The sequence below is a fragment of the Aliidongia sp. genome, assembly GCF_035943795.1.
Lineage (GTDB): Bacteria > Pseudomonadota > Alphaproteobacteria > ATCC43930 > CGMCC-115725 > Aliidongia.
Genome location: NZ_DASZBY010000020.1, coordinates 1 through 41,468, shown reverse-complemented (window position 1 = coordinate 41,468; position 41,468 = coordinate 1). Strand labels below are relative to the sequence as shown.

General features: G+C 66.9%; 44 protein-coding genes. 27 read left to right on the top strand and 17 right to left on the bottom strand.

The window, feature by feature from the left end; translation table 11 throughout:
* From VGV37_RS03415 to VGV37_RS03400, 4 genes are all read left to right on the top strand, one after another.
* A partial coding sequence (locus VGV37_RS03415) for a hypothetical protein (protein WP_326878210.1) occupies window positions 1–261 on the top strand: 261 nt, incomplete at its 5' end.
* Window positions 262–344: 83 nt separating this feature from the next.
* Window positions 345–662, top strand: a complete 318-nt coding sequence (locus VGV37_RS03410) for a hypothetical protein (protein ID WP_326878209.1) — start codon at window positions 345–347, stop codon at window positions 660–662.
* Between the two features lie 131 nt (window positions 663–793).
* A complete protein-coding gene (locus VGV37_RS03405; RefSeq protein WP_326878208.1) occupies window positions 794–1,672 on the top strand; it encodes an AraC family transcriptional regulator in 879 nt (292 codons plus the stop codon).
* Window positions 1,669–2,568 (top strand): AraC family transcriptional regulator, encoded by a 900-nt coding sequence (locus tag VGV37_RS03400; RefSeq protein ID WP_326878207.1) that lies wholly within the window; start codon window positions 1,669–1,671, stop codon window positions 2,566–2,568. The genes VGV37_RS03405 and VGV37_RS03400 overlap by 4 nt, the downstream gene beginning before the upstream one ends.
* A 6-nt stretch (window positions 2,569–2,574) precedes the next feature.
* On the opposite strand, the gene VGV37_RS03395 is transcribed toward VGV37_RS03400, so the two are convergent.
* The 5 genes from VGV37_RS03395 to VGV37_RS03375 form a co-directional block, all read right to left on the bottom strand.
* Complete coding sequence (locus VGV37_RS03395) at window positions 2,575–4,062, bottom strand: FAD-linked oxidase C-terminal domain-containing protein (protein WP_326878206.1); 1,488 nt, start codon at window positions 4,060–4,062, stop codon at window positions 2,575–2,577.
* 205 nt (window positions 4,063–4,267) lie between these two features.
* On the bottom strand, window positions 4,268–4,393 hold the full coding sequence (gene ykgO, locus VGV37_RS03390; protein ID WP_326878205.1) for a type B 50S ribosomal protein L36: 126 nt from the start codon (window positions 4,391–4,393) through the stop codon (window positions 4,268–4,270).
* A gap of 120 nt (window positions 4,394–4,513) precedes the next feature.
* Entirely contained in the window at window positions 4,514–5,494 is a 981-nt protein-coding gene (locus VGV37_RS03385) for a methyltransferase domain-containing protein (RefSeq protein WP_326878204.1), read from the bottom strand.
* A 50-nt stretch (window positions 5,495–5,544) separates the two neighbouring features.
* Window positions 5,545–7,797 carry an ATP-binding protein gene (locus VGV37_RS03380; protein ID WP_326878203.1) on the bottom strand — a complete coding sequence of 751 codons (2,253 nt, stop codon included), beginning with the start codon at window positions 7,795–7,797 and terminating at the stop codon, window positions 5,545–5,547.
* Window positions 7,794–8,822: a TRAP transporter substrate-binding protein gene (locus VGV37_RS03375; protein ID WP_326878202.1), complete on the bottom strand. Its 1,029-nt coding sequence runs from the start codon at window positions 8,820–8,822 to the stop codon at window positions 7,794–7,796. Before VGV37_RS03375 ends, VGV37_RS03380 begins: the two co-directional genes overlap by 4 nt.
* 243 nt (window positions 8,823–9,065) lie before the next feature.
* On the opposite strand from VGV37_RS03375, the gene VGV37_RS03370 reads away from it, so the two are divergent.
* From VGV37_RS03370 to VGV37_RS03360, 3 genes are all read left to right on the top strand, one after another.
* Window positions 9,066–10,277, top strand: a complete 1,212-nt coding sequence (locus tag VGV37_RS03370; RefSeq protein WP_326878201.1) for an ABC transporter substrate-binding protein — start codon at window positions 9,066–9,068, stop codon at window positions 10,275–10,277.
* Window positions 10,278–10,380: 103 nt separating this feature from the next.
* Window positions 10,381–11,841, top strand: a complete 1,461-nt coding sequence (locus VGV37_RS03365; RefSeq protein WP_326878200.1) for an amino acid permease — start codon at window positions 10,381–10,383, stop codon at window positions 11,839–11,841.
* Between the two features lie 115 nt (window positions 11,842–11,956).
* Window positions 11,957–12,910, top strand: coding sequence for a DMT family transporter (locus tag VGV37_RS03360; RefSeq protein ID WP_326878199.1), 954 nt, complete (start codon window positions 11,957–11,959; stop codon window positions 12,908–12,910).
* Window positions 12,911–12,944: 34 nt separating this feature from the next.
* Here VGV37_RS03360 and VGV37_RS03355 read toward each other — a convergent pair whose 3' ends face one another.
* From VGV37_RS03355 to VGV37_RS03345, 3 genes are read right to left on the bottom strand one after another with little or no spacing between them, the layout of a single operon-like run.
* Window positions 12,945–13,190, bottom strand: a complete 246-nt coding sequence (locus tag VGV37_RS03355) for a hypothetical protein (protein WP_326878198.1) — start codon at window positions 13,188–13,190, stop codon at window positions 12,945–12,947.
* Window positions 13,191–13,250: 60 nt separating this feature from the next.
* The gene (locus VGV37_RS03350; protein WP_326878211.1) at window positions 13,251–13,808 is read right to left on the bottom strand and encodes a Spy/CpxP family protein refolding chaperone; all 558 of its coding nucleotides are present in this window, start codon (window positions 13,806–13,808) and stop codon (window positions 13,251–13,253) included.
* Window positions 13,809–13,846: 38 nt separating this feature from the next.
* A complete protein-coding gene (locus VGV37_RS03345; protein ID WP_326878197.1) occupies window positions 13,847–14,602 on the bottom strand; it encodes an A24 family peptidase in 756 nt (251 codons plus the stop codon).
* Window positions 14,603–14,708: 106 nt separating this feature from the next.
* Here VGV37_RS03345 and VGV37_RS03340 point away from each other — a divergent pair, with 106 nt between their 5' ends.
* The 10 genes from VGV37_RS03340 to VGV37_RS03295 all read left to right on the top strand — a co-directional run bounded on the left by VGV37_RS03340 (window position 14,709) and on the right by VGV37_RS03295 (window position 24,640).
* Window positions 14,709–16,451, top strand: coding sequence for a GspE/PulE family protein (locus VGV37_RS03340; RefSeq protein ID WP_326878196.1), 1,743 nt, complete (start codon window positions 14,709–14,711; stop codon window positions 16,449–16,451).
* Between the two features lie 6 nt (window positions 16,452–16,457).
* Complete coding sequence (locus VGV37_RS03335) at window positions 16,458–17,681, top strand: type II secretion system F family protein (RefSeq protein ID WP_326878195.1); 1,224 nt, start codon at window positions 16,458–16,460, stop codon at window positions 17,679–17,681.
* Window positions 17,665–18,135, top strand: coding sequence for a GspH/FimT family pseudopilin (locus VGV37_RS03330; RefSeq protein ID WP_326878194.1), 471 nt, complete (start codon window positions 17,665–17,667; stop codon window positions 18,133–18,135). The genes VGV37_RS03335 and VGV37_RS03330 overlap by 17 nt, the downstream gene beginning before the upstream one ends.
* Entirely contained in the window at window positions 18,125–18,544 is a 420-nt protein-coding gene (locus tag VGV37_RS03325; protein ID WP_326878193.1) for a type II secretion system protein, read from the top strand. Before VGV37_RS03330 ends, VGV37_RS03325 begins: the two co-directional genes overlap by 11 nt.
* Window positions 18,534–19,139, top strand: a complete 606-nt coding sequence (locus VGV37_RS03320) for a prepilin-type N-terminal cleavage/methylation domain-containing protein (RefSeq protein WP_326878192.1) — start codon at window positions 18,534–18,536, stop codon at window positions 19,137–19,139. Before VGV37_RS03325 ends, VGV37_RS03320 begins: the two co-directional genes overlap by 11 nt.
* A gap of 149 nt (window positions 19,140–19,288) precedes the next feature.
* Window positions 19,289–20,332, top strand: coding sequence for a PilN domain-containing protein (locus VGV37_RS03315; RefSeq protein ID WP_326878191.1), 1,044 nt, complete (start codon window positions 19,289–19,291; stop codon window positions 20,330–20,332).
* A complete protein-coding gene (gene gspM / locus VGV37_RS03310) occupies window positions 20,333–20,902 on the top strand; it encodes a type II secretion system protein GspM (RefSeq protein ID WP_326878190.1) in 570 nt (189 codons plus the stop codon).
* A complete protein-coding gene (locus tag VGV37_RS03305) occupies window positions 20,899–21,570 on the top strand; it encodes a hypothetical protein (RefSeq protein WP_326878189.1) in 672 nt (223 codons plus the stop codon). The genes gspM and VGV37_RS03305 overlap by 4 nt, the downstream gene beginning before the upstream one ends.
* Window positions 21,567–23,807, top strand: coding sequence for a type II secretion system secretin GspD (gspD, locus tag VGV37_RS03300; protein WP_326878188.1), 2,241 nt, complete (start codon window positions 21,567–21,569; stop codon window positions 23,805–23,807). The genes VGV37_RS03305 and gspD overlap by 4 nt, the downstream gene beginning before the upstream one ends.
* Window positions 23,804–24,640 carry a hypothetical protein gene (locus VGV37_RS03295; RefSeq protein WP_326878187.1) on the top strand — a complete coding sequence of 279 codons (837 nt, stop codon included), beginning with the start codon at window positions 23,804–23,806 and terminating at the stop codon, window positions 24,638–24,640. The genes gspD and VGV37_RS03295 overlap by 4 nt, the downstream gene beginning before the upstream one ends.
* 4 nt (window positions 24,641–24,644) lie before the next feature.
* On the opposite strand, the gene gspG is transcribed toward VGV37_RS03295, so the two are convergent.
* Window positions 24,645–25,112, bottom strand: a complete 468-nt coding sequence (gspG, locus tag VGV37_RS03290) for a type II secretion system major pseudopilin GspG (protein WP_326878186.1) — start codon at window positions 25,110–25,112, stop codon at window positions 24,645–24,647.
* Between the two features lie 156 nt (window positions 25,113–25,268).
* Here gspG and VGV37_RS03285 point away from each other — a divergent pair, with 156 nt between their 5' ends.
* From VGV37_RS03285 to VGV37_RS03275, 3 genes are all read left to right on the top strand, one after another.
* The gene (locus VGV37_RS03285) at window positions 25,269–25,964 is read left to right on the top strand and encodes a Rieske 2Fe-2S domain-containing protein (protein WP_326878185.1); all 696 of its coding nucleotides are present in this window, start codon (window positions 25,269–25,271) and stop codon (window positions 25,962–25,964) included.
* 119 nt (window positions 25,965–26,083) lie between these two features.
* A complete protein-coding gene (locus VGV37_RS03280; RefSeq protein ID WP_326878184.1) occupies window positions 26,084–27,850 on the top strand; it encodes a patatin-like phospholipase family protein in 1,767 nt (588 codons plus the stop codon).
* Window positions 27,851–28,004: 154 nt separating this feature from the next.
* Window positions 28,005–28,712 (top strand): TIM44-like domain-containing protein, encoded by a 708-nt coding sequence (locus VGV37_RS03275; protein WP_326878183.1) that lies wholly within the window; start codon window positions 28,005–28,007, stop codon window positions 28,710–28,712.
* 13 nt (window positions 28,713–28,725) lie between these two features.
* On the opposite strand, the gene VGV37_RS03270 is transcribed toward VGV37_RS03275, so the two are convergent.
* Window positions 28,726–29,418 (bottom strand): GntR family transcriptional regulator, encoded by a 693-nt coding sequence (locus tag VGV37_RS03270; RefSeq protein ID WP_326878182.1) that lies wholly within the window; start codon window positions 29,416–29,418, stop codon window positions 28,726–28,728.
* A 53-nt stretch (window positions 29,419–29,471) separates the two neighbouring features.
* Between VGV37_RS03270 and VGV37_RS03265 the strand changes: the two genes are divergently transcribed.
* From VGV37_RS03265 to VGV37_RS03255, 3 genes are all read left to right on the top strand, one after another.
* Window positions 29,472–29,948, top strand: a complete 477-nt coding sequence (locus VGV37_RS03265) for an OsmC family protein (protein ID WP_326878181.1) — start codon at window positions 29,472–29,474, stop codon at window positions 29,946–29,948.
* 206 nt (window positions 29,949–30,154) lie between these two features.
* On the top strand, window positions 30,155–30,601 hold the full coding sequence (locus VGV37_RS03260; protein ID WP_326878180.1) for a YybH family protein: 447 nt from the start codon (window positions 30,155–30,157) through the stop codon (window positions 30,599–30,601).
* Window positions 30,598–31,149 carry a PAS domain-containing protein gene (locus tag VGV37_RS03255; protein ID WP_326878179.1) on the top strand — a complete coding sequence of 184 codons (552 nt, stop codon included), beginning with the start codon at window positions 30,598–30,600 and terminating at the stop codon, window positions 31,147–31,149. Before VGV37_RS03260 ends, VGV37_RS03255 begins: the two co-directional genes overlap by 4 nt.
* Here the strand turns inward: VGV37_RS03255 and VGV37_RS03250 are convergent.
* Entirely contained in the window at window positions 31,146–31,583 is a 438-nt protein-coding gene (locus VGV37_RS03250; protein WP_326878178.1) for a hypothetical protein, read from the bottom strand. The two genes, VGV37_RS03255 and VGV37_RS03250, sit on opposite strands and share 4 nt — an antisense overlap.
* Window positions 31,584–31,805: 222 nt before the next feature.
* Here VGV37_RS03250 and VGV37_RS03245 point away from each other — a divergent pair, with 222 nt between their 5' ends.
* Window positions 31,806–31,964 carry a hypothetical protein gene (locus tag VGV37_RS03245; RefSeq protein WP_326878177.1) on the top strand — a complete coding sequence of 53 codons (159 nt, stop codon included), beginning with the start codon at window positions 31,806–31,808 and terminating at the stop codon, window positions 31,962–31,964.
* 74 nt (window positions 31,965–32,038) lie between these two features.
* Entirely contained in the window at window positions 32,039–32,563 is a 525-nt protein-coding gene (locus tag VGV37_RS03240; protein ID WP_326878176.1) for a hypothetical protein, read from the top strand.
* A 74-nt stretch (window positions 32,564–32,637) separates the two neighbouring features.
* Here VGV37_RS03240 and VGV37_RS03235 read toward each other — a convergent pair whose 3' ends face one another.
* The 5 genes from VGV37_RS03235 to ugpB all read right to left on the bottom strand — a co-directional run bounded on the left by VGV37_RS03235 (window position 32,638) and on the right by ugpB (window position 37,141).
* Window positions 32,638–32,823, bottom strand: coding sequence for a hypothetical protein (locus VGV37_RS03235; RefSeq protein WP_326878175.1), 186 nt, complete (start codon window positions 32,821–32,823; stop codon window positions 32,638–32,640).
* A 160-nt stretch (window positions 32,824–32,983) separates the two neighbouring features.
* Window positions 32,984–34,048: a sn-glycerol-3-phosphate import ATP-binding protein UgpC gene (locus VGV37_RS03230; RefSeq protein ID WP_326878174.1), complete on the bottom strand. Its 1,065-nt coding sequence runs from the start codon at window positions 34,046–34,048 to the stop codon at window positions 32,984–32,986.
* A gap of 16 nt (window positions 34,049–34,064) precedes the next feature.
* Window positions 34,065–34,910, bottom strand: coding sequence for a sn-glycerol-3-phosphate ABC transporter permease UgpE (ugpE, locus tag VGV37_RS03225; protein ID WP_326878173.1), 846 nt, complete (start codon window positions 34,908–34,910; stop codon window positions 34,065–34,067).
* A 1-nt stretch (window position 34,911) separates the two neighbouring features.
* Window positions 34,912–35,793: a sn-glycerol-3-phosphate ABC transporter permease UgpA gene (ugpA, locus tag VGV37_RS03220; RefSeq protein WP_326878172.1), complete on the bottom strand. Its 882-nt coding sequence runs from the start codon at window positions 35,791–35,793 to the stop codon at window positions 34,912–34,914.
* A gap of 25 nt (window positions 35,794–35,818) precedes the next feature.
* The gene (ugpB, locus tag VGV37_RS03215) at window positions 35,819–37,141 is read right to left on the bottom strand and encodes a sn-glycerol-3-phosphate ABC transporter substrate-binding protein UgpB (protein ID WP_326878171.1); all 1,323 of its coding nucleotides are present in this window, start codon (window positions 37,139–37,141) and stop codon (window positions 35,819–35,821) included.
* Between the two features lie 203 nt (window positions 37,142–37,344).
* Here ugpB and VGV37_RS03210 point away from each other — a divergent pair, with 203 nt between their 5' ends.
* Complete coding sequence (locus VGV37_RS03210) at window positions 37,345–38,013, top strand: SprT family zinc-dependent metalloprotease (RefSeq protein ID WP_326878170.1); 669 nt, start codon at window positions 37,345–37,347, stop codon at window positions 38,011–38,013.
* Window position 38,014: 1 nt separating this feature from the next.
* Here the strand turns inward: VGV37_RS03210 and VGV37_RS03205 are convergent, their stop codons facing one another.
* On the bottom strand, window positions 38,015–40,054 hold the full coding sequence (locus VGV37_RS03205; protein WP_326878169.1) for a PBP1A family penicillin-binding protein: 2,040 nt from the start codon (window positions 40,052–40,054) through the stop codon (window positions 38,015–38,017).
* Between the two features lie 191 nt (window positions 40,055–40,245).
* Between VGV37_RS03205 and VGV37_RS03200 the strand changes: the two genes are divergently transcribed.
* Window positions 40,246–41,397 carry a TonB C-terminal domain-containing protein gene (locus VGV37_RS03200; RefSeq protein WP_326878168.1) on the top strand — a complete coding sequence of 384 codons (1,152 nt, stop codon included), beginning with the start codon at window positions 40,246–40,248 and terminating at the stop codon, window positions 41,395–41,397.
* Window positions 41,398–41,468: the final 71 nt, after the last annotated feature.

Here is a 41,468-nt window from a genome sequence, read left to right as displayed (position 1 = left end):
GCAAACGGCAATCTGCTGACCTGCTCTCAGATCGGCAATCCGAAGGGCTGTGGCGACTGGGAGGGTAACGAGGCGCCGGGCGTGTTCTACACCGACGTCAGCTTCTCCTATAAATTCAAGAACGTCAGCTTGACGGTCGGTGTCGACAATCTGTTCGACAAGGATCCGCCGTTCGTCCAGACCAGCATCCCGACGCTTACCGATGCCGGTTACGACTTCACCGGCCGGTTCATCTACATGAAGACGTCGATCAAGTTCTAAGCCAAGCCGGGGGTGATGCCTGGCTTCGGCCCGGTATCACTCCCGCACGTCCTCGTCTCTTCTTCCTTTGAGGAGTGTGCGATATGGAAATCGACCAGTTGAACGGGATCCTGATCGCGCGCTCGTCCGCCTTCGGCGGCGAAGCGCACAAGATTCTGTGGTACCTGACCGCGCGGCTGGAATTCGATCGATACTCGATCGTCAACATCGGCGAGATATCCTGGGATCTTGGGCTGAAATCCCAAGCCGTGAGCCGGGCGCTGCGCACCTTGATCGATGGGGGGATCGTCGAGCGGGGACCGAGAGTCGGCAAGCGGAATTCCTTTCGCTTCGCCCGAATGGTGGCTGAACGCCGCGTCGCAAACCACAGCCAGCATCAGCCCCTATCCGCGGTCGCGTGAACGAGCACCAGGACCAGTTCGGCCACTCGGATCGGCCAGTTTCACCGCCCTCTTGAGTTCTCGCGCCGACCGCGGCACTCTCGAGGCATTCCAGCCGCGAATCTGGACGCCGAGCGATCGGCAGGAGCGTCATGTCTTTATGTTCGGACGTACCGGCGCGGCTCGTGGTCGCTCCAGGTACCGTGCATCGTATCGCGGCACCGGCCACAGCGCTCTGCCCCGGGCTGACCGTCGGGCTCTACCAGGCAGGTGGCGGTCTGTTCGACTCACCGCCGTCACCGGAACATCGCCTCGTCCTCCATCTCGGCGCGCCGGTCCGCGTGGACTGCCGCGTCGACGGGCTCCACCAGAACCGCATGCAGGTGCACGGCGATCTCGACCTCATTCCGGCCGGGGCGTCCGGTCGGTGGGAGGACGATCGGCCGGCGACCCTTCTGCATTTCCGCGTCACGCAGACCCTGCTGCGGGCTACGGCCGAAGACATGGAGATGAACTCTTCCAACCTCGGTCTCATGCCTCAGCTACAAGCCCGCGACCCCCAGATCGAGCACATCGCCTCGGCGTTGCATTCCACGCTCGCGATCAACATCCCGATGGAGCGCCTGTTCGCGGAAAGCCTTGGAACCGCGCTCATCGCGCGTGTGCTGCGTCGCTTCGCCACGAATGTTCCGGCCGTCGCCAAGGGCGGACTTTCCAAGCGCCAGCTCCAACGCGTCGTGGATTATGTCGAGGGCAATATCGACGAAAGCCTGTCCCTGATCGACCTTGCCGAAGTCGCGGGGGTCAGCGTCTCCCATTTCAAAACCCAGTTCCGCCTGTCGATCGGAATGCCGGTCCACCAATATGTCATCCAGCGCCGGGTGGAGCGCGCCAAGACCCTGATCATGAGGGGTGCTGCCATCAGCCAGGTCGCCCTGGATGCCGGTTTTGCCCATCAAAGCCACCTGGCACGCTGCATGCGCCGCGTGCTCGGCGTTACGCCGATGGAGCTGGCACGGCAAAGCCGATGAGCGGCGTCGCGGTCGGGCCCATGGGGTCGAGCCAGCCCAAACCGACAACGATGTTCGCCCCAGACGGCAGCATGCGGGTCATCACCGCACCAAGCACGCCACTATGCGCCGGTCTCGAGACGAAGCTCTATCACGTCGCCGGCTCTTATTACGATGCGCCGCCTTCGCCCATCAATCGCATGATCCTCCATATCAGCGCTCCGATCCGGGCCACCTGCCGCGTCGCCGGTCGATCTCAGAGCCGCGTGCAGGTTCCGGGCGATATCGACTTGGTTCCGTCCGGAGAATCCGGTGTCTGGGAAGACGACAGACCGGCGACCATGCTGACTTTCTACGTCGCGCCCGCGTTGTTGCGTGCGACGGCCGAAGACATGGGCATGAACACCACCGACATCGCCCTGGCGCCGCAGCTGCAGGCGCGCGACCCGCAGATCGAATATGTCGCGTCCGCCTTCTATGCGGCACTTTCGACGGAAACGCCCATGGAACGACTGTTCGCCGAAAGTCTGGGAACGGCGCTCGTTGCACGGATGCTGCACCGCTTCGCGACGGATGTGCCGCCCCTCAAGGGCGGCCTGTCGAAGCGACAGTTGCAGCGCGTGATCGATCATATCGAAGCCAATATCGATGAGAGCCTGTCGCTCAAAGACCTCGCCACCGTTGCCGGAAGCAGCATCTCGCATTTCAAGGCCCAGTTCCGCCAGTCGATGAGCATGCCGGTCCATCAGTATGTGCTGCGGCGCCGTGTCGAATGCGCGAAGTCCTTGATCATGAAGGGCGGCGCCATCAGCCAGGTGGCCCTGGACGCCGGGTTCGCCCATCAGAGCCACCTGGCGCGCTGCATGCGCCGGCTGCTGGGCGTGTCGCCGATGGAACTCGCCCGGCAGAGCCGGTAGCGCCCGTCAGAAGCGCGGCAGGTCCGGAAACGGCATTTCGCCGTGATGGACATGCATCCGGCCCAGCTCGGCACAACGACGCAATTGCGGGAAGACTTTGCCCGGATTGAGCAGATGTTCCGGATCGAATGCGCATTTGAGCCGCATCTGATGGTCCAGGTCCTGGGCATTGAACATTGCCGGCATCAGGTCGCGCTTCTCCACGCCAACGCCATGCTCTCCGGTCAACACGCCGCCGACCTCGACGCAGAGCCTGAGGATGTCCGATCCGAATGCCTCGCAGCGGTCCAACTCGCCCGGCTGGTTCGCGTCATAAAGGATGAGCGGGTGCAGGTTGCCGTCGCCGGCGTGGAACACGTTGGCGACCCGAAGCCCGTAATGCTTGGACAGCTCCTCCATCCGCGCCAGTACCTCGGCGAGGCGGCGGCGCGGAATCGTCCCGTCCATGCAATAATAGTCCGGCGAGATGCGTCCGACGGCGGGGAACGCCGCCTTGCGGCCCGCCCAGAAGCCGAGCCGTTCCGCCTCGGTCGTGCTGACCCGGCACGAGACCGCGCCGCACGCGCCCGCGATCGCCTCGATCCGCGCCATGTAGGCGTCGATCTCGCATTCGGGGCCGTCGAGCTCGACGATCAGGAGCGCCGCGACGTCGAGCGGATATCCCACCCGGACGAACGCCTCGGCGGCATGGATCGCCGGCTGGTCCATCATCTCCATGCCGGCGGGGATGATGCCGCCGGCAATGACCTGCGCCACGCAGTCGCCGGCGCGCTCGCTCGACGGAAAGCCGATCATCATCGCCTTCAGATGGGACGGCTTCGGCAGGACCCGCACCGTGACCTCGGTCACCACGCCCAGCAGGCCTTCGGAGCCCGTCAGCACGCCCATGAGGTCGTAGCCGCCCGAATCGAGATGCTTGCCACCGATCCGGATCACCTCGCCGCTCATCAGGACGAATTCGAGGCCCAGCACGTTGTTGGTCGTCAGACCGTATTTCAGGCAATGCACACCGCCGGAATTTTCCGCGATGTTGCCGCCGATGGTGCAGGCAATCTGGCTCGACGGATCGGGCGCGTAGTAAAAGCCCGCGTGCTCGACCGCGCGCGTGATACCGAGGTTGGTGACCCCGGGCTGCACGGTCACCGTCCGGTTCGGCAGATCGATGTCGAGCACCTGATTGAGCTTGCCCAGCCCCAGCGTGATCGCGTCGGCCAGCGGCAAGGCGCCGCCCGACAGCGACGTGCCGGCGCCGCGCGGCACGATCTTGATGCCCTCCTGGCGGCAATAGGCGAGAATCGCGGAGACCTCGGCCGTCGAACTGGGCAGCACGGCGATCAACGGCGATTGGCGATAGGCGGTCAGGCCGTCGCTCTCGTAGACGCGCCGCTCGTCCTCCGACGCGATCACCTGCTCGGTCTTCAGGAAGGTCCGCAGATAGGCTGCGATCTCGCGCCGGCGCGCGACGATGGCGGCATCCGGAGTCGGCATCTTCATCAGCGGGTTCCATCCCAGTCGCGGAGCGGCCCTATGATCTCAGTCGAGCGGCCGCGCTGGCAAGGCCGGAGTCGAGTCGTCGGCCCGATTGCCCAAATGGCAAAAGGCCGACGAGCGATTGCCCGTCAGCCTTTTCCCTAGAACGTCTCGAGGCCCGGCCCGATCGGCGGAGCGCCACAGCGCCCGGCCGAGAGGACGGTCCGGCTCAGCCCTGGCGGGCCTTGAAGCGCGGATTGGCCTTGTTGATCACGTAGACGCGACCCTTGCGGCGCACGACACGGCAGTTCTTGTCGCGCTTCTTCAGCGACTTCAGCGAATTCACGATCTTCATGACGAGCCCTGGCGATGCGGCATGGATAAACTTGGAAGTCGCGGAACCTATGGTAAGCCCCTGCTCCTGTCAATCCACCCGATCCCCCTTTCGACGCAAAGCGCTCCTGCGCGCACGGCATCAGCTGACCGAGCCGTAGGTCGAGACGGAATAGAGGCGATAGACCCGCAAAACGCCGCTCTGGAGGGCTGCGACGCGGGCGTTCCACAGCTCCGCCTCCTCGGCAACCGCCTGCTGGTTGCCCCGCGTCATCGCCTTCACATCGTAATTCTGCACGAATTGCGCCCAGCCTTGCGCGACATGGCGCAGAAACAGATCGGTATGATCCTCCGAAATGCGCACGTCGAAGCCACAGGCACTCAGACAGTCGGTATATTCCTTGATGCGCCACGGCATCGGAGCGAAGCGTTCGATGCGGCGCAGTGCCTCGAGGCGCGGATCTTCGAGTTCACCCTCGGCCAGCACGAAATCGACGAAACTGAACTGGCCGCGCGCCTTCAGGCTGCGCATCACCTCGCGGATCAGCCGCTCCTTGGCGACGACCGAGACGGTGAGGTATTCCGCGTAGGCGCAGTCGAAGGCGTGGGGCTTCAGTTCGACGGTTTCCGGATCGTAGGCGGTGACAGGCACCTTCTTGCCCAATCCGGCATCGACCGACATGATCTGGCCCCGCTTGGCGATCTCGGGCGCCCGCTCCATGGCCGTGATGTAGACGTCGAAGAATTGCGAGACATGGCGCGACGGCCCGCCCAAGCCCGCGGTGAGATCCAGCAGGCTCATCGCGGGATTGACGCCGAACGGCTTTACCATGGTCATGACATAATCGACGCCGCCGGGAACGAGGAAGCCCGGTCCCCAGATCTTCTGGGCGAGAGCCAGGCGATCGACCGGTTCTTCGGCGACGTCGACCACCTCCTCCACGACCGCTTCCGTCACCGCCTCGATCGGGACCGCGCGCGGATCGAAGCCGAACCACCAGACCCGCAGCCGGCTGAACAGCAGGCCGTCGATCCCGTCCACGGCCGCGCCGAAGCTGCGGGCCGAAGCGAGGCGCAGGACCGAACCCAGACGCGAGACCGAACCGAGACGCAGGACCGACATGGGCTCCCTCGAGGCCGTGATGAGCGGCCAGCATATCGTGTAAAATCAGATCATGCCTTGGCCGAGATTCCAGGGGCGGTTTCGTCCAGCACGCGGGCAGCGGGGAACCACAGGGTCACGGTCGTGCCCTCGCCGAACACGCTCGCGATGTCGAGCTGGCCGCCATGGAGGCGCATCTGGGCATCGGTGATCGCGAGCCCCAGCCCGGAGCCTTCGTATTTGCGCGACAGATGATTTTCGACCTGCCGGAACGGGTCCCGCACCAGGGCCAGGTCTTCCGGCGCGATGCCGATGCCGGTGTCGGTCACCGACACCTGCAGCCATCCGGGCCGATCGCCGCCGACCGGCGCGATCGCGGCCGCCACCAGGATCGACCCGCCCTCCGGCGTGAACTTGACGGCATTCGACAAAAGATTGAGCACCATCTGCCGAACCTTGAGCATGTCGATCCAGCACAGCGGCAGGCCCGGCTGATAGTCGGTCCGGATCGTGAGCGCGCCCTGAACCGCGCGCGGCGCCATGACGGCGACCTGCCCGTCGATCAACTCGACCAGATCCGCCACCTCCTCGCGCAACTCGGCGTGACCGGCCTCGATCTTCGAAAGATCGAGCACGTCGTTGATCACCTCGAGCAGATGGGCGCCGGAGCCCCGGATGTCCTCGACATATTCCCGCTGTTTGTCGTTGAGCGGCCCGAACACCTCGAGTTTCAGCAATTCCGCGAACCCGATCACCGCGTTCAGCGGCGTGCGCAACTCGTGGCTCATGTTGGCCAGAAACTGGCTCTTCGCCCGGTTGGCGACCTCGGCCTTGTCGCGCGCGGCGGCGAGATCGCCCGCGAGCTTCGTCAAGTCGTCGGCTTGGTGCTGGGCCTGGGCACGCGCTTCCTCCAGCGCCTTGATGGTCTGGGTCAGCTGGTCCTCGTTCAACCGAAGCTGGACTTCATGCTCCTTGATGCCGGTGATGTCGGTGCGCACGCCCACGGTGCCGCCGTCGGACGTGCGTTGCTCCGAGATCTGCAGCCAACGGCCGTCGGCCAGCTGACGCTCGACCGTACTGCCGGCGATGCCGCGATGTTCGGCCACCGTTTCGGCGAGCCAGCCGTCGACGTCTTGGGGCGGCACGCCCAGATACTCGCCCTGTTCCGCTCCGAACCGGATGATCTCCTCCAGGCTCGCGCCCGGCACCATGGCGGGAGCACTGCGCGCATAGATTGCGCGGAACCGGCTGTTGCACATGATCAACCGTTCCTGCGGATCGAACAGGACGAAACCTTCGCTCAAATGCTCGAGCGCATCCTGCAGCAGCGCCTGCGCCCGCCGCTGCCGGCGCAGCAGCGTGACCAGCACCAGCGTGAAGGCGGCGCAGGCCACGGTCCCGAGCAGGAACACGAAGGCCAGCACCCGCGCCTCCTCGTTCCAGCCGCCCAGCGCGTCGGGCAGGTCGATGCCCGCGGATACGGCAAGCGGCCGCACCGGGATCGCCTTCGACGAAACGATGGCGCGGATGCCGTTCAAGGCATCGGGTTCGATGGTCGTGACCACCGCATCGGAGAATGGCTGGGCGAGCCGGTCCGGAGCCACGATCCGCTCGCCGATCCTGCCGTCGCTCGGCGGATCGTTCGCGAGCAGCGTTCCGTCGCTGGCAAACAGCGCAATCTTGGTCGCCTTGCCGGCGTTGAGCTTGTCGTAGAAATCGCTGAACGTGTCGACGGGAACCTCTGCCGCGATACGCCCGGTGAAGCGGCCCCCCTGCAGTATGATCGGCCGGCTCATGAAGATGGACCAGCTTTCGGTGACTTGCGAGCGTGCAGGCCGACCGATGAACAGGGCCTGGGCATCGGGCCCGACCCCATGGGTGTTGGCGAAATCGCGATCGGCGAGCGACCGGGCTTTCCGCAGGATCGACGCGGAATCGTTGATCTGGAAACCCTTGGCGTCGATCAGCAGGATATCCCTGACCGAGAAATTCTGATCGTCGAAAATCCGCAGCAGATCGTGCGCTTGCGGTCCGTCGAGCGGGGCGTCGGCCGGCAGCTTGTCCAGCGCCTCCGCCACGGCCGAGAGCATGGCGTCGATCGAGAGCACGGTGCGTGCCGTGGCGGTTTCGGCCGCGACGGCCAGGCTTCGCGTCGTCGCCTGGGCACTCTCGATCGCGGCATGGCGGCTTCGATCGAGCGTGAAGGCCAGCACCGTGCCGAAGGCGATGACCGCCAGGATGCTGAAGCCGATGATCCCCGCCTCGAGATCGAGCCAGCGATGGGCGCCGCGCCACAGGCGCCGGGATTCCGGAGTGCGGCTCATTGCAAGGCTGCCTCGGCCGTCAGCCCCATGCGCGCGCCGACGGTGCGGTTCCATTGCGCGGCACAGTCCTCGCCGCACCGGGCCGCCCATTTCGGCAGAATGACCGTACGCAGGATCCGATCCAGCAGCTCCCTGTCGTCCGGCGCCTCGGCCACCAGGACCATGTCGCTCTTCACGCCATCGGTGCATTCGTTCCGGCCGGTGTCGCACGCGAAGCCCTGGATGTCCGCATGCTCGGCCTGGTCCCACACGCGCTGTTCGAGCGCCGCCAGTTCGTCGGCGAGGAAGCTCCTCACCTCCGGGGCCAGCGACTGCCAGACGACGCGGTTCGCCAGCACGATCTGGAGCCCCCAGTTGAGCGCCAGGGCGTAGATGTAGTGGGTCGTCCTGGGCAGGCCCAGGGCATTCCCGGTCAGGGTGCCTGTGACGGCGCAGTCGACCAGGCCGTTGGCGAGGGCGCGATCCACGTCCCCCAGCGGCAGCACGATGCCCCGTGCGCCCAGCGCGCCGATCATGCTCGCCTGGATCCCGCTGGCGACCCTGATCCTGCGCCCCGCCAGATCGGAAAGGCGCTCGAAGCGTTCCTTGCAGAACAGCACCTGCTGCGGATAGCTCATCATCGCAAGCGGTTCCAGCCCGTAGCGGGTGCGATAGAGTTCGCTCAGGACCGGGCGATAGGCGGTAAGGTTGGCTCTCATCTCCGCCATCGACGGATTGAGGCCCGGCAGATCGGCCGCGTTGGCCTCCGGATCCTCGCTCGACACCAGCGACAGCGGCAACGTCAGGAAGCTGATGACGCCGAGCCGCGCCATCTGCAGCGCCTCGAAGCCCTTCAGCCCGGTCCGGTCGAACGGGCTCATGTCGGCCGTTACCCGTCCGCCCGAATCGGCGGACAATTGGCGTTTCCAGAACGGTTCCTCGATGTCGCGATATTGCGCGGTCCCGCCCAGCGAGCCCATGACGGTCAGATGGGTCAGCGGAAGCTCGGCCGCCCGCACGCTCGGCACCGACAGCAGCGTCAGCATGAGCATTCCAACGCGCGCGCTGCGTGATCGCATCACCACCGCCCCTTTAAGGACCGGGATTACCGAGGTTCGATGGCCGCCCCCGCGCCCGATCGAACCGAACCATCCTGTAGTTTGAAGCAAAGCCATGAATGCCCGTCTTTACAAGCACTAAACGAGCGTGGAACCCATTGCGCCCTGGCGGCCGGCACCGCAAGCTGCCGCGCTGGCGGAGCAGGCGCCGCCGGACAGGGGGGACTGGGCATGAACTACAGCGCACTGGCGCCGGTTGCCGCGGCTCTTTTCTTGATCGCAATTCCGGGGCGGTCGCTCGGGGCCGACGCCCCGCCCCCGTTCAGAATCGGCATCCTGACCGACGAGTCGGGCACCTATGCGGAGAACGGCGGCACCGGCAACGTCGTGGCGGCACGCCTGGCGATCGCGGACTATGGCGGCAAGGTGCTGGGACGGCCGATCGAATTGCGCGACGCCGACCATAAGAACGATCCCGCCGTCGGTAGCGCCATCCTGCGGGACTGGTTCGACAATGCCGGCGTCGACGTCGTCGCCGGCCTGTCGACGTCGAGCGTCGCACTGGCGGCTCAAGAAATCGGCCGGGCGCGCGGCAAGACGCTGCTGATCGCCGGCGCTCCCGACTCCGATCTCACCGGCAAGGCCTGCGCCGCAACCTCGTCCCATTGGGCCGAGGATACTTATGCGCTGGCCCGCAGCACGACCGAGGCCGTGGTCCAGAGCGGCGGCGACAGCTGGTTCTTCCTGACCGTCGATTATGCGTTCGGCCAAGCCATGGAACGCGACGCGGTCGAGGTCGTGAAAAATCAGGGCGCGCTGGTGCTGGGGCAGATCCGCCATCCGCTCGGGACCACGGATTTCGCCTCCTATCTGGACGCGGCCAGGAAATCCCGCGCGAAGGTCATAGCCCTGGCCGATGCCGGGGCGGATGCGGTCAATGCGATCAAGCAGGCCGATGCCGCCCACCTCGGTGCCGGCGGCCAGTCGTTGGCGGGCCTGCTGATCTACATCACCGATGTGAATGCGATCGGCCTCGCAGCCGCCCAACGGCTGTACGTGACCGAAGGTTTCTACTGGGACCAGAACGACCAGGCCCGCGCCTTCGCCAAGCGGTTCAATGCCGAAGCGCATCACATGCCGACGAAACAGCAAGCCGCGACCTACGCCTCGATCAGCCACTACCTGAAGGCCGCCGACGCCGTCGGAACGATCGATGCTGGACCGGTCAACGCCAAGATGCGCGAGTTGCCCGTCGATTTTTTCGGACGCGCCGGTTCGATCCGGGCCGACGGCCAGGTGGTCTACGATCTGACGCTGTACCAGGTCAAAAGCCCCGCGGAATCCCAGTATCCGTGGGACTTTTACAAAAAGGTGCGGGACATCCCGGCCGCCCGTGCATTCCGCCCGGTCGAGGAGGGTGGCTGCCCACTGGTCAAGCGCTAGCGGGAACCCAAGCCCGCTCCCTCCCGTTTCGATTGCATAAGGTTGCAATCGGAGGAAGCGCCATGAAATCCCAGGAAAAAGTCGGCGGCCTGGAGCGTCGGCCATGAGCGCGCTGTTCCAGACGAAGCCATTGTCCGCCCTCACCGAAGCCGGCGACGGCAAACGGACGCTCAAAAGAACGCTCGGACCTTGGAGCCTGATCGCGCTCGGCATCGGCTGCATCATCGGTGCCGGCCTGTTCTCGCTGACCGGTATCGCCGCGGCGGAGAATGCCGGCCCGGCGGTGGTCCTCTCGTTCATCGTCGCGGCCATCGGCTGCGCCTTCGCGGGCATGTGCTACAGCGAGCTCGCCAGCATGCTGCCGGTCGCCGGCAGCGCCTATACCTACGCCTACGCCACCATGGGCGAACTGGTCGCCTGGATCATCGGCTGGGATCTGGTGCTGGAATATGCGGTCGGCGCCGCCACGGTCTCGGTCAGTTGGTCGCGCTACGTCGTGTCGCTGCTGCACGACTGGGGGCTCAACCTGCCGGCCCGCTTCGTCATCTCGCCGTTCGATACGGTCAAGCTCGCCGACGGCACGACGATCGCCGGACTGGTCAACCTGCCGGCCATCCTGATCATTGCCGCGATCTCGCTGCTGATGCGCGGCATCGAGGAATCCTCGCGCGTCAACAGCGTCATCGTGGTCGTCAAGGTCGCGGTCGTGCTGGCCGTGGTGGCGGCCGGTGCCGCTTACGTCAAGACGCAGAACTACCAGCCGTTCATCCCGCCCAATACCGGCACCTTCGGCGAATACGGCTGGTCCGGCATCATGCGCGGGGCCGGCGTGATCTTCTTCGCCTATATCGGTTTCGATGCCGTCTCGACCGCGGCCCAGGAGGCAAAAAATCCGCAGCGCGACATGGCGATCGGCATTCTGGGCTCGCTCGTCATCTGCACCGTCCTGTACGTCGCCTTCGCCCTCGTGCTGACCGGGCTGGTCAATTTCCATGACATGAAGGGCGATGCGGCACCCGTGGCGACCGCAATCGACCAGACGCCGTTCCGCTGGCTGCAGGTCGCAGTCAAGCTCGGCATCATCGGCGGCTTCACCTCGGTCATGCTGGTGCTGCTCCTGGGACAAAGCCGCGTGTTCTATTCGATGTCCCACGACCGCCTGGTCCCGAAGCTGTTCTCGGAGATCCATCCGGAATGGCAGACGCCCTGGCGCTCGAACCTGACGTTCATGGTCTTCACCGGCGCGCTGGGCGGCTTCGTGCCGATCAGCAAGCTCGGTCACATGACGTCGATCGGAACCCTGCTCGCTTTCGTCATCGTCTGTGCCGGCGTCATGATCCTGCGCCGGACCAATCCCGAGCAGGAGCGCGGCTATCGCACGCCCTGGGTCCCGCTCGTGCCGATCCTCGGCATTCTCACCTGCCTCGCCATGATGGTCTCGCTCGATGTCGAGACCTGGTACCGGCTCGGCATCTGGCTGGTCGTCGGCCTGGCAATCTATTTCAGCTATGGCCGCCGCCACAGCCGGGTCGCCAAGCAGGCGGCGCGCGAGGAGCGCGGCTGACACGCCGTGCATTGCCGGATGAGCCTTGAGCATACGGGCCCCTCGTGGGCTGCTTGGCTGTGGATCGATGGAGGATGCTAGGTTGCGAGGTAATTTGTCGCAGCCTGGCGTCCCCATGACCGAAAGCACCGTCCCGATCGCGAAAGCCGGTCCTGCCGCATCCATCGCGCCGGATCGGGCGATGACACGCCAGGTCGACGACCCGGTTCGCGGCATCCTGCTGATCGTCGCGGCCATGGTGTTCTTCTCCATGTCCGACGCCTGCTCGAAGCTGCTGGGCCAGGTGCTGCCGCCGATCGAGGTGGTGTGGCTGCGCTATAGCGGCTTTACGCTGCTGATGCTGCCGGCCCTGCTGCGACGGCCGGCGCTGTTCCGCTCCGCCGCTCCGGTGCTGCAGATCGGCCGCGGTCTGGGTCTGCTGGGATCGGCGCTGTTCTTCACCGCCGGCCTGCGCTACCTCGCCATGGCCGATGCCACGGCGACCAGTTTCGTCTCGCCCCTGTTCATCACAGCGCTGTCGATCCCGGTGCTGGGCGAGAAGGTCGGCCTACGCCGCTGGAGCGCGATTTTCGTCGGATTGATCGGCGTGCTGATCGTGGTCCGGCCCGGTACGAGCGCGTTCAACCCGGCCTCGGCCCTGCCCCTGCTGTCGTCGGTCAGCTGGGCCTGCGGCATCGTGCTGACCCGCAAGATGAGCCACAGCAATGACGGCATGGTGACGACGCTGGGCTATGCCGCCCTGACCGGCTTCGTCGTGACCAGCGCGATGCTCCCGTTCGTGTGGGAGGCACCCAGCTGGCGGGCAGTCGCCATCGGCGGTTTCATGGCCTGCGTCTCGACCGCCGCGCAATGGCTGGTCGTTCAAGGATACCGTCGCGCCAATGCTTCGGTCCTGGCGCCGTTTTCCTACACGCAGCTGGTCTGGTCGAGCCTGGCCGGTTTCCTGCTGTTCAGCATGATCCCCGACCTGATGACGCTGGTCGGCGCCGCGGTGATCATTGCCAGCGGCCTCTATACCGCCCATCGCGAGCGCATCGTCGCGCGCCGCCGTCTGATGGGACTGGCCTGAAAGAAAGAGGGCAGCCTCGCGGCCGCCCCCTTGTTCAGCGGATCGGGAAGAACAGGCTGATGCCCGGCGACGCCTGCTGCTGCGGGTAATAGACCGGCGGCGGCGGTGCGTAATAACCGCGGCCGCGCCACTCGCGATGATGATCGTAGTGACGCTCGCGGTGGTAGCGGTCGTAGCGGTCGTAAGCATGCGCGGCCGGTGCCGCTATCGTCACCGCGGCCATCGGCGCCAGCGCCAGAACGAGCGCCAGTCGGCGCCATCCCTTCGTGATCGTGCTCATGTCGCCACTCCTTTCAGAGGGTGGATCGCTTTTGGAAGAAGCCGGTGATCGCCGAAGCGACTACTTCTTCTTCGCGCCGTCCATCTTGCCGTGGCGGGTATGCTCGAACATGGTGTCGGCGTTCTTCTTCTGCGCGGGCGACAGGCTGTCGTAGACCGGCTGGAACGCGCCGGCGAGCTTCTGCGCGCCGTCGGCATGGACCTGGGCCACCTTGGCGTAGGACTTCAGATCGCCGATCGCGTCGAGATCCTTGTTGGCCTCGCGGTCCTGGATCGCCGATTCCATGGCCTCGCCATTCTCGCGCATGACCTGAGCAAAGGTTTCCCACGTCGCGTTCTGCGCGTCGGTGATCATCAGCTTCTTCTTGAGCTCGGCGATATGAGACTCGACGGCGGCCGAATGTTTCTCAGCCTTGGCGGCAGCGGCCGGTGCGGCGGCGGGAGCGCTCGCCGCCGGGGCAGCGGCAGGCGTGGTCTGGGCCAGGGCCGGCAGAGCGACGGCAAAGCTGCTCAACAGAGCCGCGGCAGCGACCGCTCGGGTCGCGGGACGAAATGCTTGGAACATTTTTAGACCCACTTTTCGTTGTGATTTCGGCAGCGGCGGGTAAAGCCGCTGCATCACCAACGCGCGGCGTCGCGGATCATCCCATTCGAGGGTCAGAGCCCCAAAAATGGCCCATAGAGCCGCACCAGCCAGATCGCGATGGCCAGTGCGGGACCGAACGGCAATTCGGCCGGCCCGGCCATCGGCCGGCCGTCGTCCCGGCTGGCGGGTCGGGTCGCGACGAACCACAGGATGCCGGCCAGCGCAGCGCCCAGCACCACGTCGCCCAGCCCCTGCCAGCCGATCCAGGCACCGGCGACCGCCAGCAGCTTCGCGTCGCCGCCGCCCAGCCCGTCGCGACCGCGCACCCGGCGATAGACGAGGGCGACGAGCCGAAACACCAGGTATCCCACCGCGGCGCCGGCTGCGGCATCGACGATCGGCGGCCATTCCAGCAGCCAGGCGGCACCGAGCCCGGCGAGGATCAGCGGCAGGGTCAGCACGTCGGGCAGCAGCAGGTGTTCCGCATCGATCCAGGCCAGCGTCAGCAACCCCCAACCCAGCAGGCAGTCGAGCCACAGCGCCGCGCCGGCATCGAGCGTCCCGGCCCAGACCGCGACCGCCAGCGCCGCCAACTCGACCAATGGATAGAACTCGCCGATCGGCGCACCGCAGTGGCGGCAGCGCCCGCGCGCCAGCAGCCAGCTCAGCAGCGGCACAAGGTCGCGAGGGCCGAGCGGCGTGCCGCAATGGTCGCAGCGCGACCGCGCGTTGCCGACCGGCAGATCGGCCGGCAGACGCCGGATCAGCACGCCGAGGAAGCTGCCGATGAACGGTGCCAGCAGATAGACGACCCAGTCCGGAACCACGGACACCTCCAAGGACGGTGGATGACATGCGCTTTCCGCTTGCCACCGGTCCCGTCCTCTACACAGTCTGAGGCCCCTTGGACAATCTGCTTGGCGCCCATTGCCGATGACCGACCTCGCTGAGCGTTCTTCCCAGGCCCCCGATCCGACCGGCACCGCCGCCGATCCGCTGGAAGCCTTGAGCGTCGTGCTGCTCGAGCGCGGGCTGATCGACGACAAGACGCTGGAGCGTGCGCGCCGCGTCGCGGGCGAAACGGGGCAGCGGCTCGACGCGGTGCTGACCCAGCTGGGCCTGGTCTCGGAACGCGGCCTCGCCGAATCGCTGGCCGCCTATCTGGGCCTGCCGCTCGTCACCGCCGATCGCTATCCGGATGCCCCGCTGCTGGTCGACCGACTGAAGGCCCGTTTCCTGCGCAAGGCCCACGCCTTGCCGATCGCGGTCGAGCCCGACCGGGTGATCCTGGCCATGGCCGATCCGCTCGATCCCTTCACCCGCAGCGCCGTCGCGGCCGCGACCGGTCGGGCCGTCGCGGTCGAGATCGCCCTGCCGATCGAGCTGGACGCGGCGCTCAACCGGCTTTACCCGGAGGCCGGTGGCAATGCCGCCGCCGACCCGTCGAACGGCGCCACGGACGAGCCGCTTGAAGAGGATGCCGAACGGCTCAAGGATCTGGCGAGCGAGGCGCCGGTCATCCGGCTGGTCAACCAGATGATCGCCCGTGCCGTCGAGACCCAGGCGTCGGACATCCATATCGAGCCGTTCGAGGATCGGCTGCGTGTGCGCTACCGCTATGACGGCGTGCTGCACGAGGCCGAATCGCCGGCGACCCGCCTCACCCCGGCGATCACTTCGCGCATCAAGATCATGGCGCGGCTCGACATCGCCGAGCGGCGCCTGCCCCAGGATGGCCGCCTGAAACTGGCCGTGCGCGGCCAGGAGGTGGACTTCCGCGTCTCGACCATTCCCTCGCTCTATGGCGAAACCGTCGTGCTGCGCGTGCTGGACCGCACCGCCGTCGAGTTCGACTATGGCAAGATCGGCCTGCCCCCGTCGTTGACGGCGAACCTGCAGCGGCTGCTCGACCTGCCGAACGGCATGGTGCTGGTCACCGGCCCGACCGGCAGCGGCAAGACCACCACGCTTTACACCGGCCTGCTGAACCTCAATTCGATCGCCCGCAAGATCGTCACGGTCGAGGATCCGATCGAATTCCAGCTGAGCGGCATCAACCAGATCCAGGTCAAGCCGCAGATCGGCCTGACCTTCGCGCAATTGCTGCGCTCGATCCTGCGCCAGGATCCGGACGTGATCATGATCGGCGAAATCCGCGATCTCGAGACCGCGCAGATCGCGGTGCAGGCATCGCTGACCGGCCATCTCGTGCTGTCGACCCTGCACACCAATTCCGCCGCCGCGACCGTCACCCGGCTGCGCGACATGGGGCTGGAAGATTATCTGATCACCGCCGTCGTCAAGGGCGTGCTGGCCCAGCGCCTGGTGCGGCGGCTGTGCCCGCATTGCAAGCGTCCGGTCGAGGCGCCCGCCGAACTGATCGAGCGGTTCGGGCTCGACCGTCGCACGGCGACGCGCCCGATCCTGCTGCATCATGCCGTCGGCTGCCCGCAATGTCGCGGCACCGGCTATCGCGGCCGGCAGGCCATCGCCGAGTTGCTGATCCCGAACGACGAGATCGAGCGGTTGATCTTCGCGCGCGCCGACCATGGCGCCATCGAGCGCGCGGCCATCGCCGGCGGCATGCATTCGATGTTCGACGCCGGCATTGATGCGGCACTCGCCGGCATCACGACCGTAGAAGAGGTCGTGCGGTCGATCCGGGCCGAGGGCTGACGATCCATGCCCGCCTTTCGCTTCACAGCCATCGACGCGCAGGGGCAGATCCAGCGCGGCACCATGGAAGCACCGGACCAGGCGACCGTGATCGACCGGCTGCAGCGTCAGGGCCACATGCCGATGCGGGCCGAGCCGGCCGGCGGCGCCGGGCGCTGGGCCGAACTGTTCACCGCCGATCTCGGCGGCCGGCGCGGCCTGCGCCGGCAGGAAATGACCGACGTCACGCGCGAGCTTGCGACCATGCTGGCGGCGGGCCAGGATCTCGATCGCGCGCTGCGCTTCATCGTCGAAACCGCGCCCAATTCCCGGGTCGCCAAAGTCATGGACCGCGTGCGCGAGAAGGTGCGCGGCGGCAGCGCGCTCGCAGCCGCGCTCGCCCAGGAACCGCAGAGCTTCCCGAAGCTGCATGTCGGGCTGGTGCGTGCCGGCGAGGCGGGCGGCGCGCTCGCCGAGACCCTGGATCGCCTGTCGGGCCTGCTGGAACGCGAACGCAGCCTGGCGGCGACGGTACAATCGGCACTGATCTATCCTGCCCTGCTGCTGGTCGCCGCCATCGGCTCGATCAGTGTCCTGATCGGCTACGTGTTGCCGCAGTTCGTCCCGCTGTTCGCCGAATCCGGCGCGCAGCTTCCGACCATGACCCGGCTGCTGATCGCCTTCGGCGACGCCATGCAGGTCGCCGGACCCTGGCTGCTCGTGCTGGCGCTGGTTCTAGGCGTGGCATTGCGCCAAGCGCTGAAGAACGACGGCTTCCGCCGGCCGGTCGACCGGTTTCTGCTGCGCCTGCCCGTCCTGGGCGGCCTGCTGCGCGAGAGCCTGGCCGCACGCTTCACCCGCACGCTGGGCACCCTGCTGAAGAACGGCGTGCCGTTGATCGGCGCTCTCGCCATCGTCACCGAGACGATCGGCAATCTGGCGGCGGTCGCGGCGATCCAGCAGGCGAGCGACAGCGCCAAGGGCGGCGCCGGACTGTCACGGCCGCTGGGCGACTCCCAGATCTTTCCGGCGCGCACGATCCATCTGCTGCGGCTGGGCGAGGAGACCGCACAGTTGGCCGCCATGGCGCTGAAGGCGGCGGAGATTCACGAGGAGCGGACACGCATCGCCGTGCAGCGCATGGTGGCGCTGCTCGTGCCCACGATCACCATCGCGATGGGTGCCGCGGTCGCGGCGATCGTGGGCTCCCTGCTGACGGCCATGCTGGGCCTCAATGACCTGGCGCTCTGAGCCCTGCCGCCGACCGGGCACGGCCGGTTTCACGCTGATCGAGATGATCGTCGTGCTGGCGATCCTCGGGCTCGTGCTCGCCATGGTCGCGGCGCGCGGACCCCTGGGCCTGCACACGCTCACCGCCCGCGCGGCGGCGAACGAACTGGCCGCGGGTTTCCGCACCGCCCGTTCGCGGGCCGTGAGCGAGAACCGCGCGATCGAGGTCAGCATCGACCTTTCCGCCCATAGCTGGCGCATCGGCGCCGACCGCCCGACTGCCTTGCCGCGCGGGCTCGACATCGCCGTCCTGACGGTTGCCGGCCAGTCGGTGAACGGCACGCTGGCCGACTTCCAGTTCCTGCCCGACGGCAGCTCGACCGGCGGCCGCGTCGAACTCAGGGACGGCCGGCGCCGCATGAAGATCGGCATCGATTGGCTGAACGGCCGGGTCAGCGTCGGCGATGCGAACTGAGCGCGGCTTCACCCTGCTGGAAGTGCTGATCGCGTTCGCGATCGCCTCGCTCGCCTTGGTCCTGCTGTTTCGCGCGGCTTCGGGCGGGCTGTTGTCTGTCCGGACGGCCGGACGCTATGACGAGGCCGTCGCCCGGGCGCGCTCGCACATGGCCGCGATCGGCCACGACGCCGCCCTGATCGCCGGCAGCAGCGAGGGCGCCGACGGCAGCGGATTCCGCTGGCATCTGGACGTGACGCCGATCGCCACCGGACAGAGCACCGGCAACGGTCCCTCGCGGATCACCGGTCCGCCACCGCCGGTGCTCTATGCCGTCGCCGTCGCGATTTCGTGGCGTGAGGGGGGCAAGGATCGCGAGGTCGTGCTGCGGACCCAGCGCATGGGACTGGGGGGCGACGATGGCCGCTGATGCCGGCCGGCGCCAGGCCGGCTTCACCCTGATGGAGATCCTGGTGGCGCTCGTCGTGCTGGGCATCCTGATGGCGGGGCTCGGCCAGGGCATGCGCCTCGGCATGGCGGCCTGGACGCGCCAGGCGGCGCTGGTCGACGAGACCGCGGATCTTGACGCGGTCGATCGAACGATCCGCGGCCTGCTCACCAGCGCCACCACAGGCGCCGTCCACGGCCGCAATGATTTCGAGGGCGAGACCGACAGCGTGAGCTTCGACGGGGTCCTGCCGCTCGCCTTCGCCTCGTCGGGCCGGCGGGCCAAGATCACGCTCGCCGTCGACGACCGGCACCGGCTGATGCTGCGCTGGGCCGGCATGCTGATCGACCCGAACACGACGCAGCCTGCGAGCGGCGAAGCGGTCGTCGCGGAAAACCTGGACCATATCGAGCTCGCCTATTGGCAGGGCGGTCTCGACGCGCCCGGCTGGCGCGATCGCTGGACCGCGACCACCGCGCCTGCGCTGATCCGCCTGCGACTCGTCTTTGCCGGGAAGGACCGGCGTCATTGGCCGGACATGGTGGTGGCGCCGCTGGTCGAAGAAGGAGGCGGTTGAATGGGCAGCCCCTTTCATCCGAGCCGAGAGACGGCTAATACTCTTGCCGCCTATCGGACGCGGCTTAAGCTCGTTGCTCCATTGGCCGGTCCCGACCGGGGGCGCGGCCATTCAGCAGACCGGACAGAGGGGAGCCTGCGCGGCCTATCGTGACCATCGGCACTTTCCTATCCTGGTGGGGCGAGCAGCTCCGAAGCCTGTTGCCGGCGACGCTCGCCGGCGCGACTCCGCTCGACCATGACGCCATCCTGGTGACGCTGGAGGACGAGGCCGCGGCCGAGGTGGTCGAAGTCACCCTGCGCAAGCGCGGCCAGCCGAGCCGGCTCGGCCGCTTCCTGCTCGACGGGCCGGGTATTCGCGCCCTGAAGCAGGCCTGCGCCCTGCCCGGCCGTCCCAATGCGGTCATCCTGCGCCTGGGCTCCGCCTTCCTGCTGGAAAAGCAGCTGGTGCTGCCGCTCGCCGCGGAACGCGAACTCGTCCGCGTGCTGGGTTTCGAGATGGATCGCGAGACCCCGTTCGCCGTCGACGAGGTCTATTGGGACGCGGCCGTGATCGAGCGGGATCGTCGCCAGGGGCGCCTGACGGTCCGCCTGTCGCTGGTGCCCCGCGCGCCGCTGGCCGACCTGGTGCGGGATCTGGCAGCGGCCGACCTGGCGCCGACCATGCTGGCCCCCCTGCTGTCCGACGGGACGATCCGGCCGATCGCGCTCGATCACAGCGGGGCGCGCAGCCGCGGCTGGCGGGGCCGGGCGATGCCTGCCCTGACAACCGTCGCGGCCCTGCTGGCGCTCGTTGCCGTTGCCCTGCCGTTCGTCCGGCAAGCCTTGGCCGCCCGCGAGATCGAAGCTTCGATCGCGGCATTGCAACCCACGGTCGACGAGGCAGCACGCCTGCGCCGGCAGATCACCGGCGGCGGCGGCGAGGCGATCGCGGCGGAACGCGCGAAGCTGCCCAATCCGCTGAAAGTCATGGCCGCCACTACCCAGGCGCTGCCGGACGATACCCATTTGACCGACCTGTCGCTGAAGAACCGGCGACTGTCGCTGATCGGGCAGTCGGCCGCGGCCGCCAAGCTGCTGGGCGCGCTCGCCGCCGATCCAGGCTTCAAGGATCCGGCGTTCGCCGCCCCCGTGACCAAGCTCGAAGCGAACCAGCAGGAAATCTTCTCGATCGCGACGGAGGTCCGACCCTAGATGGCCGCCGCCCTGCCGACCGGACGCCAAGGCCGCCTGCTGGCGGTGGGCCTCGTGATACTGACCGTGGTCGTGGCCTGGCTCGCCGTGGCTGCACCGTTGATGGATCTTTATGCCGACCAGGACGCGAGACTGGCGCAACGGGCCGCGCTCGCCGACCGGATGTCGCTCGTGGCCGAGGAGGTGCCGGCCTTGCAGGCGCGTGCCGCCTCCGTCCCGGCGAACAACGGTACCGCGACCTTCGAGGGAGCGACCGACGCGCTTGCCGGCGCCAGCCTGCAGTCGTTGCTGCAGTCGCTGGCCAGCACCGCAGGCGCCGGCCTTTCGAGCCTGGAAACGCTGACTGCCGATCAGGCCGGGCCCTATCGGCGCATCGGTGTCAAGCTCAGCATCAGCGCGCCCTTGCCGGTGCTGGTCGAGCTGATGGCCCAGATCGAGCAGGCGCATCCGCCGATGCTGATCGACGACCTGCAGATCCACGGCTCGCCGATCGTCCTGCCGGGCGCCCAGAGCGCGGCCCTCGACGCGGGCTTTACCGTCTATGGCTTCCGCGGCGGGACCGCGCCATGACGCCCCGCGACCTCGCGCTCGGCGGATTGGGCATCCTGTCGCTGGCACTGCTCGCCGTCATCGGGGTCGAAGCAACGTCCAAGCCGACCCCGCCGACCCCGGACAGCGCGCCGGTGCGGGTCAGCGACTTGCCAGCGGCCGTGGTCGACGATGGGTCCGCCCTGGTACCGATCATTCTGGCGCGACCGCTGTTCGCGCTCGACCGGCGTCCGAAAGCGGGACCCGCCGCGACCGGCGCTCCGTCGGACGACATGCCGCGCCTGGCCGGCATCCTGATCGACCCGACCCAACGGCGTGCGATCTTTCAGCCCAATGGCGACGGCAAGCCGCTGACCGTCGACGAAGGCGACCAGGTCGCCGGCTGGCAGGTTCAGCGCATCGCCATTGATGGCGTCACGCTGACCGGCCCCAAGGGGACGCAGACGCTCCAGCCCAAGCCCGACCCGGCGCTGGCGGCCGCGGCTCCGGCAACGCCCGCGACCGCTATGCCCGGCCTCAATCCGGCGCCGCAGAATCCCCGCCAGTTCATCCCGGGCGGCATGCAATTGCCGCCCGGCGTGCCCAACCCCTTCGCCGGCCAAACCGTCCCGAAACCGGGCCGCCCCGTCGCCCCGCAACCGCCTATTCGCCAGCCAGGGGGCGCGCCCGCCGCGCCGAACCGCAGATGAAGCTTCGCCTGACCGTTCCCGCCATTCTGCTGACACTCGCCGCCTGCGCCGCGCGACCGACGGAGCCGCTGACGCCGCTGCCGGGCGACTTCGCCGGCGATCGCGGCGTCGCCAGCCCGCGGCTCAGCGGCGCGCTGTCGGCCGATCAGTCCGCGACGCCCCAGCCGCAGGTCGCGCTGGGCGCCAACGGTCCCGGCAGCAACGAACGGCGACCCGGCGCCTCGGGTGCCGCCGACGTCACGCTCAATTTCGTCGACACCGACATCCGCGAGATCGCCCGGTCGATCCTCGGCGGCACGCTCAAGATCAATTACACGATCGACCCGGCCGTGCGCGGCACGGCGACGATCGAGACCGCCCAGCCGGTCCCGCGCGACCAGCTGTTGGGTATCCTGGAGACCCTGCTCGCCCAGAACGGTGCCACGCTCAACGAACAGAACGGCCTCTACCGCGTGCTGCCATCGAACGGACCCGGCGCCAATGCCGGGCTGGTCGGCACCGACGGCGTCGGTTCGGGCACCCAGATGATCACGCTGCGCTACGCCTCGGCCAAGGATCTGGCCAAGGTGCTGGAGCCGTTCGTGTCCGAGGGCGGCAAGGTCAGCCCGGACCCGACGCACAACGCGCTCGTGGTCAGCGGCGAGCCGGCCGCGCGCCAGAGCCTGGTCGGCCTGATCCGGGCGTTCGACATCGATCTGCTGGCCGGCCAGTCCTATGCGGTCTTTCCGGTCAATACCGGCGATCCGACCAAGGTCGCGGGCGAACTGTCCAAGGCGTTCGGCAGCGAGGCCGACGGCCCGACGGCAGGCCTGGTCAAGGTTATCCCGATGGAGCGCGTCAATGCCGTGCTCGTCGTCTCGTCACAGGGCCGCTACATCGCCGACGCCCGCCGCCTGTTCGCGCTGATCGATCGCGCCAAGAAGGCAAGCGCCCGCAGCTGGCATGTCTATTACGTGCAGAACGGCGAGAGCCGGGATCTGGAAAACGTCCTGCAGCGCGCCTTCACCCCGGGCCACGTCTCCAGCAGCAGCAGCGGTAGCGGATCCACCTCGCCAAGCCTCGACCAGATCACGCTCAACTCGAATTCCGGCGGTGCCGGTGCCGGCGGCGCACCGACGAGCGGCACCATCGGTTCGAGCGGCGGCGGCATCGGGTCGCCCGGCGGTACGCCCGGCAGCGGCACAGGATCGGGAACGGGGCAGCCGCAGAGCCAATTCGGCGCCGGTACGCCGCAGGACAATTCGCAGTCGCCGTCCCAGGACGCGCTCTCCAGCGGGTCGGGCGACAAGGATGCCGACGCCAACAGCATTCGCATCATCGCCAACCGCCGCAACAACGCCCTGCTGATCTATGCCACGCCCGAGGAGCAGAGCGTGATCGACGGCATGCTGCGCAAGATCGACATCCTGCCGCTGCAGGTCCGCATCGACGCGACCATCGCCGAGGTGACGCTGACCGACAACCTGCAGTACGGCACGCAGTTCTTCTTCAAGGACGGCGGATTGCAGGGCACCTTGTCCAACGTCGCGGCAGGTACGATCGGCGGCGCTTTCCCGGGGTTCGTGCTGGCGAAGAACACGAGCGCGGTGCATGCCGCGCTGAGCGCCCTGCAGGCGGTTACCAACGTCCGCGTGCTGTCGTCGCCCCAGATCATGGTGCTCGACAACGAGAAGGCGACCTTGCAGGTCGGCGATCAGGTGCCGTACCTGACCCAGACCTCGCAATCGACCCTGACGTCGACCAGCGACGTCATCAGCAGCGTCGCCTATCAGGAAACCGGCGTGATCATGCAGGTCATCCCCCGGGTCAACACCGGCGGCCTCGTGACGCTCGACATCGCCCAGGAGGTGAGCGAGCCGGTGGCGACCAGCACCTCCTCGATCCAGTCGCCGACCTTCTCGGAACGCAAGGTGCAAAGCCGCGTGGTCATTCAGGACGGCCAGACCGTCGGCCTGGCCGGCCTCATCCGGGACAATACGAGCATCGGCAATTCCGGCATCCCTTGGCTGAAGGACATTCCGATCCTGGGCAGCCTGCTGTCGACCCAGGCCAACGACCGGACCAGAACCGAACTGCTCGTGCTGATCACCCCCCATGTGATCCACGACCAGCGCGATGCCCGCGCGCTGACCGAGGACCTGCGCACCAACCTCAGCCATGCCGGACTGGTACCCCAGGAATTGAACGCCCGGCCTCTGTCCGGGTCGACCAATCCGAACGCCGTCCTGGGCAATTGAGCGCGGCGGCTTCCGCCGGAGAGGATCGCCGCCGGAACCGCGGCTTCGCGCTGCTGATCGTGCTGTGGGCGCTGGTCCTGCTGGCGCTGATCGTGACGGAGTTGGGTGCCAGCGGGCGGATCGAATCGAAGATCGCTCGCAACCTGATGGCCAATGCCGAGGCCGAGGCGGCGGCAGACGGCGCGGTGCACCAGGCGATCTTCCACCTGTCCGACGCCGGCGGGCAGGCCTGGACGGTCGATCGCAGCATCCGCCGGATCACGATCGGGCCGATCCCAGTCGAGGTGCGGATCGAGGACGAGGGGGGCAAGATCAACCCCAACATCGCCAATGCCGACCTGCTGCAATCGCTGCTGACCGTGCTCGGCGCGGATCCGCGGGTGGCGCAGACCGTGACCCAGTCGATCGTCGAATGGCGCGGTGGCCTGCCGGCCGACCAGCAGGCCGCCGTGGTCGCCCGATACCAGGCGGCCGGCCTCAAGTACCAGCCGGGCTTTGCACCGTTCGAAAGTCTGGAGGACGTCGCCCTGGTGCTGGGGCTGCCCAAGGCGCTGGCCACCCTGCTGCTGCCCCACCTGTCGGTCCACCAGCTCGGCATTTCCGACCCGGCGCAGGCCGATCCGGTCGTGGCGAGGGCGATGGCCCAGTTGCCCGGCGCCACGGCGCAGCCGCCGATCGCCCTGCCGACGGCCTATCGCAGTGTCACGATCCGCACGACGGCGCGCGGCCCCGGCGACGCCCGCTTCACGCGCCGGGCGGTCGTGCGCATCGGCCCCGGCCTGCCGCACGGCTATGCCGTGCTTTCCTGGGACGCCTCGTCGACCGACCCGTAGTCCGCTATTGGTTGTTGCAGACCGTCGCGTTCTCGCCGGTGCCGCCCGGCTGGCCCGAAGCACCGTAGGTGCAGATGTCGAACGGCAGGCCGGTACGGCTGCTGGGATTGCGATATTGGAACGGCCGGCCCCAGGGGTCGATCGGCCCCTTGCTGTCCTTCAGATAGGGGCCGTGCCAATTGTCGACGCCCGATGGCGCGGCCACCAGCGCCTGCAGCCCCTGATCGCTGGTCGGATAGGCGCCGACGTCGAGGCGGTAGAATTCCAGCACGTCGACCAGCTGACCGATCGACTGCTGCGCGATCTTCTGCTTGGCATTGCCGAACAGCGTCATGACACGGGGCGCCACGAGGGCGGCGAGCAGGCCCAGGATGGCGATCACGACCAGCAGTTCGAGCAGCGTGAAACCCCGCTCGCGACGGCGCTTTTGCGGCGGAACGGCAGGAGAAGTCTCGACGATGACGGCAGACATGGGGCGGAGCATCCAGGTTCCGGAACGACGCGCCGGAGTGTGGCGAGATTCGGCGGCGGAAACAACCCGGCAGGGCGACGCTTGCCAAGCGAACGGCGCGCCGGTCACACTCGGCCACCCACGAGATACACCCATTGCCGCCGGTATGGAGGGATTTTGACCACCGCAACGACATCTTCACAATCCTCCCCTTGGCGCACGCGCTGGTTCTTCGTCTGTCCCGTCGATCGCCTGGCGGAGGATGATTGCCACGTCACCGTCGATCTGCCCGAACGGTCGATCACGCTGCAGAACGACCGCGGCACCTTGACCGGCTTCGAGAATGCCTGCGCCCACCGGTCGCTGCCGCTGCGGCCCGCCGGCTTCGGCCGGGGGCTGCTGCGCTGCCAGCACGGCTGGACCTACAACGCCGACGGCATCCCGGTCGGCATTCCCGATGACGACGAGCAGGCCGACCTGGACCTCGCCGGCCGTGAGCGCCTGGCGTTGCGGCAGATCGGCGTCGCGGTGATGGAAGGCGGCATCTTTGCGCGTGTCGAGGATGACGGCAGCCTGCCCGACGCGGCGTGGCTGGCCGACGCCGAACTGGCTGGCGCGGCTCAGCGCCTCGCGATCGATCGACTGCTGCGGGCCGGGGCGGCTCCGCCGGCCGAGGGCAGCACGCTCGGCAACCTGTCCGTCGACCTCATGGGCGATTTCGCGTTGCTGGGCTGGGTCGTGCCGCAGGGTGCGGATGCGATCCGCGCGACGGTCGCCCTCTATGCACTCGCCGAAGCGCCGGATGAGATCCCGATCGAGACGCAAGCGCGATATGACAAGGCCGCCCAGGGATTGGCACGGGCTGCCGGCTGACGCCGACGGGTGCGCGATCCGGGCGGTCCATGGACCCTGTCGCCGTAAAGTGTCATGATCGTGTCTTCAGCAAGCCCGCGCGAGACGGGTATCGGAGCGGTATGACCCACGACGCAACGATGCGCGAACCAGGCGAAATCGTCGGTACCCATTGGCCTGCCCTCGCCGACCTGGCGCCGCTCGAGGTGCTGGATCGCCAGACTCTGGCCGAACTCCAGTCGGAACTGCCGTGGATCAACCTGCCCGGCGGCCGCGCGCTGTTCGACGCGGGCGAGCCGGCCGACGCGCTCTATATTCTCGTCTCCGGCATCCTGGGCGTCATCGTTACGACGCCGGAACGAGGCCAGCATCTCGTAGCGTCGATCCGGTCGGGCGAGACGGTCGGCGAGATGTCGCTGATCACCGGGGAACCACACAGCGCCACCATCGTCGCCTTGCGCGACAGCGAACTCGTCGTCATGCCCAAGGCGATCTTCGACCGGCTGATCGTCGAGCAACCGAAATTCCTCATCTGGCTCAATCGGCTGCTGGTCGATCGGCTGCATCGCACGACGTTGAGAACCGCGGCGCTCGCGCCCAATGCCGCCGTCGCCGTCGTGCCGATCGATCGTTCCATCCCGATGGAAGAACTGATGGGCGCCCTGATCGACCGTCTGAAGCGGGCCGGCAAGCGTGTCCATCGGTTCGATGCAGACATGGGCGGCCAACCGATCGAATGGTACGACGAGATAGAGCAAAGCCACGATCTCGTGCTGTATCAAGCCGGGCCGGCCGAACCGGAACTCGACGGCTGGAGCCGATTCTGCCTGCGCCAGGCCGATCGGATCATGCTGATCGGCCGACCGCTCAGCCGGATTCCCGATCCGCTGCCGGTGGCGCCGATCGACAAGGGCGGCCGGGTACTGCCGATCGAACTGGTGCTGCTCGAACCGGAGCGGGCCGGCCGCCATGCCCATCCCCCGCTCGGGCCGGAGCGCTTCACCGCCATCCACCATATCAGGATGCACGAGGGCGGGGATATCGGCCGCCTGGCGCGCCACATGGCGGGCATTGCGGTGGGTCTGGTACTGGCCGGCGGCGCCTCGCGCGGCTTTGCCCATATCGGCGCCATCCGGGCCTTGCGGGAAGCCGGCGTGCCGATCGACCGGGTCGGCGGCACCAGCATGGGCGCCATCGTGGGCGCGTGCGTCGCCGCCGACTGGGACGATGATGAGATCACCGAACGCATGCATGGCGCCTTCGTGCGCAACAACCCACTCGACGACTACAACCTGCCCTGGGTCGCCCTGTTTCGCGGCAAGTCGGTCGATCGCCTGCTGCAGGCCTATTTCGGCGATACTCTGATCGAGGGCCTGTGGCGGCCGTTCTATGCCGTATCGACCAACCTCACCCGCGGCGGCATGTGCGTGCATCGCGCGGGCATGCTGTGGCAGGCGTTGCGTGCCAGCGTCGCGATCCCGGGCGTCCTGCCGCCGGTGCTGCAGGATGGCGAGGTGCTGGTCGACGGCGGCGTCATCGACAATTTTCCGGTCGACATCATGGCGGGCGAGCGCAAGGGACCGATCATCGGCATCGACGTCGCCGGCGACCGCGCCCTGATGCCAGGCAGCGAGGTGCCGCTCAATCGTCACGGGCTGATCGGCTGGTTCCGGCCCGACACGCGGCCGCTGCCCGGCATCGTCAGCATCCTGATGCGGGCCGGCACGGTCAGTTCGCAATTGCAGACCAGTTTGGCAAGATCACAGACGACGCTGCTGATCGAGCCGGCGCTGAGCGAGGTCCCGCTGCTCGACTGGCATTCGTTCGATCGTGCCGTCGAGGCGGGCTATCGCCAGACGCGCAAAGTGCTGGAGCGGGCCGACCTGCACGCGCTCGGCCTGCTTTGAGGCCATTGAGATTTCTTGACTGGATTCATCACAGGTTTGCCCATATGCCACTCGCGGCAAAGAGGTGGCGCGACACGCCTCTTTGATCGACCGCCCAACCGCCGTGTGGACGCCCTGCGGGATCCTTCCGGCGGATCTTTCGGAGAGAGCCCGAATGTCGTTCCTGCGAAAATTCCTGGCGCTCCTGGTGGCCATCCTGGCATTGGCACCGGGCGGCCTGCTCTCCGGTCATGCGGGTTATGCGGCCCATGGTACCGGCCTCGGCCATGCGGGCGGAGCGTTCGGGTCGTGCCTGATGCTGGTCGTTCTGATGGGCATCGGTTGGGCTTTGTTCCGGGCTTTCCGGTACGGCATGCCGGATTTCGCCGCAATGGGCCGTCCTCGCGACTATGCGGTCGGCGGTTTCGCTGCGGCCGGTGGCAGCGGTCGCGCGCCGCAGACGAGCTTGACGCTGCTCGACGGTGATTTCAGCGTCTTCGCCGACGCGCTCAACAACATTCAGACCGCCTGGGGCAATGGCGACCTTGCCCATCTGCAGCGCTTCGTGACCCCCGAGATGCTGAGCTATTTCTCCGAACAGCTCGCCAACAACCAGCGCCAAGGCCTGCAGAACCGGATCCATCACGTCGTCCTGCTGCGCGGCGAGCCGCGTGAGGCTTGGGCCGAGGGCATCACGGAATATGCCGCAGTCTATCTGCGCTGGAGCGCGATCGATTACACGGTCCGAACGAGTCGCGGGCCGACCGATGCGGATTTCGTCGCCGAGGGCGACCCGCAGCGGCCGGTTGAAGCGGAAGAAGTGTGGAGTTTCCGCCGCAGCCAGGGTGGCCGCTGGCTCCTGTCGGCGATCCAGCAGGCGTGAGCGCGGCCGGGCGCTAGTTCCCGCCCGCCGCCTGCTCCGCCTTGAGGCCGTCGAGTACGACGATGGCCGCGCGCGCCAGATGTTCGTGCAGCACCTGGCGCGCCAGTTCCGCATCGCGCAGGCGGCAAGCCTCGACGATGCGTCGATGGTCCGCCAACCACTCGCCCGTATGGTCCGGCAAGGCCCGGTAGGCACCCCAATAGCGATCGACCGTGCCGCGCAGGGCGGTGATCATGCTCAATTGCCTGGCATGGCCGGCCGGCGCGTACAGCGCCTCATGGAACGCCCCGTCGAGTACCGCCCAGTCGGGATCGCCGGCGCCCCGTTCGGCCCGGTCCATCGCCGCCTCGACCCGTTTCAGGTCGGCATCATCCATGCGGCGCGCCGCCCGAGCCAGCAGGTCACCTTCCAACAGTCGGCGCAGATGATAGATCTCGCGTACGTCTTCGACGGACAAACGCGTCACCACGGCGCCCCGATTGGGATAGACGGCGACCAGCCCTTCGCCCTCCAGGCGCAGCAGCGCCTCGCGCACCGGAATCCGGCTGACGCCGAACCGGATTGCGAGTTCTTCCTGCGGCAACGGCTGCCCGCCCACCAGGACGCCCCGCCGGATCTCGTCGCGCAATTCATCGGCGATGAGATCCGGCGTCGTCCGATAGGAGTGGACCCGATGACGGATCGATTCTGGCTTAGATCTGCTCATGGATGCATGGTAACATGTATACAATATCGGTCAAACCACTGGATAAGAAACAAATGTCTGGAAAGATTCATCACTATGAGGTCCTGGTGACCTGGACCGGCAACCAGGGCACCGGCACGTCGGACTACCGCGCCTACGAACGCAGCCACGAGATCAGCACCAACGGGAAGCCGTCGATTCCAGGATCCTCGGATCCCGCGTTTCGGGGTGATCCGGCGCGCTGGAACCCGGAAGAGATGCTGGTCGCCTCGGTCTCGACCTGTCATCAATTGTGGTATCTGCATTTGGCGTCGGTCGCCAAGATCTGCGTCGTCGCCTACGAGGACCGGCCGGTCGGGGAGATGGCGGAAACGCCGGACGGCAGCGGCCATTTCACGAGCGTCACTTTGCATCCGCGGGTCACCCTCGCCGCCGGTGCCGACGCGGCGCGGGCCGAGGCGCTGCATCATCAGGCCCATGAGATGTGCTTCATCGCCAACTCCGTCAATTTCACGATCGACTGCGTTCCCGAAACCCGGCACGAAGCCTGATCCGCCACGGGCGATGAAACCGACGGACAAGCGGTCCGCGAGGATGCTGCCGCTCGTCGCGACGAAGGGTTGTGGCCCTCGACCGATCACAGGTTGAGCCAAGCCGGCAGCCCGCTCGACCGCCGGCCCACAGGGAAGATTCCATTAGGAAAATCGGCCCTATGCTCGTCTTCTAGAGGGATCGTGAGAAGACGAGGCTCGGTTCGATGCGTCCCTGGATAGCCCTGATTCCGGTCGTCTGCGGCCTGCTGGGCAGCGCTCTCGCCCATGCCGCGGACCCCGCCTGGAATGCCGACGAGCAGGCCGTCGCCGCGGCCGACGAGGCATTCTTCGCTGCGTCCCGCGACCGGCACGGCGACGCCTGGGGCGACTTCGCCGACGAGAACGCGACCATCCAGGGCGGCCATGGCAAGGTGGAGATCCGGGCGGTATTCGAGAAGCTCTATGCGCGCCCCGGATTCACGCTGACCTGGCATCCGACCTTCGCCAAGGTCGTCGGTGAGGTCGGCATGACCAGCGGCCCGTATGAGATGCATCGTCTGGATGCCCAGGGCCAAGATCTGCGCACGACCGGCCGCTATGTCACGGTCTGGCAACGACAGTCCGACGGGCAGTGGCGTTTCGCCTGGGATGGCGGGACCGAAGACAAATGACAGACGAGGCCGAGTTGGATCGCCATGGACTCGAGACGGGTCCCAGCCGCCTTCTGCTCGGCCACTGGCTCGACGTACGCGGCGAGGAACCCGTCCCGCGGCGGGCCGACATCGATCCCGGTGCCCTGAAATGGGCCCTGCCCCATATCTTCATGCTGAACATGGTGGCCGCGGATACCGCAATCTACCGCTTGGTCGGCACCGCGCATCGGGCGCGCTGGGGGATCGAACTGACCGGGCACGTCTGGGGCGAATTCCTGGACATCGGGCAGCGGGTCGACCGCACCCGCCGGCTGTGGCGCGCCGTCGATCAGCCGTGCGGCTTCACGGCACGCTACGACGTGGTCTTTGCCTCCGGCGCCCATGATCCGGTCGAAACGCTGCTGCTGCCGCTTCGACCCAACGACCCATCTGGCTGTCCGATCCTGATCGGCACCGGCAATTCGCGACGGCAGATCGAATGGGTCAACCAGCCCGGCTCCGTCGCCTCGCGCACGGCGGAGCAATTCCGCTTTCTCGATCTCGGCTACGGCATCCCGGCGAATTAAGCCTCGTGCGCCTCGGCGCGATCGAAGCAGGCCTTGATGCTGGCGAGGCCGATCAGCACGGTCGCGACCGCGCCGCCCAGGCCGGCCTCATAACCGACCCCGCCCTCGGCGCGCGCCGCCAGGAACAGGCAGGCGATGCCGAACAGTCCGAGCAGTGGCAGCCCGATCGCCAAAGTGCCGAAATCGTCGATCAGCAAATCGTCGAGCGCCAAGGGCGGCTGACCGTCGAAATGCCGCTTGATCTCAAGGAACAGCACCAGGCAGGCCGCCAGGAAAGCGCCGATGCCGCAGCCATAGCCGGCACGATCGACGGCCCCGGCGGCACCATAGAGGCCGGCTAGGCCGACGACGATCACGAGCGCCCGCCCGACCGCCAGCCGAACGCCGCGCCAGAAGTCCTGGTTGGCTACAGCTTCTACCGTCAGTTCCGTCATCCCGACCTCCGCCCTCGTCGCCTTGGATCCGACTATAGCATGGCAATCGGAGACTTCTGCGGGATCCCGCCCCGGCCTTACGGCGCCGGACGCATCCGCATCCCCATGCCTGCCGCAAAATAAACTCGCGGGCTTTTGGGGATGAAACACCCTGTTGATCTCGTTTCATAATAGAGCGACCCGATCCCAAAGATCGGTCTCGATGAAACTGGAGGTTAGATCATGGTTGCCGAAACGCCCCGCCGTCACCGAACTTGGACGCGGAAGATTGCCAATATCGTGATCTTCGGCACCATCGCCGGCATTCTCTCGGCCTGCTACGTCTATCCGGTACCGCCGCCGCATCCGCACTATTATTACTATGGCGGTTATTACCGCTGACGGCCGGTTTGCCGCGGCCGCAGGTTCGGGCGTAGGATCGAGCGTGCCGCCCGCCCCTCGAGCGAAAGCAGACCATGGTCCGGTTGCAGTGGATCGCCGCAAGGCCGCTCCTCTTCATGCTGCTGGTACTTGCCCGATCCGCCGCGGCCGATACCCTCGACTCCGCCGACGAGGCGTTTCGCGCGATCAGCTACCGACAGGCCTGGGCCGGCCCGCTGGGCCAGGAGCAACGTTGGACGAACCCGGCGACGGGGCATGCCGGGTCGGTGCGCGCGGTCAAGGAGCGGCTGGACACCACGACCCGGCAACCGTGCCGGGAGATCGCGGAAACGCTGGTCAGCGACGGACGGCCTGCAACAGGCTATGCGGTCGGCTGCCGCGGCGACGACGGCGCCTGGCGGATCGTTCAGGCCAGCACCACCGATGCGACGGCAAAAGGGGTCCCAGGTCCAGTGCCCGCGGACGTGATCCCCTACGTGGCCCCGGCCGACATCGCGACAGGCGGCGGCACGGGCGATCTTTCGGGTCTACCAGCCGAAATTCGGATTCTGGTACCTTGGCGCGGGGGGCCCGGCGCGCCGCCCCCGGCGCCGCGCTGAACCAACGACATCGGCGCGCCAGCCTTCAAGGGCGGCACGCTGCCATCGATCAGACGGAAACCGCCCGAACGCGATCAGACGACGAGGTTGACCACCTGGCCACGACCGCTGGAATTGAGCGGCTGGACACCGGTCGGCTTCGCCGACTTGTTCGACTGGTTGTTATTGTCGGTCGCCTGCAGCTGCTGCTGGCGGCCTTGAACCTGGCCGTTGGTATTGATCGTTGAGACCGGACCCTGGCCGACGCTCGAGATGCTCATGCTGACCTCGCCTTCAAGACCCGGCGATGGAAAGCGACTTTGTCGCTGAAGCGCCGGCGATCAGGCAGGGATTTATCCCCATTGACTGCCGACATATACCGCGACTCGGGGTTAAAAGTCCATTAAGCCCGAGTCGGATCGCTTGGCGAATCTTGGAAGATCAGCAGCGTCGACCGGAGCTTTTGTCGAACAGATGCAGGCTTTCCGCGGGAAATCCCAAGGGCAGCCGCACACCGGTCGCGATCTCGGCCACGCCGTTCAGGCGCAGTAGCAGGCTGGGGCCGCCGTCGCCCAGTGTGCCATAGACGATCGTGTCCGCACCCAGCAGCTCGACCATCTCGACGTGGAGATGGGCAGCCGCCTCGCCCTCGGCCGCGAGGACGAGATGTTCCGGCCGGATGCCCAATGTTACCGCCGTGCCGGCCGCGACGTCGCTCGTAATCGTCAGCGCCGTGCCGCCGGCGAGCATGACCCCTCCGCCCTCGCCCATGGTGCCGTCGAGGAAATTCATCGCCGGCGAGCCGATGAAGCCGGCGACGAACAGGCTGGCCGGCCGTTCGTAGAGCTCGATCGGCCGGCCGATCTGCTCGGCGACGCCACCATTCAGCACGATCAGCCGGTCGGCCAAGGTCATCGCCTCGGTCTGGTCGTGGGTGACGTAGATCGAGGTCGTGCCGAGCCGCTGCTGCAGCCGCTTGATCTCGACACGCATCTGCACGCGCAGCTTGGCATCGAGGTTCGACAAGGGTTCGTCGAACAGGAAGACCTGGGGCTCGCGCACGATGGCGCGGCCCATGGCGACGCGCTGGCGCTGGCCGCCGGACAATTGGCGCGGCGTGCGGTCCAGCAGTGCACCCAGCTGCAGGATTTCCGCCGCCTTGTCGACCCGCGCGCGGATGTCGTCCTTCGACAGCCCACGGATCCGCAGGCCATAGGCCATGTTTTGGAACACGGTCATGTGCGGGTAGAGCGCGTAATTCTGGAACACCATGGCGATGTCCCGGTCCTTGGGCTCGACCCGGTTCACCACACGCTCGCCGATCGCGATCGTGCCGCCGGTGATCGCCTCCAGCCCGGCCACCATGCGCAGCAGCGTGGATTTCCCGCAGCCGGACGGACCGACGATGACGACGAACTCGCCGTCGGCGATCGCGCAATCGACGCCGTGGATCACGGCGGTGCTGCCATAGGACTTGGTGACGGCGGAAAGGGTGACGGTCGCCATGTTCGGATGTTTCTCGCTATTTCTCGGCGTCGACCAGGCCTTTGACGAACCAGCGCTGCATCAGCAGCACCACGGCCGCCGGCGGCACCATGGCGAGGATCGCCATCGCCATGACCAGGTGCCAGGGCGTGTTCGCATCGACCGTCAGCATGCTCTTGATCCCCACGACCAGCGTGGTCATCGAGGCGGTATTGGTCACCAGCAGCGGCCAGAGGTACTGGTTCCAGCCATAGACGAACAGGATCACGAACAAGGCCGCGAGGTTGGTGCGCGACAGCGGCAACAGCACGTCCCACAGGAAGCGCAGGGGGCCGGCGCCATCGAGCCGCGCCGCCTCGATCAGCTCGTCGGGAATGGTCAGGAAGAACTGCCGGAACAGCAGGGTCGCCGTCGCCGACGCGATCAGCGGGATGGCGAGGCCGCCGTAGGTGTCGATCAGGCCCAGGTTCGCCGTGACCTGGAAAGTCGGCACGATGCGCACCTCGACCGGCAGCATCAGAGTGAGGAAGATCATCCAGAAGCAGACCATGCGTCCGGGAAAGCGGAAGAACACGATGGCGTAGGCCGACAGGAACGAGATCAGCATTTTGCCGAGCGCGATCGACAGCGCCATGATCAGGCTGTTCAGCAGCAGGCGCGCGACCGGCACGCCCGACAGTTGCGGCATGCCCTGGGTGAGCGCAGCCAGGTAATTCTCGACGAAATGGCCGCCTGGCATCAGCGACATGCGGCCCGACAGGATCTCCGGCGTGGTCATGGTCGAGCCGACGAAGGTGACGTAGATCGGGAACCCGACCAGGGCCAGGCCCAGCACCAGGATCAGGTGCGGCAGCCAAGCCAGATGTCCGGACCTGCTCTCCATCCTAGTAATGCACCTTGCGCTCGACATAGCGGAACTGGACCGCCGTCAGGGCGATGACGATGATCATCAGCACGACCGACTGGGCCGAGGAGCCGCCCAGGTCGAGCCCGACGACGCCATCGTAATAGACTTTGTAGATCAGAATCTCCGTCGCCTTGGACGGGCCGCCGCCGGTCACCGCATGGATGACGCCGAACGTCTCGAAGAAGGCATAGACCACATCGACCACGAACAGGAAGAAGGTGGTCGGCGACAGCAGCGGCATGACGACGGTGCGGAACCGATGGACGCCACCGGCACCGTCGATCGAGGCCGCTTCGAGCAAGGATTTCGGGATTGCCTGCAGCCCGGCCAGGAAGAACAGGAAATTATAGCTGAGCTGTTTCCAGGCCGCGGCGACGATGACCAGCGCCAGCGCCTGGTTGCCGTTCAGCAGGTAGTTCCAATCCACCCCCATCCAACGCAACGCATTGGCGAGAATGCCGATGCCCGGCGCGAACAGGAACAGCCACAGCACGCCGGCGATCGCCGGTGCGACCGCGTAGGGCAGCATCAGGGCGGTTTTGTAAACCGCCGCAAACCGCACGACCCGATCGGCCATGACCGCCAGCAGCAGCGCCGGCAGCATGGCGAGCAGGGTCACCGCGACCGAGAAGATCGCGGTGACCTGGAACGCATGCAGATAGTCCGGGTCGGCGAACACGGTCGCGAAATTCTCGAACCCGACGAATACGGTCGACAGGCCGAACGCATCCTGGCTCTGGGTCGAGAAATAGACCGCTTCGGCCGCCGGCCAGAAGAAGAAGACGAGCGTGACGGCAAGCTGCGGCGCCACCAGCAGGTAGGGCAGCAGCTTGCCTTCGAAAACGACGCGCCGTTCCATGGACTGCCTTGTTCGTCCGAGCCGACTAAGACGCGGTTTTCTCGAACTGCCGCAGCAGCGCGTTGCCGCGCGTCACGGCGGTGTCGAGCGCCTCCTTCGGCGTCTTCGTGCCATTCAGCGCCGCCTCGACCTCTTCGGCGACGACATCGCGGATCTGCGGCAGGTTGCCGAGGCGCAGGCCCTTGGAATTCTCCGTCGGCTCCTTGTTGGTCAATTCCTTGACCGCGACGTCGAAGCCCGGATGGGACTGGTAGAAGCCTTCCTTCTGGACCGCTTCATAAGATGCCTTGGTGATCGGCAGGTAGCCGGTCGTCTCGTGCCACTTCACCTGGATCGGCACCTGGCTGAGGAAGGTCAGGAACTTTGCGACGCCCTTGTATTCCTCGGCCTTCTTGCCGCCCATGATCCACAGGCTGGCGCCGCCGATGATGGTATTCTGCGGGGCACCGGCCACATCAGGGTAATAGGGCAGCGGGGCGACCGAGAAATCGAACTTGGCATTCGCCTTGAAGATGCCGTAGGTGCCGGACGAGGTCTGGATCATGCCGCAGTCGCCCGAAACGAACTTCGCCTCCGGCTCGGTCGTGCGGCCGGCATAGTCGAAGCTCTTGTCCTTGGCGGCATCGACCAGGTCCTGCAGGTGGCGCACCTGCAACGGCCCGTTGATCTCCAAGACGGCATCCTTGCCGCCGATGCCGTTTTCCTTGGTCGCGATCGGCTTGTTGTGCCAGGCGCTGAACACTTCGAGCTGCGCCCAGGCCATCCAGCCGGTGGTGAAGCCGCAGGCGCTGCCCGAGGCCTTCAGCTTCTTGGCGTCGTCGAAGAATTCCGGCCAGGTCTTCGGCGGCTTCGCCGGATCCAGCCCGGCCTTCTTGAAGGCATCGTTGTTGATGTACATGACGGGCGTCGAGCTGTTGAACGGGAAGGACAGCAGCCGCCCCGCCGCCGTCGAGTAATAGCCCGTGATCGCCGGCAGATAGGCGAAGCGATCGAACTTCTCGCCCGCCTCGTCCATAACCTCGTAGACCGGCTTGATGGCGCCCTTGGCGGCCATCATCGTCGCCGTGCCGACCTCGAACACCTGCAGGATCGCCGGCGCTTGCCCGGCACGGAACGCGGCGATGCCCGCATTCAGCGTATCGGCATAGCCGCCCTTGAACACGGGCACGATCTTGTAGTCGGCCTGGCTCTTGTTGAAATCGTCGGCGAACTGGTTGACCAGTTCGCCGTTCTTGCCGGCCATGGCATGCCACCATTGGATCTCGACGGGTGCCGCGAAAGCGGGCGCGGTCAGCGCGGTGGTGCAGAGTGCCGCGGCAGCAACGGCGAGCGAACGAATGGACAGCATGGATTCCCCTCCCGGAAACGACCTTGAAGCGCTTGGCTCACGCTCTTATCGCGCAGGACATTGCCGTTTTGTGACAGTCTTGTGAAGCCTGCAATGTGGCGCGGATCCCATCGCATCCACCCGATATTTGCGCTATCACGGAAGCAATGCTCTCCGCCCGCCCCCCTCGCGAGATTCCACCGCTCCGTTTGCCGAGCGGCCACATGATTCCCGTAACGGTGCGGGTCAGTCCGCGCGCCGCCCGCATGGCGCTGCGGCTGCATCCGGCGGTCGATTCGGTCGAGCTGGTCCTGCCCGCGGGCGCGTCCTTCGCGGTGGCGCTGGGCTTCCTCGACGGCAAGCGCGGCTGGATCGCGGCCCAACTGGCCCGCATGCCGCCGCGCATCGCCTTCATCGACGGCGCGGTCATCCCAGTCCTTGGCAGGGACCGAGAACTGGTGCTCCAGGAACTGGGGCGCGGTCGGCAGCCGGTGTTCCAGCTGAAAGCGGCCAGCATCGAAGTCACCGGCGATGAGGCCAGCCTGGCGCGGCGCACGCGCGCCGGTCTTGCCGATCTGGCGCGGGACATGCTGGCGTCCAAGAGCCGGGCGTTGGCCGCGCAATTGGGCAGGCCGATCGCCAAGGTCAGCGTCGGCGATCCGCACAGCCGCTGGGGCAGTTGCGCGTCCAGCGGCAACATCCGCTATTCCTGGCGCCTGATCCTCGCCCCCGAGCCGATCATGGACTATGTCGTGGCCCACGAGGTCGCCCATCTGGCCGAAATGAACCACAGCGCGCGCTTCTGGCGCGTCGTCGCCAAGCTGTCGTCCGACGTCGACCACGCGCGCACCTGGCTGAAGCGGAACGGGCCGCAGCTGCTGCGCTACGGCTGAGCTATCGCCCGCCGCTATTGACCGGCGGCATCCAGCCGGGCCGCTCCTGCTGGTTCGACGGCGCGCTCACCGGCGTGACCTTGGTCGCTTCTTCCAGGATGCGCATGAAGCCCTGGTGATCCGGCTCCTCGTTCGCCGCCATCGGCACGCCCTCGTCGTCCACGCCGGTCGTCAACGGCCGCGCCGGGGTGCCCTTGAGGGCCGCCGTCATGAAATCATGCCAGGCACGGGCGGGCAGCGAGCCGCCCGTGACCTTGGCCATCGGCGAATCATCGTCATTGCCGAACCAAACGCCCGTGACCAGGTCGGCGGTATAGCCCACGAACAGCGCGTCGCGGAAATCCGACGTCGTGCCGGTCTTGCCGGCGGCGGGACGGCCGATCGCAGCGGCCTTGCCGGTGCCGTGCTGGATCACGCCCTGCAGCATGCGGTCCATGTCGGCGACATATTGCGCCTGGATGATGCGCCCGGTGCTGTTCTGCTGCCGCTGGTAGAACACCTTGCCGTTGGCGTCGCGGATCGCGGCGATGCCATAGGGCCAGACGGCATAGCCGCCGTTCGCCAGGGTCGAATAGGCCGAGGTCAGCTCGATCAGTGAAACCTCGCCGGTGCCGAGCGCCAAGCTCGGGTCTTCGTTCAGGTCGCTGGTGATGCCCAGGCGATGGGCGGTCGCGATGACATTGCGGATGCCGACCTTTTGCGCGACCTGGGCCGCGACCGTGTTCAGCGACTCGGCCACCGCCTCGGCCATGGTCACGTCGCCCAGATAGCGGTTCTCGAAATCATGGGGCTGCCAATTGCCGATCCTGGTCGGCCCGTCGGTGAAATGATCGTCGGGCCGCATGCCGTGCTCGAGCGCCGTCAGATAGACGAACGGCTTGAAGGCGGAGCCGGGCTGGCGCACCGACTGGACCGTGCGGTTGAACTGGCTCACCTGGTAGTCCCGCCCGCCGACCATGGCGCGGATCGCGCCGTCGGGCGACATCGCGATGAGCGAGGCCTGGCCGGCCGCCGCCTTGGCGCCGTCCTTGGTCAGGATCGCATCCAGCGCACCCTCGGCCGCCAGTTGCATCTTCGGATCGAGCGTCGTCACCACGGTGATGTCGCCCGACAGGCCGAAGGTCGCGGCCTGGTCCTGTACCCAATCGGCGAAATAGCGCATGCCCGGCCGGGTGATCGGCACGGAGCTCAGCACGAAGCTCTGCTTCTGGATCGTCGTCGCCTCGGCCGCGCTCAGATACCCGGCCGCGACCATGTTGGTCAGCACCTGGGCGGTGCGCGTCGCGGCACGGACCTGGTCGCGCGCCGGGCTGAACCGGGTCGGCGCCTTGAGCAGGCCGGCCAGCAGCGCGCATTCATAGGGCGAGAGCCGGCGCGCCGATTTGCCGAAATAGCGACGCGAGGCGGCATCGACCCCCCAGGTGCCGGCACCGAAATAGACCCGGTTCAGGTAGATCTCGAGCAGCTGGTCCTTGGTGAAATGGCGTTCGAGCCAGACCGCCAGCACCGCCTCCTGCACCTTGCGCAGCAGGGTCTTGTCCGGCGTCAGGAACAGGTTCTTCGCGACCTGCTGGGTGATGGTGCTGCCGCCCTGGACCATCTGGCCGGCCTTGAGGTCGACGAAGATGGCACGGGCCACGCCCAACGGATCGATGCCGAAGTGATGGTAAAAGCGGCGGTCCTCGGTCGCGATCACTGCCTCGGGCAGTGCCTTCGGCAGGTCGGTGAGCTTCAGCTCCTCGCCATAGAGATCGCCGAAGGTCGCGATCAGCGAATCGTCGGAGGCGCGCAGCGTGATGCTCGGATGATGGTCCGGCTGCGCCAGCTCCGACGTATCGGGCAAAGTCGAAGCGGCCCAGGCGACTAGCAGGCCGAGGCCGATCGCGCCCCAGACGAAGCCGATCATGGTCAGCCGCAATGCCAGCCGCCCGGCCGCGCGGCGCCAGCCCGCCTTCGGTTCGGGGGTGCGGCGCGGCTTCGGCGCCTCACGCTTCGGCCCTTTGCCGGATAGCGGCGGCCGGTCGTTCGGCGTCACGCGCACGGGATGAAGGCCCTTCTCACTGCGAAACCCATCGTAAAATCCTCGTCCGGCATAGCACGAACGGGCCAAAGGCCGCATGCTCTCGAAACCGTCGCGAAGATTTTGGTAACAGAGTTTGGCAGGATTGCGGTCGATGTTGCCCTGAGGCCGCGGGAGCGGTAGGGAAAGCGGCGCCGTACGGCGCAAAGGAAATGGACGTAGGCGTGCCGGGGAGCGGGACCATCGAGCGGGACGACAGTGTGGCGGCGGGGCAGGCAGAGGCGGATGCTCTCGGCCGTGTCGAACCGCATATCGAACCCGAGCCGCATTTCGAGGTCACGCCCGAGGATCTGATCGAGACCCACGCACCGGTCTCGCCAGTCGATCGTCATTGGATCCGCCGCGCGCTGATCTTTGCCGTCCTGTTCCATGTCGTGCTCGTGCTGCTGCTGATCTTCGCCGGTGGGCGTAGCGGCAGCCGCGGGCCGGGCCAGCCGATCCCGGTCCAGCTGGTCCTGATGCCACCGCAGGACATGCCGATCTCGCCGCCACCTCCTCCACCTCCACCGCCACCACCACCACCCCAGGCGAAATCGCCGCCCCCTCCACCGCCGCCGCCTCCCCCGCCACCCGGTCCTTTGGCCTCAGATGATTCGGGACAGCTGAAGGCGGATGATCCGGCCAAAAGCACATCGGATGATCGCGCGGCAGGCGAGCGGAAGGATAAATTAGGCGCGGCCGGGCCGACAGCAGGGCAAACCGAACCCGACAAGCAGGAAAAAGAGGCCGGCCAGACCAAGCCGGACGAAGCAAAGAACAATCAGAGCGAGGCGCCAGAGCAGGAGGCGCCGAAAGACACGCGCGATCGCAGCGCGATGGCTGGTGTCGTGCCGCCACCACCGCCCAAGCCCGCTCCGCCGACCGATACGTTGAAAGGTCCGGAACCGAAGTCGCCGTCACACGCGCAACTGACGCTCGGCGGCAGTCTTGCTCAAACACCTCATCCGGAAGCCCCGTCGCACCAGGAATCACGCATTGCCAAAATTCCTGGTCCTGAGGCAACCCGGGATGAATATCTGGCTTATGTAAACGACACGATCAGAAGCCGTCTACCGGCCATTCCATCCTCGCTCATAGCGCAAAGCCGAACGTGGATGTCGATCGGCATTACCCTGCGGCGAAACGGCGTAATCTTGTGGACCAGGATCGAGGACTCGTCGGGCGTGCCGACGATAGACAATCAAGTGCGCAATGCCATCGAGTCCATCGGCCGCTTCGCTCCAGTCCCGAACTATATTGGAAATGCTGACACCGCCGGATTTATCTGGCGCCTGTCATTACGTCCGCCGGGACAAGCCCAGTAGCCGCGCGCAACGATGGAAGCGCTGCAACCGTTCGTTAGGAGCTTTCGACTTATCGTCGTCCGTTCCCCATT

What these genes read in the sequence shown, in the direction of transcription:
- VGV37_RS03410 (WP_326878209.1), top strand. Translation starts at nt 345, where the DNA reads ATGGAAATCGACCAGTTGAACGGGATCCTGATCGCGCGCTCGTCCGCC.
- VGV37_RS03405 (WP_326878208.1), top strand. Translation starts at nt 794, where the DNA reads ATGTCTTTATGTTCGGACGTACCGGCGCGGCTCGTGGTCGCTCCAGGT.
- VGV37_RS03400 (WP_326878207.1), top strand. Translation starts at nt 1,669, where the DNA reads ATGAGCGGCGTCGCGGTCGGGCCCATGGGGTCGAGCCAGCCCAAACCG.
- VGV37_RS03395 (WP_326878206.1), bottom strand. Translation starts at nt 4,062, where the DNA reads ATGAAGATGCCGACTCCGGATGCCGCCATCGTCGCGCGCCGGCGCGAG.
- ykgO (WP_326878205.1), bottom strand. Translation starts at nt 4,393, where the DNA reads ATGAAGATCGTGAATTCGCTGAAGTCGCTGAAGAAGCGCGACAAGAAC.
- VGV37_RS03385 (WP_326878204.1), bottom strand. Translation starts at nt 5,494, where the DNA reads ATGTCGGTCCTGCGTCTCGGTTCGGTCTCGCGTCTGGGTTCGGTCCTG.
- VGV37_RS03380 (WP_326878203.1), bottom strand. Translation starts at nt 7,797, where the DNA reads ATGAGCCGCACTCCGGAATCCCGGCGCCTGTGGCGCGGCGCCCATCGC.
- VGV37_RS03375 (WP_326878202.1), bottom strand. Translation starts at nt 8,822, where the DNA reads ATGCTGACGCTGCTGTCGGTGCCGAGCGTGCGGGCGGCCGAGCTTCCG.
- VGV37_RS03370 (WP_326878201.1), top strand. Translation starts at nt 9,066, where the DNA reads ATGAACTACAGCGCACTGGCGCCGGTTGCCGCGGCTCTTTTCTTGATC.
- VGV37_RS03365 (WP_326878200.1), top strand. Translation starts at nt 10,381, where the DNA reads ATGAGCGCGCTGTTCCAGACGAAGCCATTGTCCGCCCTCACCGAAGCC.
- VGV37_RS03360 (WP_326878199.1), top strand. Translation starts at nt 11,957, where the DNA reads ATGACCGAAAGCACCGTCCCGATCGCGAAAGCCGGTCCTGCCGCATCC.
- VGV37_RS03355 (WP_326878198.1), bottom strand. Translation starts at nt 13,190, where the DNA reads ATGAGCACGATCACGAAGGGATGGCGCCGACTGGCGCTCGTTCTGGCG.
- VGV37_RS03350 (WP_326878211.1), bottom strand. Translation starts at nt 13,808, where the DNA reads ATGCAGCGGCTTTACCCGCCGCTGCCGAAATCACAACGAAAAGTGGGT.
- VGV37_RS03340 (WP_326878196.1), top strand. Translation starts at nt 14,709, where the DNA reads ATGACCGACCTCGCTGAGCGTTCTTCCCAGGCCCCCGATCCGACCGGC.
- VGV37_RS03335 (WP_326878195.1), top strand. Translation starts at nt 16,458, where the DNA reads ATGCCCGCCTTTCGCTTCACAGCCATCGACGCGCAGGGGCAGATCCAG.
- VGV37_RS03330 (WP_326878194.1), top strand. Translation starts at nt 17,665, where the DNA reads ATGACCTGGCGCTCTGAGCCCTGCCGCCGACCGGGCACGGCCGGTTTC.
- VGV37_RS03325 (WP_326878193.1), top strand. Translation starts at nt 18,125, where the DNA reads ATGCGAACTGAGCGCGGCTTCACCCTGCTGGAAGTGCTGATCGCGTTC.
- VGV37_RS03320 (WP_326878192.1), top strand. Translation starts at nt 18,534, where the DNA reads ATGGCCGCTGATGCCGGCCGGCGCCAGGCCGGCTTCACCCTGATGGAG.
- gspM (WP_326878190.1), top strand. Translation starts at nt 20,333, where the DNA reads ATGGCCGCCGCCCTGCCGACCGGACGCCAAGGCCGCCTGCTGGCGGTG.
- VGV37_RS03305 (WP_326878189.1), top strand. Translation starts at nt 20,899, where the DNA reads ATGACGCCCCGCGACCTCGCGCTCGGCGGATTGGGCATCCTGTCGCTG.
- gspD (WP_326878188.1), top strand. Translation starts at nt 21,567, where the DNA reads ATGAAGCTTCGCCTGACCGTTCCCGCCATTCTGCTGACACTCGCCGCC.
- gspG (WP_326878186.1), bottom strand. Translation starts at nt 25,112, where the DNA reads ATGTCTGCCGTCATCGTCGAGACTTCTCCTGCCGTTCCGCCGCAAAAG.
- VGV37_RS03280 (WP_326878184.1), top strand. Translation starts at nt 26,084, where the DNA reads ATGCGCGAACCAGGCGAAATCGTCGGTACCCATTGGCCTGCCCTCGCC.
- VGV37_RS03275 (WP_326878183.1), top strand. Translation starts at nt 28,005, where the DNA reads ATGTCGTTCCTGCGAAAATTCCTGGCGCTCCTGGTGGCCATCCTGGCA.
- VGV37_RS03270 (WP_326878182.1), bottom strand. Translation starts at nt 29,418, where the DNA reads ATGAGCAGATCTAAGCCAGAATCGATCCGTCATCGGGTCCACTCCTAT.
- VGV37_RS03265 (WP_326878181.1), top strand. Translation starts at nt 29,472, where the DNA reads ATGTCTGGAAAGATTCATCACTATGAGGTCCTGGTGACCTGGACCGGC.
- VGV37_RS03260 (WP_326878180.1), top strand. Translation starts at nt 30,155, where the DNA reads ATGCGTCCCTGGATAGCCCTGATTCCGGTCGTCTGCGGCCTGCTGGGC.
- VGV37_RS03255 (WP_326878179.1), top strand. Translation starts at nt 30,598, where the DNA reads ATGACAGACGAGGCCGAGTTGGATCGCCATGGACTCGAGACGGGTCCC.
- VGV37_RS03250 (WP_326878178.1), bottom strand. Translation starts at nt 31,583, where the DNA reads ATGACGGAACTGACGGTAGAAGCTGTAGCCAACCAGGACTTCTGGCGC.
- VGV37_RS03245 (WP_326878177.1), top strand. Translation starts at nt 31,806, where the DNA reads ATGGTTGCCGAAACGCCCCGCCGTCACCGAACTTGGACGCGGAAGATT.
- VGV37_RS03240 (WP_326878176.1), top strand. Translation starts at nt 32,039, where the DNA reads ATGGTCCGGTTGCAGTGGATCGCCGCAAGGCCGCTCCTCTTCATGCTG.
- VGV37_RS03235 (WP_326878175.1), bottom strand. Translation starts at nt 32,823, where the DNA reads ATGAGCATCTCGAGCGTCGGCCAGGGTCCGGTCTCAACGATCAATACC.
- VGV37_RS03230 (WP_326878174.1), bottom strand. Translation starts at nt 34,048, where the DNA reads ATGGCGACCGTCACCCTTTCCGCCGTCACCAAGTCCTATGGCAGCACC.
- ugpE (WP_326878173.1), bottom strand. Translation starts at nt 34,910, where the DNA reads ATGGAGAGCAGGTCCGGACATCTGGCTTGGCTGCCGCACCTGATCCTG.
- ugpA (WP_326878172.1), bottom strand. Translation starts at nt 35,793, where the DNA reads ATGGAACGGCGCGTCGTTTTCGAAGGCAAGCTGCTGCCCTACCTGCTG.
- ugpB (WP_326878171.1), bottom strand. Translation starts at nt 37,141, where the DNA reads ATGCTGTCCATTCGTTCGCTCGCCGTTGCTGCCGCGGCACTCTGCACC.
- VGV37_RS03210 (WP_326878170.1), top strand. Translation starts at nt 37,345, where the DNA reads ATGATTCCCGTAACGGTGCGGGTCAGTCCGCGCGCCGCCCGCATGGCG.
- VGV37_RS03200 (WP_326878168.1), top strand. Translation starts at nt 40,246, where the DNA reads ATGGACGTAGGCGTGCCGGGGAGCGGGACCATCGAGCGGGACGACAGT.